Raw genomic sequence first — 57671 nt, forward strand, 5'->3', positions numbered from 1 at the left:
GGCTTTCATCAAATCCACAGACTGCAACACCACATCCATAATATCTGGCGTGATTTTTAGCTCTGCACGACGCGCTTTATTAAGAACATCTTCCATGTTATGCGTCAAACTTGTAAGAATATCAAAATTTAAAAATGAACTAGATCCTTTAATTGTGTGTGCCACGCGGAAGATTCTATTCAAAAGCTCCAAATCCTCTGGGTTATTTTCAAGCTCGACTAAGTCTTGATCGAGCTGTTCGACCATCTCAAATGCCTCTATGAGGAAATCTTCCATTATCTCTTGCATATCGTCCATTGCTAAACCTCACTTTTACAGAGTTTAAAATTAAATAATTTGGTTATTTTAGCAAATTATTTCAATAAAATTCTAGAAATTTCATCATAAAATAATCCTGCGTCAAATTTTACCAAATACGCATCTGCTCCCAACTCTTTACCTTTCTCTTCACTCAACTTATCACAAATTGAGGAGTTAAAAATAATTGGAATCCCAGAAAATCGCTCATCTTGCTTTATTTGCGCCGCAAAATGGAATCCATCCATCCTAGGCATTTCCACATCTGAAACAACCAATTTAAGATGATCTCGCAACTTGTCTCCATACTCGCCATAAAGCTTTTCTAGCTTTTCAATCCCATCTTCACCATCGATTGCTTCCACAATCTCAAAGCCCACATTGCGTAACGAAGTGCGCAAAAGCTTGCGTGCGATAAGACTATCGTCTAAAATTAGCACTTTACCTTCAAATTTTGGAATCTCTTTTTTACTTCCATCATCATTTAGCAGTGTCTTCATCGGGTCGTAGAAATTTAAATCATTAATAATGCTCTCTAAATCCAAAATAAGCAATGTTTTATTGTCTTCAATCCTTGTAGTGCCTGTGATTTTGCCCCTTTGGTTATCATCTCCGCCAAAAACCGCGCCCTCAATATCCTTCCAGCTAATACGCCGAATGCGACGCGCCTCGTGGATTATAAAGCCAACCTTAATATTATTAAACACGGTTACGATGACTTTGCGACTTTTGTTTTTGCTAGGATCAGTCTGCACGCGCATCCAAGTAGCTAAATCCACCAAAGGCACAATCTCACCGCGCAAATCAAAAGTCCCAAGCACATAATCCGGCGCAGCGGGCAAATCGAAAATATGGTTTGGAAACTCGACAATCCCCTCCACCTTAGCGACATTGATTCCATAAATGCCCTCATAGATTTCCTCTCGTATCTCAAAGATTCTGAAATCCACGAGCTGCATTTCGTTTGTGGCGATTTTTGAAAGATCTTTTCTCTCATTTAGAGACATTCTCACTCCTAAAAAAAATAAATCTAACTCACTCAAAGATACCTATTGTAATGCAAAAATACTTCCATTTATATAAAAGGAAGGCAAACAAATATACAAAATCTCCCCTTTTGTAAATCTCGCATCTAAATGAAAATGTCCTTCTATGATGATTTTTGGGGTCATTTCTAGCATTTTACAATATTTGCGAGAGAAAAATTTTTTATACGCAAGCAATCTTTTTTTGCAAAATTCCTCGCATTTTTGTGAATCCACCTCAAAATCACGTACTTTTTTTTGCAAGATTTTTCTCTCTAGATTCTCATACAGCTTGCCTTTTGTCAAAATATCAGCAATTTTGACACACCACAGCCCAAAACTAGAATTTAGCACGCCAATGTAAAATTTATATTTGAAATTCAAAAACAAATCTCCGTGTGCCAAACTCACACTTTTTCCATTAAACTCTGCAAGCAATGGCTGTTGTGAGCGCGAGATAATATGCACATTTGGTAAATCCAAATAGCGCAAGCCAAAATCGTGGTTTCCTTCAAACCAAAAAACCTCCGCTCGCTCGCTCAAAGCACGCACAGATTCTAAAAGTGCGCAGTTTGAATCCTTGCTTTTTTTGAGATTCCCCACCAAAACCTGCGCAATATCACCCATCAAAAACACTTGCGAAGCATTTGTAGAATCTAAGAGCGCTAAAAGTGCTTTGCTAGATTTTTTTGCGTGCGCGTCGCTACCTCCCCAGTGAGAATCCGCCACAAAAAGCGCATCATTTGCGATAATTACTTGCTCCATTTCCACGCCTTACAATCCCCGCTCTGCTTTCAAATTCGCCTTATAATCTTTTGCACGCTAGATTCCCACTTTTGGTATCCCACAATCCTCATCAAAGCCACACATTAAGTTCGCATTTACCACCGCTTGTGAGCTTGCCCCACGCAAAAGATTATCAATTGCGCTATTGATAAAAAGCCCACGCCCGCGTCTAAGCGCAAAAATATCGCACATATTGCTTCCGCGCACATTGCTAATGCGTGGCGGTGTGGTGCAGATTCTCACAAATTGACTATTTTTGTAATGCGCACGTAAAATTTCTAAAGGTTCAAAATCCTCCCCTACTTCACTTTTTAACGTTGCAAACACACTTGCAAGCATTCCGCGCGTAAGCGGGCTTAAATGCGGGACAAAATGCACTTGCAGATTTTCAATTCCCCCAAATTTCGCGCATTTCTCTTCAATCTCAATTTGATGACGATGAGCTAGAGGCGAATAGGCGAAGAGATTTTCATTAATATTTGGGAAATGCGTATCATCGGTTAGCTTCTTACCTGCGCCACTTACGCCACTTTTTGCATCGATGAAAATACCCTCTTTTTGGATATAGGGCAAAAATGGCAATAACGCCAAAAGACTTGCAGTCGGATAACAGCCCGGATTTGCGACAAGCTTAGCACTTTTGATAGAATCCCGCGCATATTCTGGTAGCCCATACACCGCGCTTTTTAGATTCTCTTTATCCATATGCGCACAATAAGCGCGCTCATAATGCGTTAAGCTTAAGCGATAATCCGCGGATAAATCTATGATTTTTGGGATTTTATCAGAATCTATGCACTCATAAATTTCTTTGACAAACTCCATTGCGCTTTTATGCGGAAGTGCAAGAAAGAGAATATCGCATTTTTGACAAGCTTGCCTCACATCAGCCTTTCGCACTTCATCATTTAAGATTCCAAAAAACTGCGGGTGGATTTCACAAAGCTTCATACCTCCTTGCGTGTTTGCAAGATAGGTGATTTCAAACTTTGGGTGAGAATGCAAGATTCTCACTAATTCCGCGCCCGTGTAGCCACTCACACCGATGATTCCAGCTTTTTGCATATTCTTCCTTTTTTGACGCTTTAAATAAAGCTTGGCGCATCATTGCTGAAGAGAATTAAATCATTTGGTTTCGTGCAAGCTTTAAGCATAGATTCTAAAAAATCTTTAGTTTGCAAGAAAATCTTTTGCGCGTTTTTGATATTTTCACGGAAAATGCTTGCATTCAGCGCGCCTGTGATAATGACAATATCAAAGACTTTGTCAATGCTTCGTGCTAACTCGATATTTGCCTCGCGCGTAGATTCTACGATTCCCGGAGTAACGATAATCTTACGCCCGGGATAGAGTGAGGCAAGGCGCACAGATTCAAGCATACCTTTAAGATTCCCATTAAAGCTATCATCTAAAATGACTTTTTGATTTGTGATGATTTTTTGTAATCTATGCGCAGTAGGCTCAAAGCGTGCCACAGCGTTAATAATATCTTGGATTTTTATCCCAAGCTCAAGCGCGACACTCACTGCTGCTGCAATATTATAGACATTAAATGCACCCAAAATCTGCGTTTGAAACGCATGCCATTCACCAGCGATTTTTAGCTCAAAACTCGTGCCTTCTAATGTGGCATTGATGTTTCTGCATTCATTTGGATAAAAACACAAAAGCGCTTTTTTTTCAGAATCTAGCCCTTTTGGCAGGGCATTTTCTTTGAAAACAAAGGCTTTTTTCAAGCGATTAGAATTGAGTAATTCAAACTTTGTATTTGTGATATTTTCTAGTGTTTTAAAATACTCCAAATGTTGCGCGCCAACTTCGCCGATGAGGGCATATTGCGGATTCAAAAACTGCGCAATTTCATCAATATCGCCCTTTAGTCGCGCGCCTGCTTCAGTGATATAAATATCCGTGCTATACTCAAGATTTTCATTCACATCAACCACAATCCCACGCAAAGTATTAACACTCCTAGGCGTGGCATAAACGCTAAAGTGCGCATTTAGAATCTGTGCAAGATAGTTTTTGATGCTTGTTTTACCAAAGCTTGCGGTAATACTTATGATAGTAAGCCTACTCATACAATCAAGCTTATCTTTTGCAATTTGCGTGTATTGCTTTAAAAGCACCGCTTCATACGCATAAGAAATTGCCAAGGCAAAAACGAGCGATAAAATATGCATAAAAACATTATCCACATTAAAGACAAGTGTAAAAACCTCATCTAAAAGCACAAAGGTAAGCGTAAGCGCAAAAAATCGCCACACGCGCTTTGTGAATTTCAATGGCTTATCTTGCTTAAGCCGCCAAAAAATAAGCGCGACTAACAACGTCACCGCTATAATCAGTGTGTATTCCTTAAGTTCCAGCAAATACAACGTAATAAACGCCACAAGCGGCAAGACAAAATACCAAATATGCCACATAAATTTATGGTGCATAAAAAGGATTCTATAAAAGCTGTAATTATACCACTGCAACAATGTGATGAGATAATACGCAAATTCAAAAACCAACAAAAACCGCGCGATAATGCTTAAAAAATCTTGTATATTCATTATTCCTCACTTTATGATAGTAAATTTTTCAAATCTTTTTTGTGGTTGGGATTGCGTCTCTATTTTTTTAACCTCTATTCTTTTGACTTCTTGCACGCGTTCAACCACGGCGCGTTCTGACCCTCTTTTTAGAAAAATAAGATATTTTTTTAGCAATTTTTCGCTCCCTTGCGCCCATACTTCCACACTGCCATCATTTAGATTCTGTGCGCTACCAAAAACTCCAATTTGGTCTGCCTTATACTTTGCATACTTGCGATAGCCTACTCCTTGCACTTTTCCAAAGATAAGAAAATGCTTTATTAACTCTTTATTTTGTGTGTTTTTCTGTGTCTGTTCTTGCATATACTGCTCCTCTATCTTTTGTGCTTGATTCATAAAAAAGTAATGATCCCCGGGCAATGGCAAAAAAAAGCAATTTTGCATTAATTCCGCGATTTTCATTCCAGAATCTAGCGGTGTCGCGCTATCTTCTTTGCCCCAAAAAATAAATGTCTTCGCCTTACACGCGCGAAATTCCGCGCTAAAGTCCTCATCTACTACATTTTTAAAAGTTTGATACATTGCTTCATTTAGTCCCACGCTATCTTTTGCACGCAAGGCTTTTGCACTAATGCCAAGTTTTTTTGCGATTTTTGCAAACAAAATTTTTGTGCGCACGAGTAAAGATTTTTTCCTCACAATGCCCGCCGAACTTAGCAAAATAAGCTTTTCCTCCGCCAAAAGCGTAGCGACTTTCCCACCAAAACTATGTCCTAGCATAATCCATTCCAATGAATCTAGCGCCTCATTTTGCACCTTTAGCTCGTTAAAAAAAAGTTTGAGAATCTGTGCATAATCTTTTGTAAATAACACCACCTCGCACGCACTCGCGCCAAATCCGGGCAAATCAACATAAAGATGTATAAACTCCGCAAAGGCTTTTTCAAAGCTAAGCTTCATCAATTCCTTATTGCTTCCCCAGCCGTGCAAAAACACAAGCACGCCTTTTGGGTTAGGAATTGAGAGATTTAAAAAATTATAGCTTAACCCAAAGCGCGTATTTTGATAAATAATTTCTTTGAGCGCCACTTATTTGCCCTTAGCGCGCGTGATTTGCTCAATATAAGAATAATTCACCTTGATTGGTTTTTTCTTAGGGAGATTGCACGCAAGATTTTCTAGCACTTTTTCAAAATTTTCAAACAAATAATTCGCCCCAGAGCCCGGAATCGGGTTAATCTCATTCAAATACACCTCATCATTTATCACAAAAAAATCACAGCGCACAATCGCACCTTCAAACATATTTTCATAAATTTTTACAAAATTCTCTTGCAACGCATTTTGCAAATTTTGCGAAATTTCAGCTCTTTGCAAACTTTGCGTACGTGAAAAATCTAAATATTTATTTTCAAAATCTAGTATCTCATTTTTCTTTGGCTCCTCCACAAGTGAAAAAATAAATTCATCCTTAATCTTGCAGCCTGCCAAATTATATTCTTTCACATTTTCTATAAAAGCCTCCACCACGACATTTTCATCATACTCAAATGCAGAATCTAGTGCATAATTTAGCTCTTTAGATTCTCTTACGATATTCACACCAATGGAACTTCCAAGTCGTGCTGGCTTCAAAATAAGCGGGAAATTTTGTTTGAGATTTTTTCTCGTGCTTTGGTTTAGCACTTCATATTCTAGCACCTTCACACCGCGCGAAGTGGCATAAAGCTTTGTCAAAGCCTTATCAAAACTCAACACGCACGCTTCGACGCGTGGGGCGATATAAAAGATTTTATAAAAATCAAAAAGCGCACTAAGTGTGCCATCTTCCCCGTCTGCACCGTGTATAAGGCTATAAAATGTATGGATTTTTAATAAACTTTTGCGCTTAAAAAATCCCTTAATCTCATAAAATCCTCCAATCCCCAAAGAAAGCTCGGGGCATTGCTTATACAAGCCTTTTGCAAAAAATGAGGCTTTCATATTGTTAGAATCTATCAAATAAAATTTATGCTCAGAATCCAAAAAGATAAAAACAAGCTCATTTTTTAGCACCTTTTGTAGTGCAATCGCACTTACAATGCTTATCTCGTGCTCAAAACTCGCTCCACCAAATACAATGCCAAAGTTCATTCATTCCTCCTTAAATTTACAGTTCACAAATTTATGCACGTTTTCAAAAAATGAAGTTGCTCACAAAAATCGCTACAATAACTAGTGGCACGATAAATTTCACATAATAAAACCAGATTCCCACAAATACGCTTCTTATATCCTTATCATTGCTAAGCTCGCGTTTTGCCTCACCTTTGAGAATCCACCCAACAAACAGCGCGCACAAAAGCCCTGTTAGCACAAAAAGAATATTCCCACTTACCCAATTAAAACTATCAAAAACATCTTGTTTTAGCACACAGGGGATATTTCCAAGCACAAAGATTCCTAAAAGCGTGATAGCAATGCTCTTTTGACGCGAAAAGTTAAACTTTTCTTGCAAAATAGTAATGATGACTTCATAAATAGGCAATGTCGTCGTAAGCGCAGCAATAAGCAATAACAAAAAGAATCCAACCGCCACAATTACGCCAAAGTGCATTTGTGAAAAAGCAATAGGCAATGACTTAAACACCAAATCTGCGCCAAAATCTGGCGTCCCACCAACACTATAAATCGCTGGAAAAATCATAAATCCAGCCAACAGCGCAATAAGCGTATTTATCACGCCTGTAAGGCTTGCGACTTTTAGCAAATGCTCTTTTTTATTCAAAAATGACGAAAGTGTAATCACTACGCCAAAGCCAAGGGAAAGCGCAAAAAACACCTGCCCCAACACCTCGATAAAAAGCCTTGCACTTAGCTTGCTAAAATCTGGATAAAGATAAAATCTTATACCTTCCATCGCACCTTCAAGCGTGAGGTTACGCACGATGATAAGTGCAAAAAACAAAAAAAGCAATGGCATCAAAAAGCTTGCCACGCGCTCAATTCCACCAATCACACCACGCGCTAAAATAAACCAATTCACTCCAACAAAAAGCGCGGTAAAAAATGCCACGCGCAAAGGTGCGTTTTCTACATTTTGCATATAAAAAGTTTGTGTTTGTTCCAAGTTTAGCGGACTTGACATATCAAGCCCACCGCCCAAAATCCCCACAAGAAAACTCATAACCCTGCCCGCTAGCACCATATAAAACGCCATAATCCCAAATGAGCCAAGCGCGCCCAAAATCCCCGTAATTTTCCAAAATTTAGGGATTTTTTTGCCATTCACACTACCGCTAAAGCAATCAATGCTATTACAATGTGTGCGTCTGCCGATGACATTTTCTACCAAAATCATAGGGATTCCAATTAAAAGCATCGCAATGCAAAAAAGCAACACATACGCGCCACCGCCATTTTCCCACACCAAATATGGAAAACGCCAAATCGCACCAAAACCAATAGTCGCCCCAGCAATGGTAAGAATATAGGTAAATTGACTACCAAAACTCGCTCGCATACACCACCCTAAGTTTTTGTAAAAATTAAGCGCGCGCATTGTAGCTTGAATAAACTAAAAAGCTTATTAGTCAAAATTTTTCTAAAACTCACCCTTATTTCGCCCACCACAAATATGGGCTAAAGCCATACATTGGCGTATTTTGTGGCATAGCGATTCTATCATTCCAAAACGCCACGCGATAGCCTTGCGCGTGAAAATGCGGAATAACATAAAACCCCCAAAGCAAGATTCTATCAAGCGCGCGCCCATAGGCTTCTTTTTCCTCCTCATTGCGCGCATTAATAAGTCCTTGTATAAGCGCATCGACATTTTTTTCATCAATACGCGCATAATTGCGCCCGCCACTTTTTTGCGCCGCCTCACTTCCCCAATAAAAACGTTGTTCATTCCCCGGATTGAGACTTTGCCCCACAAGCTCAATAACCATATCGTACTTAAAATCCCTTAAGCGGTTTGTGTATTGTATATCATCGACTTTTGTAAGCGTAGCGCGGATTCCAAGAATTTTAAGATTTTCAATAAAAGGCAAACAAATGCGCTCAAATGCTTCATAATTAATGAGAATCTCAAATTCTAATGGGCGATTTTGGGAATCCACCAACACGCCATCTTTAAACACAAAGCCCGCTTGCTTTAGTAGCTTTGCAGCGTATTTGAGATTTTCCCTGCGATCTTGAGCTAAAAGCGCCTTGTTTGGCTTATGCCTCACACCTTCCCAATCCACATAGCCAGATTCTATATTTTGTGGCAGTGCTAAATCTGTACGCGGAATAAGGTAAGCATAATTTAAAATCCGCTCATCATCAAGTGGCAATTTTTGCAAAATCTCGCGTTCTGCTCCTTTTGGGATTCCACTTGAGGCAAAGCGAGAATTATCAAAAATATTTATCGTGCGTTCATACTGATTGAAAAATAAATGCGCATTGCTCCATTCAAAATCAAAGGCATAAAAAATCGCCTCGCGCACACGTTTATCCTTGAAAAATTGCTGTTTTGTATTGAAAAAAAATCCCTGTAATGTGCTAGGAAGCTTGTTTGGGATAATAATTTTACTTAAAAGCTCCTGCTTATTTGTTTGATAGTCTTTCGCCCATACTTTCGCACTTGACTCCACGCGCCAATCATACGCGCCACCTATAAACGCCGCTTGCGCAACAACAGAATCTTTGTAGTATTCAATGATAATGGTGTCAAAGTTAAAAAATCCTTTGCGCGTGGGGTGATTTCGCGCCCAATAATTTGGATTTCTCTTATACACAATCTTGCGCCCAATCTCATAAGAATCCACGCTATATGCGCCACTGCCAATAGGAAGCATAAGAGAATCTGCACCAAAAGTATTTTTACCATTTTTATAAAAAATATGCTTTGGTAGGATTGGAAGTTGAGAAAGAATAAGTGCTAGCTCGGAATTTTCATTTGTTTTAAACACAAAGCGCACGCGTTTAGAATCTAGAACCTGCACTTCTTTAACATCTGCGTAATAGCGCTGGTATTCAAGCCTGCCTAATTGTATCAAGGTATCAAAGCTAAACTTCACATCTTCTGCACTCACTGCCACACCATCGCTAAAGCGCGCACGCTCATCAATCACACATTCCAAAAAATAACCCTGCGGATCTTTGATAAATTCCTTAGCCACAAGTCCATATTCTGTCGCACTCTCATCAAGCGCACCAACGCCGAGCGTGTCATACACGAGAATGTCGAGATTTGAAGCAGGATTGCCTTTTTGGATAAAAGGATTTAGCGAGTTAAAATCTCCTAGCTCATAGCTTTTGAGAATCCCGCCCTTTGGGGCATTTGGATTTACATAATCAAAATGTGTGAAAGTTTTTGGATATTTTGGCGCGCCAAAAAGACTAAGTGCATATGTCCCAACTCCCTCACCAAAACACGCACAAAAGCCTAAAAACATAGCCACACAGATTCTCAACACCGACAAACCTTTTTTAAAACATAATCTCTAATGTATTATAACTTACAACCTCTAAGGATACTCCATTCATAGCATATTCATAAGATACTTCTTTGAGATTGTTAGTTATAGAATTTATAAAATTAATCTTTGAAACGCCATTCCCTCTAAAATTTAGCAAAAAGATCTTTTCATCAAGTCCTCCTGTATAGCCAACTAACTTTTTGAGTCAAACTCTGCCATACTAAAATGGAGAATTCTGAGCCGATAAGCTTATATTGAGGCATAAAATCAGGGATTTTAGCATTGAAATAAATCAAGCCACAAAGTCTTTAAAATCTCATTCCAAGCTGCACTCCATAAACATTTGTGTGGTTACGTGGCTCATAAAAGCGAGTAGAGGCATTATTTTTTGTCGCGTATGCAAAATTAGAATCGCCTATATTCCAAAATTCATAATACAAAGAGAGTTCTAGCACCATAGAGTGCGCTAAAAAACGTTTTAATCCAAACTCGATTCTATACCCACGTCCAAATTCTTGCGTAAGATTCAAATCCCTATCATATTCAATATCGGTTAAAAAAGTCTTATGCCACCCCTTAATCAAGCCAACATAATGCAATTTCGTAAAAACTGCCAAATATTTACTCAATAATTTTTCTCCATTCAATCCTGCTACAAAATACGCATAGTGCTGACTTCTACGATAAGAATTTTGGACAAGATTATGCAAAAAACGATACCCTAATCCCAAATCTGCCTTAAGAACAAAAACATCGCTTTTAAAAACATAGGGCAAAATATGATATTCACCCAAAAAATAATAATCTTTTGATGGACTGCTATATGGGTCTCCGTTTTGGATTCTGCCATCATATTTTGTGTTAAGACTTTGAAAATAGCCAACTTTAATCATCTGCTCTACCCATTCATACTGTAAGCTTGCTCCAGCATTCACACCCCAAAACATACCAGAAATCTCCATAAGCTTCCCACCGCCTTCTTCCTGCGGAGCAAACTCCTTATATGAATATTGTTGCACGCCACCATTGAAGAAAAAAGAAAGCGGTTTTGTGTTGTCATTTTCACCCACACCGCTAAGATTTTCTAAAAACAACAACCAACAACCTAAAAACACTACTGCTATTTTTTTCATATTTACCCCTTGTGTTTCTCAGATTTTTATTTTAATTTTGGATTAAAATTTTGGAAGTGGGAATCTATCACGCCACAATGCAATATGTCAAGCTGAAAACGCACATTGTAAAAAACTAACCTCAAGTTTTTATGAATAGATTTAGGTTTGCAACTTTTTGCAATTTAGCCTATAATGGTGCGATTGGTCGCAAATTTGCAGTTTAGTTAAAAATTTTATAAGGAGTTTTTATGACAATTAGCATACTTTGTGGTGGCTCTGGCACAAGACTTTGGCCCTTATCACGCGAGCTTTTACCAAAGCAATTTGCCCCAATCCTCCCGCCACAAAAGCAGGATTCTAACCAAAATCCCTATCTCGCATCTACTGCAAGCGAGGAAACTTCAAGCCTTTTTGCTAAAACACTTTTGCGCAATGCAGATTTTTGCCAAAGCCATAATGCGCGTTTTAGCGTGATTACTAATGATAAGCACTTTTTTCTAGCACAAGATATTGCTAATCAAGTAGGGATTACCATAAATTCTTTTCTCTTAGAATCTGTGGCGAAAAATACCGCACCAGCACTTTGCTTTGCCGCACTCAATGCCTTTGAAATTGACGAAGATGAGATAATTTTAGCCCTGCCAAGTGACCATTTAATTAGCAATCAGCAAGCCTATGTCGCGTGTATTCAAAAGGCACTAGAACTAAGCGCTAAGGGTTTTTTGGTGACTTTTGGGATTAAGCCAGATTCCGCGCATACGGGCTATGGCTACATAAAAGCAAAAGACGGCATTGTCGAGCAGTTTGTCGAAAAACCAAATAAAGAAAATGCTCAAAAATATCTAGAATCTAAAAATTATTTTTGGAATAGCGGAATGTTTTGCTTCAAGGCAAATGTCTTTTTAAGAGAGCTAGAAACGCACGCACCAGAGCTTTATAACGCGTGCAAAAAAGCGTATATTTTAAGCAAAGAGCAAAATGCTTTCCGCGCACAAAAAGATTCTAAAAGTGCAGATTCTCAAAACAAGGATTCTCAAATCCTGCGCTTACTGCCAAATGTAAGCGAAGAGATTGAAGAGATTAGCATTGATTATGCGTTAATGGAAAAAAGCACAAAGGTAGCATGTGTGGATGGGGATTTCATATGGAATGATGTCGGGGGCTTTGAAGCACTCAAAAAAGAATGGCAAGAAGACTCTCAAGGAAACGCGCATAAAAGTGATTTAATCGCGCTAGATTCTCATAATAACTTTGTTATCTCACAAAAGCTCGTAGCCACTATCGGTGTGGAAAATCTAGCGATTATTGATAGTGGGGATTGCACGCTAATTGCGCCACTTAGCCAAACACAGCGCATTAAAGAAGTTGTAAATATTTTAAAAACCTCTCACCCCGAGCTTACACAGATTCACAACACCGCACACCGCCCGTGGGGGACTTATAGTGTGCTTTTAGAATCTAGCAATTACAAAATCAAACAAATTGTCGTCAAACCACGCAAGCGCCTTAGTTTGCAGAAGCATTTTCATAGAAATGAGCATTGGATTGTTGTAAGCGGGAGTGCGATTGTCACCATTGGACAAAAAGAGCTTTTTTTGAAAGCCAATCAATCAACCTATATTCCTATGGGTGAGACACACAGGCTAGAAAATCCGGGTAAAATCCCACTTGTGTTAATCGAGGTGCAAATGGGCGAATATCTAGGCGAAGATGATATTGTGCGCTTAGAAGATGACTTTGCGCGCAGGTAGCGTGTATTTACAAACTATGCGTTTAAATCAATTTATCGCTCACAATTCTCAATTTTCCCGACGTGAGGCTGATACACTGATAGAATCTGGGCGCGTGCGTATAGGACGCACAAAAGCCGCTTTGCAAAGCAAATTTAGTGAATCTGATAAGATCTTTATCGATGGCAAACTTTTAAAACCCTCGCATAATTACACCGCGATTATTTATCACAAGCCAAAGGGCGAGATTGTCAGCAAGCGCGATGAGCTAGGCAGACGCACGATTTATGAGAGTTTGGATTCTAAATTTAGGGGTTTTAGCTATGTGGGAAGACTTGATTTTGCAAGCGAGGGACTTTTAATTTTAAGCGACAACAAAATGCTTATACATACGCTAAGCAACGCAAATTTAGAGCGCGTGTATAATCTCAAACTTGATAAGCCACTAAGTCAAAAATTGCTAAATTCTCTTAATGAAATGCTTGAATCTAGCGCGCCAATAACGCTCACAAACATCAAAGGCGCACACCCAAAAACCACACAAAAAGAAATGATTTTGCGCCCATTTACAGAAGTAACAATCCTTAAAGACAGCCCAAGATTCCCAAAATTGCGTGTGAGTTTGAATGAGGGTAAAAATCGCGAGCTACGCAGATTTTTCGCGCAATTTGGCTATGAGATACTAGACTTAAAGCGCGTAAGTTATGGATTTTGCAAACTCAATGCCTTGCCTTGTGGTAAATGGCGCTATTTCAATAAAGAGGAATACAAGAAATTACATCTTTTTTTGCAAGATTCTCCATATCATAATTCTCCACGTCAAGATTTTCAAACGCGGAAAGCGAAGAATTAATGCGCTTTTTAACACATTTTAAGGTAGTTTTGTAAAACTTTTTGCTAAAATCCGCGGTTTTTAATCACAATCTTTTTGTTAAGGATACATAATGGCAAGGAAATGTTTTTTCACCGGTAAAGGTCCAATGGTAGGCAACAATGTAAGCCACGCAAACAACAAAACAAAAAGACGCTCGTTACCGAACTTGCGCACAATTAGGATTAAGCTTGATGATGGCACAAGTGTGCGCGTCAAAGTCGCTGCCTCCACACTCCGCACAATGAGAAAAAAATCCTAAAGTAGAATCTAGCCTTGATAAAGGTGAAACCTCGCAAAAAAGACAAGCCCTCAAAGCCTGATATAAGCCTCAACTCGGAGTTATATCAGCAACTAAAGCCTTTTAGAATCCCCTTAGTTTTATTGCAATTTTTTGTGATTTTGGGAACTTTGGGCTATTTGGTTTTAGAAGATTATGATTTAATGCAGGCGTTTTTTCAGACGACTTACACTTTCACGAATACAGGTTTTGGTGCGCTTGGGGAAAAAGACTTTGGCACTATCACCATTATTTTTACTACCATACTTATGGTGTGTGGTGCGGGCGTTATCACTTTTAGCGTAGCTTTTACGATTAGCGTTTTTAATAATAGCAACCTTATAAACCTCATTAAGGAGCAAAATATGATTTATAAGATTGGCAGACTACGCAATCACTATGTGATATGCTATCAAAATAAGCATACAATTGAACTTAGCAAGCAATTTAGAGAATCTCAAATCCCCTTTGTCGTCGTGGATAATAGCCCAGATTTTGAAGTGCAAGCAAAAGCACACAAATACCCCTACTACATTAGTGCAGACCCTCACACACAACTTGCAATGTTAAAAACGCATCTCTCTTCTGCTAAAGGCATTGTAACTTTTTCATCAAATATTGCTGAAAATATCGCGCTTATCGCAAGTGTAAGGCTTTTTGAAAAAGAGCTGGGGCGTCGCCCTTATTATGTTATTGCCAACGCAAACACGCAAGAAGAGATAGATAAGCTTAAAAAGTTAGGTTGTGATTTTGTCGTCTCTGCTTCTAAGCTCCTTGCGCAAAGAATTTCTGCTATGGCAATCCGCCCGGATATGGAAAACTTGCTTGAGCAATTTCTCTATAAGCGCGATACGCAACTTGACTTAGAGGAAATCATTGTGCCTCGTTATAGTTGGCTTGTGTTGCGTAAGCTTAAAGACTCGCATTTCCGAGATGTGACAAATGTCTCTGTCGTAGCAATCACGCAAAAAGATGGCAAGCAAATCAATATGCCAAATGGCGATGTGGTCGTCACAAGTGAATGTAAAATGCTAGTTATCGGCACCTCAGAAGGCATAAGAATGACAAAACGTCTTATTATGCGCAAAAGCAAGCCAAAAGAAGTGGATTATGTGTAAGCCACTTCTATGGTGATTCACGCGAGCACGCAACTTGAGTGGCAAAATTTAGAAAAAAAGGCTTAAAAATGCAAGATTCTCAAACTTTTGAAATTTATCCCATAAAGGGGGGTGTGAGCGCGAGTGAGGGCTTTGTGACAGAAGGCATAAGCGCTGGGTTAAAAAAAGACAACGCGCTAGATATTGCCTACATTTACGCCAAAGAGGGCTTTAAAGTAAGCGCGCTTTTCACAAGCAACACTTTCGCTGCTGCGCCAATTGTGCATTTTAAAAAATGCGTGCAAAAGGATGCCAAAAAGCAAGACAAAGAAGTGGAATCTAACTTCATTCTTATCACTACAAAAAACGCTAACGCAATGACAGGAAAAGACGGCGTGGAAGATATTTGCGAGATTCTAAAAAACTTAAGCGCGCGTTTTGGGCTAAAAAATCCCATTATGTCAAGCACAGGCGTTATCGGCGTGCGTTTGCCAAAAGAGAAAATTATACAGAGTTTTGAAAAAATCCGCCTTGAAAATTTAGATCCAGATTCCCACCTGCGTGCGAGCGACGCAATTAGAACCACTGATGCTTTTAGCAAGGAAGTCGCTTTTAAAGTGATTTTACAAAATGGAGAATCTTTTCATATCGGTGCAATGGCAAAAGGTGCTGGAATGATAGCCCCAAGCCTTGCAACAATGCTTTGTTTTATCACCACAGATTCTGCTATTCCTAAAGAGGATTGCGAGGAACTGCTTCAAGGCATTGCAAAGAAAAATTTTGATGCCATAAGTGTTGATGGCGATATGAGTACAAATGATTCTGTATTTTTACTAAGTAATGGCAAAAGTGGCGCGTATGACAAAGAGGCTTTTAAGTGTGCGCTGGATTTGCTTACACACAAACTCGCACTTGATATAGTGCGCGATGGAGAGGGTGCGAGCAGGGTTGTAGCCTTTGAAGTGTGTGGCGCGCAAAATGACAACGAGGCAAAAATCGCCGCAAAAGCACTTAGCAACTCACTTTTAGTCAAAACCGCGCTTTTTGGGCGCGACCCAAATTGGGGGCGCATAGCTTCTACTATCGGCGCAAGCGGTGTGTGTGCAAAAGAAGAGAATCTGCGTATTGAGATTGGCGACGTGTGCGTGTATGACAGAGGCGCAATACTTTTCACGCAAGAAATCGAGGCAAAAGCCACAAAAACTATGGAGGCTCAAGAATTTAAAATTCTTTGTGATTTAGGTATCGGAGAAGGGCGCTATGTAAGCTATGGGTGCGACTTAGGGCATAAATATGTGGAGATAAACTCGGATTATAGGTCATAATTTTTCAAGCGTTAAGAGTTTTCCTATACGCTTATGAAACTTTTACATTTTTAGGAGAGCAAAATGATAGATTTAGCAATCGTTGGCGGGGGACCTGCTGGGCTAAGTGCTGGGCTATATGCGACAAGAGGCGGGATTAAAAATGTCGTGTTGTTTGAAAAAGGTATGCCCGGGGGACAAATTACAGGAAGTAGCGAGATAGAGAACTATCCGGGCGTGAAAGAAGTAATGAGCGGGCTAGATTTTATGCAGCCTTGGCAGGAACAGTGCTTTAGATTCGGATTAAAGCACGAGATGAGCGAAGTTTGGCGCATTAGCAAAAATGGCAATGTTTTTGAAATCCACGAGCTAGGCGGGAAGATACATCAAGCAAAAGCGGTGATTTTTGCTACCGGTGGGCGTCCTAAGCGCTCTGGCGTAAAGGGTGAGAATGAATTTTGGGGCAAAGGTGTCAGCACTTGCGCTACTTGCGATGGATTTTTTTACAAAGATAAAGAAGTCGCAGTGCTTGGTGGGGGCGATACGGCGCTTGAAGAGGCGGTGTATCTTACAAAAATGTGCAAAAAAGTCTATCTTATCCACCGCAGAAATGAATTCCGCGCAGCACCCACAACAATAGAGCATATAAAATCAAATCCAAAGATTGAGATTCTCACGCCCTACATTGTTGAAGAGATTAAGGGTGATATGTCAGGCGTTACTTCTGTGCTTGTGAAAAATACGCAAAACAACGAGGTGCGCGAACTTGGAGTGCCGGGAATCTTTGTTTTTGTCGGTTATGATGTCAATACACAAATTTTGAAGCAAGAAAATGGCAGTATGCTTTGTGATTGCGATGAGTATGGTAGTATCAAAGTTGATTTATCAATGCGCACGAGCATAGAAGGGCTTTTTGCCGCGGGCGATGTGAGAATCCAAGCACCAAAACAAGTAGTCTGCGCCGCAGGTGATGGCGCAACAGCAGCATTGCAAGCCATTAGCTACCTAGAGCAGGCAAAATAATGCTAAAGCTCGGCATCTTTGGCGCAAGCGGACGCGTGGGAAAACTTCTCATTGATGAAATCGCCCAAAGCACGGATTTAGAAGTTTCAATCGTTTATGCACGCGACAATTTAGAATCTCTGCACGCGCAAGACTTGCGTGTAGCAAGGGACATAAAAGAATTTTTGCAATCTTGTGAATGTGTGATTGACTTTTCCTCCGCAATCGGAAGCTTAGAGCTTATCAAAACGGCGCTAGAAAATAGCCTTGCACGCCCGATGGTTATCGGCAGTACGGGCTTTAGCCAAGATGATTTTACGCACATTAAAAACGCAAGCCAAATCTTACCAATTTTGCAAGCAAGCAATATGAGTCGTGGTGTGAGCGTGCTCAATAAACTCTCCAGCCTCACAGCGCGGGCGTTAAAAGAAAGCGATATAGAAATCGTAGAAATCCACCACCACCACAAAAAAGACGCCCCAAGTGGCACAGCACTCACTCTCGCGCAAACCTGCGCACAAGCACGCGGACTAGATATTGACAAAGTCCGCATAAGCGGGCGCGATGGCAATATTGGCGCACGAAGCAAAGATGATATCGGTGTAATGAGCCTGCGCGGTGGCGATGTGGTGGGACGCCACACGATTGGATTCTATCTTGATGGCGAATATTTAGAACTCACACACAACGCCACCTCACGCGCGACTTTTGCCAAAGGTGCGATTGCAGCAGCGCGCTGGCTTGCGAATCAAAAAGCGGGCTTGTATGGGATTGAAGATTTTTTATGTCTAGATTCTTAAAATCCACACATTGCACCAAAAAGCCAACCTTAAATCTTAAGGCGCGCGTATGCAAATGAAACTTTTTAAAAAAATCGCCACCTTAAGAGAACAGCTCAATTCCTGTGTGTTAGGACAGGAAAGTCTCGTAGAATACGCGCTTATCGGGCTTTTTACACAAGGGCATATTTTGCTCCAAAGTGTGCCCGGACTTGCTAAAACCACACTTGCAAAATCCCTTGCAAAGTCGCTAAATCTTAGTTTTAAGAGAATTCAATTTACCCCAGATTTAATCCCCAGCGACATTTTAGGCGCACAAATCTATAACCCAAAAACGCAAAATTTTCAAACGCGCTTTGGGGCGATTTTTACAAATATTTTGCTCACTGATGAAATCAATCGTGCGCCCGCAAAAGTGCAAAGCGCGCTTTTAGAAGCGATGGGCGAGCAGCAGGTGAGTATCGGTGAGGAATGCTATTTATTGCATTCCCCCTTTCTTGTCATCGCCACAGCCAACCCAATAGAATCTGAAGGCGTGTATGCACTCCCAGAGGCACAGCTTGATCGCTTTATGCTAGGGCTTGAGTTAGAATATCCAAGTGCGCAAAGCGAGGTTAAAATCCTGCAAAATGCACATTTAGCAAAAGAGTCGCTTGCATTGATGGATTCTTATGATTTAGAAGTGATAAAAGAACGCATTGAGCAAATTTACACAGAGCCAAGCTTACAAGAATATATCATCTCCCTTGCGCGCGCCACGCGTGAAAACTTTGTATATAAAAATATCTCTTGTCTGCGCTTAGGGCTTTCCCCGCGCGCTAGCATTGATATGCAACGCGCCGCTAAGGCTTATGCTTTTTTGCAAAATAGGGATTATCTCACACCTAGCGATATTTTGGAAGTTTTACCTATCATCGCTTCACATAGAATCCTCCTTAGCTTTGAAGCCTTGAGCGAGGGCATAAGTCCAAAAGAAATCCTAAACGAACTCGCTTTAAGAGTTAAGATTCCATAATTTTCATTGCATAAAAATGTGAGAATCTAAGAGACTTACAAAGTGTGGTGCGTTATCTCATAGGGCTAGATTCTAAAAGTCAGTGTGTTTTAAGGGGGGGGTTAGATTTCTAAAATCTCCAAACAACTTGATAGAATCTTGCAATCTTATCAACCAGAAAACATTGAGTATGAACGCGCAAGCGGAGGCGAAGTGCGATTCACTCGCACGAGATGATACAAATTAAAAGAATAGATTCTAAAATACCCCCATCCCTCCCCCTAAAATTTAGGGGATTTTAAAAATAAAGATTTGACTAGGAAGCTTAAATGGATTGCCTACGGAACTTAGAGGGTGTTTTATACCTTGCTTTTGTAAGATATAAGCGCCTAAACTCATAAGATTAAAGTTTGGGATATAGCCAAAATTTTGCGTTTGGAAAAGTAAGATATTTTCCTCTTGCAATGTTTTGAGATATTCTTGTGTTATTGGTTTATCACTCATAAAACTTACAATGAGCAAATCGCCACTTTGAGGAGAAGTAACCTCATCGGTGTTAAAAAAGCTAAAGGGGGATTGTTGGTTTATGCTAAAGTTTTTGCCATTTGGCTCATTTGATTTAATATCAAAATCACTCACACCATAGATTCTAGGTAGTATCTGAAACACTGCGCCATACTGCCAAAAATAATAACATCTATCATTGCCTCGACAAAACCCATCAAAATAAAGTGTCGTGCGTGGATTATCCTTAATATACCTAGCCAAAAATTCCATAGATTGCTCTAGGTTACGCATTTGCACCTTATTAAGACTGAAATAATGCAAGCCTTGCGGGATTGTATTAAGCGTTAAAATAAGTCCTAAAACTACACTTATGACAAAAAGTAACTTCTTAGAAATAGTAAAATGCTTTAAAAACCACAAACCATACAAACAAGCCAAAAAACTTACAGGCATAAAATAATGAAAACTCCCCATACCTAAAAGCAAAAATGCACAAAAATAGCCAACACTCACAAAGAGCACGCTATCCCAAAATACATCTAAAGTGCCTTTTGTTTTAATAAAAATGAAGATTCTAGAAATAAACATACACATCAAAGCAATGCTGACAAATGGCGCACCAAGAAGTGCTACAACAAAGGTGCGCAAGGGCGAAAATACACCTTCTATTGCATCATAGCTATGACTTGCGCCAAATGTAAAGTGAAAATACAAGGCTAAAAAAACAACCCCGCTTAGCATAAAAAGCACATCTAAAACAATACAGGGCTTTGGAAGTGGAGGCTTTGTAGTAGAATGTTTGAAAAAATCTAGTTTAGAAAAAAGGAGATGAAAAAAACCAAATCCACTAACTATGATAAATGATACCTCTTTGAGATATATGGCGCAGTTGGCAAATATGAGCGAAAGCGTTGCATATATATATATATATATGATGTTCTATTTTCTTTTACAGAATCTACAAGTTTATAAAACCTATGCGCACAAAGTAAAAAAAGAAGCAAAAACATAATTTGCGTCATTTCTGGAAAGGTGATTTGAGTAATAATCTTTACATATCCTACACTCAAAGACAAAAGCACAAAGCTTAAAACAACAAGCCTCTTGCTTGCACCAAAGCTTAAAGCAAGCATATAGTAACTTATGCTTGTGATAAGAAACACCACACTATTACCAAAACTCAAGGCATAAGGGCTATTAGAAAATAAATTTATTATATTGAGATTCCAACCAGCTAAAGGAAAGAAGCGTCTATATTCAAAATCAGTTCCGTGCCAAACCTGCCTACCTTCTTGCAAACTCATAAAAAAAGCAATATCATCTCCACTCATCAATGGCATACTGCTTTTATACATAATGCAAAAAATATACAGCCCTACAAAAATCGCAAAAACATAATCCCAGCGACAAAGCCCTCTTTTCATAATCCTCTCCTTTAAGTCTAAATATTAGGAAGCGGGATTCTAATAGCTTTTTACTTACAAGCTTTTTAATCCCTTAAGAGAATCTTCATCAAACAAAGCAGAGGGATAGCAGGGCAAAAATAGAAACTAATTAGATATGTTTTAGCTACTTTGCCACAAGCACCTGGATTGGAGAAGAGTTGATAAAGCTATTTTGATGTGAGCTAAAGATTCTATACAACAAAGAAGATTCGCTCGCGCCAATCACAAGCAAATCATATTCATTTGCAATCTCTAGCACCACATCGATAGGATTGCCTGTGCGTAGGATTTTCTTACAAGTTATACCTTCATTTTTAAAGGTGTTTTCAAATTCATTGAGAATCTCACTAGAGCGCTCACTCTCGATATTTTCAATAGTTTCATAATTCACGATTCCGCTTTGAGCATACACGATAATTTCTTCACTGACATGCAAAAGTGTCAGCTCCACATCTTCACGCTTGCCAAAAAGCTTATTAATCGTGCCAATGGCTCTTCTGCATTCCTCTGTGTCACTCACCCCAAACAAAAGCTTTGTCATTTGCCACTCCTTTTTGAATTGATAAATTTACACTGCGCTTCAAATTCCTGCGCACCAAAGCGCACGCAAAAAAGTTGCTCCAAAGCCTCTATCTTACCATAATCCTTGTCAATTATTGCTAGCGCGTTGTTTTTCCACACATTTATAAGCGCGCTAGAGCCAAATTTCCCATTTTTAAAAATTTCAAATACACCATCATTTTCAATCCCAAGCAAAAGATTCTGTGCGCTTGAAGTTGGCGCACAAGCGACATTTGCCCGCACGCTATGCGCTTTTAAAAAGCAATCATTTGCTCCGCTTAAAAATTCTAAAAAACTCACAATAATCGCATAAAGATGCAAGAGTGAAGCAAGTGGATTCCCGGGCAAAAGGATAAGGATACACTCTCCCAAAATCGCCACACTCAAATGCCTACCGGGCTTTAAACACACACCATCAAAGAGAATCTGCGCGCCGAGCTTTTGCAATGTGCTTTTTAACATATCCGCATCGCCCACGCTAGCGCCTCCTGTGGTGATTACAACATCATAGTTTGTTAGTCCTCCAAGCGTTTGTTCTAGCACTTCGCGCTTATCTGGCAATATCCCGAGATACTCGATATCGTGATGAAAATCGCGCAAAATACCAAAAATACTTATCGCATTTGTGTTATAAATCTGATGTGCCTGCGCGCTTTGCCCGGGCTCGATAACCTCATCACCTGTGGAAAAAAGTGCGATTTTTGGCTTTTTGCAGACATTGATTTTCTCTAAGCCTTGCGTGGCTACAAGCCCTAAGTCAAGAGCCTTTAAGCGCCTAAATGCTGGCAAAATTACAGAATCTAGCGCGATTTCCTCACCTTGCAAGCGAATATGTTGGTTTGGCTTTATCTCATTTGGGAGCTTGATTTTGCCATTTGGTAGATTTGTCACTAATTCCAAAGGCACGATGGCTTGCGTATTTGACGGCAGTGGTGAGCCTGTCATTATTTTTTGCACAAAGCCTTTTTGCAAAAGCGCCTCTTGTGCCTTTTGCCCAGCAAGTGTGCGTCCCAAAAGCTCCACCTCAGACCCGCAATCCTCCAAAAGCACCGCGTAGCCATCCATCGCAGAATTGCTAAACGCAGGTAATGCACGCGAAGCATTGAGATTTTCCGCTAATACAAAGCCTCGCGCTTCAAAAATCCATTTTTGCAAAACCTGCCCTCTTAAAAAATCTCGCTTAAACGCGCAAGATTCCCAAAGGCATTGAAAAATTTCTGCTAGCTCAATCATTATTTTTCCTTATTGTCCTTAAAATCATCTCGCGCGCATTTTATCTTGTTTTGCTTAGAAAAGGTTAATTTTAAGTTAAGGAAAAGCACCGCCCAATGCGTGCATTTACGCAAGAGCGGTAGTTTGGGAGAATTTAGAAGTTATATTTAAGTTCAAAGCGAGATTTGCCAAACTCCACATCGCCTGTCACTAAGGCATAAAAGAGCGAAAATTCAAAATTTTCATTGAGTTTGTAGCTAAGCGAAGGGGCGATTTCTGTGAAAGTGATACCCTTACCTTCATAAGTTTTTTGTCGCTTTGCAACTCCAATGGTGTTATAGTTATTATCCCCGCCTACATAGGAGACATCAAGTCCGAGTTTGAGTGCTTTGGCGATTGTGTAATTTAGCTGCGCGTAGATTGCCATGATGCTTGTGCCAGCTCTACCGCCATTTCCGATAAAGCCAAAGCCCTCATTTGCGGAGTCGTAGTTGTTACTCCACGCTTTACCGGCGATATTTATCCCGCCTTTTGCATCAAGCAAAACTCCATAGCCATCACCAAAGCTTCCCAAATATCCAAGTTTGCTTGAGAATCCACCGGTTTTGTAGCCAATTTGCACATTATAGACTCCGCGATTTTTCGCCCACGCGTTTGCATCTGCACCGTTAAAGCCATTATAAGTTGGTCTTGTTGTGTTTTTGTGACCATTGTTGTCACCACTTGCTCCCCAACTTGCTAATGCGCCTTCATTTACTAAACCGCTTCCCCAGTCTGGTGTAGAGTTCATACCAGCTGCTACCACTTGTGCCAAAATATGGAATCCACCAGTCTTATACCCCGCCTCACCAAAAGCAAGATAATCAATTAAGCCCGCAGCATTCCCCAAAGTCACTCCAAAATCAAAGCCACCGAGCTTTTCACTCTTGATATTAAAAAGTGTGAGATTATTTCCCATGCCAATCCTTGCTTGAGCATAACTATTACCAGTAGCTCCATGTGCGCGCATACCATAAGCGAAGTTATTTGTCATCCAATTATCAAAATAACTAAGGGAGTAGTTTAGTTTTTTACCCTTAATCTTTACCTCCGCACCTGTGCCTAAATCAGTGTTTTTATCAGTGAAAACTGAAGTGATATTTAAGCGTCCAAGATTGATTGTAGTTTTATAAGATTCCCCTTCAAAATCTTTTGTCCCATAATAAGTGGCGATTGAAAGTCTATCAGCAAACTCATCGATAACTATTGCCTGACTTCCTGCTATGTCTTTGTCAGTGTTGTTATTATTACTACCAGGTGTGCTTGAACCTTGATTGAGGTAGATTCCAGCTGTGAAGCTAAAGCCCTCAACCTTGCCTGTTGTGGCATCAAGTTTCATTCTATATTGCTGTCTTTGCGCCGCGCCACCTACGCCATCAGCTGTGCTATAACGCATAAATGCAAAGCCTTTGAAACTCATTGCTTCAAGCATATTTGGCTTTTTCTCCACTTTATCTACTTTCTCTACTGCGACTTTTTCTGTTGCAACTTCCTCTGCTGCGTAAGCTATGAATTGTCCTGTTGCAAACAAAGTAGCCAATACCAAAGATACTTTCTTACTCATTCTATTTCTCCTTAATGTTTTGTATTCCTGAGACATAGAATTTTAACTATATAAAATAAAATATAAATAAAATTTTTGTAAAAACTTTGCAAAGTGTTGATTTTTTTTGAATCTTTGCACACTTTTGTGATATTTTCTAGGGCATAAATTTAAGCACAAAAAGTGTAAAATCGCGCCTCTATACTTAAAAGCAAGGTAGGTGTAAAGTGCGAAGTTTTTCGGATATTTTATTAGAATTGCAAATATTTTGGAAAAAGCAGGGCTGTCTCATCGTGCAGCCTTATGATATTCCTGCGGGAGCGGGGACTTTCCACCCTGCGACACTATTAAGAAGTCTAGATTCTAAACCTTGGAGCGTAGCATATGTCGCACCATCAAGACGTCCTACCGATGGGCGCTATGGTGAGAATCCAAACCGACTAGGAAGCTATTATCAATTTCAAGTGCTTATCAAGCCAAATCCCCAAAACATACAAGAGCTGTATTTGCAGAGCCTTGAAGCACTCGGGCTAGATTTGCAAAAACACGATGTGCGCTTTGTGGAGGATAATTGGGAATCTCCGACTTTGGGCGCGTGGGGGCTTGGCTGGGAAGTATGGCTTGATGGTATGGAGGTAACGCAATTTACCTATTTTCAGCAAGTTGGTGGCGTGGTGTGCGAGCCTGTGGCAGTGGAAATCACCTACGGCGTGGAAAGACTAGCTATGTATATTCAAGGGATTGACGATGTCTTTGATATATTTTGGGGGCAAGGAAGCTCGGGTGAAAAGCTGTATTACCGCGATGTGCATAAAGAGGGCGAGCATGAGTTTAGCAAATATAACTTTGAAAGTGCTAATGTGAATAGTTTGTTTAGCTTTTTTGAGTTAGCGCAAAGCGAGGCAAAAAGATGCTTAGAAAACGCACTACCTTTGCCTGCGTATGATTACACGATGCTTGCGAGCCACTTTTTCAATGTGCTTGATGCGCGCAAGGCGATTTCTGTAACGCAACGTCAAAACTACATTTTGCAAATCCGCGAGCTTGCCAAAGGCTGTGCATTGCTTTACAAAAAACAAGAGAGCGAGCGAGAATCTCGCGTGAAAAGGTAAGAATCTATTCCCTAAAATGTATCACTTACAGAGCAAAGCCCCTGACAAGCTCCGCTTCTATTCCTTTGAATGTATTACCTTCGCGGAAGTAAATTCCGCTTCACCTCTGCTTCGCGTTCATGCTTAACGCTTTTTGGTTTATGGGATTCTAAGATTCTGCAACATTGTTTGGTTTTTAGATTCTATGTATCATAGATTTATTTCAATAATAAAGGTAATGACTCTAGAATCTGCTTTGCTTTTGCTTCAAGATTCTCTGTTTTGCTATTATCAATGCAAAGATGTGGTGTTGGTTCATCAAATGCTATATCAATACCTACAATATCGCGTATCTCTCCATTGAGCCCACCAGAGTACAATCCCTTTTGATCGCGTTTTATCAGTTCATCAAAAGGGCATTGTATATAGACTTCAAAGTAATGTGGTAAATGCGTGCGATTATAGGCATAAATAGGCTCAAACATTGAAATTGTGCTAACTACGCACACAATTCCTTGAAGTGAAAGAATATGCGCTAATTTGGCTCGCTTAAGTGCCATATCTATGCGTCCATTTTTATCATAACTTGTCGCACCAAAAAGCTCTCTCAACTCATCACCATCGATATAGACGACATTTGGAATCTTTGCTTTGAGGTATTGGTACAGCACTCTGCCTATCGTGCTTTTACCACTTCCTGCAAGTCCTGTGAGCCATATTACCAAGCCTTTTTTAGATTCTACCATTACAAAACTCCCTATAAATTATCCCACCTTGTGCCTGCTGACTAAAAGCGATGAAATGGTTATTTTTAATGCATGGTTTATTATAGCAAAGCGGTTTTTTGGTCTCCACATCAAGCACTATTCCTCCACTTTCTTGTATGATAATATCTCCTGCTGCACTATCCCACTCTTTGCTTCCTATAAAGCGAGGATAAATATAAGCTTCTCCGCTTGCTACAAGACAAAATTTTAAGCTCGCTCCCAATGCCCTTGTCGCCAAAGAATAATGCTGTAAAAAATCTTGTGTATATGATGAGTGATGAAAATTTGAAATTAAAGCTGTGTGTCTATCAGGGCTTGCAATATCTAATGGTAGTTTTTTGGCATTTGCCAAAAGAGATGTCATATTCATAGAATCTATATTGAAAAATTTTTTTTCGAAGTTTGTGATTACATACGCACCAAATCCCTGCGCACCAAAGTAAATCTGATGCAATGCTGGGGCATATATCACGCCTAAAATCGGCAATGTTTGTTCATCTTGCTTCTCCATAAGTGCAATATTTATACAAAACTCATCATTGTGTGCGAGAAAATCTTTTGTCCCATCAAGTGGATCGATAAGAAAATACCTCTCCAAATCCTTGCGCTTTAGATACTCCAGCTCATTTTCTTCAGAACAAATAGGAATATCTACAATACGCAAAAGCTCTTGACACAAATATGTATGGCTTGCAATATCTGCTGAAGTTAGCGGGGAATTATCATTTTTGAGTATGAAATCCCCATCGCCATAAAATCGCAAAATCTCTTCTCCAGCATAAAAAGCAGCTCTCAAAATTTGCATAATAATATTTTGCATATCTCACTCCTTTTGCGCATTGTTGGTGCTCTCTAAATATCTCTTACACTTCCAAGTCAGAAACAGAATCTATCTCTAACCATTTCCATATGTTTTTTATACAATGTGCCTCAAACCCAGTATCAATCAAACCTTGTAAAAAACTTGTCATATACATATTGTCAAAATCTTTTCCGTCATAGAGTACTTGCGTATTAAGATGATGATAAAAGCCAATCACCTTTGGTAAAAATTCAGCACTAAAGCTAAAAAGCCCCATATACTGCCCTTGTATCTCATCTATGCTTTTAGGTTTTTTACCAAGCTCAATGATTGTATCTCCTTGCAATTTTAAAGTCTCTGCGTCGCTAAGCACATCAGTAAATCTCCTCTCCCATAATGCGCGCCAATTCATATCAATTGCTATGCCAAAATCACCTTTATATGACTTCATCGCTTCAACAAGCTCTTTTTGATAGATAATATCTGCATAAGATATCAATACCCCCTCTTGCTCATTTACACATTTTGTCAAAAAACCCTCTGCGCAAAAAAGTGTAGCGACCATGTTTGTTTTAGCAAAATGTGGATTTCGGAATATATAGTTGATGCCATGTGTTTTTGCATATTGCTCCAAAACTTCAAATTTGTATCCCCCAACAATGCCAATATCTGTAATGCCAGATTCTCTCAAAGCGCATAGCGCATATTCTAAAATTGCTTTTTGTTTGTATTGCACAAGGCATTTTGGGATATCTTTTGTAAGTGGCATAAGTCTTGACCCAAAACCAGCAGCCAATATTAACGCTTTCATTTATCTCCTTTATTGCTTGTTTTCTTTAAATTTTTTCACACATTCAAGATAAGAATCCAAAATCTCAGTATTTTCTAATCCCCCATCTCGCTCGATGTGCCACATAATCCCAAAAAGTGCCCTACTTTTATGCTTAAAGCCCTCTATACTATATTGATGAGAATCTAAACTCTGCTCTCCATAATCACATCTCTTTGCTGCTGCTAATTCTATAAGGTCTGCTCCCAAATGTGTTATGCAATAATGATGAAATGAATTGACATAAAACCTTGAAGTTGCACTATAAACTAAATGTGCTTGTGTATGCCCACTACAAGCCTTGAGTGTCGAATCAAAAAAATAAGCTAGAATCTGTGCGCCTCGACACACTCCAAGTAGGGGAATATTATGCTTTATGCAATACTTAATAAGAGCGTATTCATAATTGTCACGTATTTGTGAAAGTCCATCATCACAAAATATCCCCAAGTCATTTCCTCCACTTAGAATCACTCCGCTTAAAAATGGTGCATAACGACTAAAATCTATCCCATAACTCAAAGGTAATGGCAAAAAATCTTTCAACTCACACGCAAAAAATCTCCCCCAATCCTGTGCTAAACACTCTCGTATTTCATTATATGCGGTGTGTTGTATCAATCTTTGTGTTATCCCAATATAATTCATCACCTGCCTTTATTGTGATTTGTCAAGCAAAATTACAAACATAAAATCTGCTCACTTGCACATTCTAACCGTAGCTTATAAGCAAGTTTGTATTTTGCAAATGCTTCTTCTCCCACGCCAATCACTGCTGGCATTTGCAACTCTGCTGCTCGGATTGCCATATGAGAATTAGCTCCGCCATAGCAAGTAATAAATCCTGCGATTGGTTGCGTAAATAAGAAATCAAATCCCGGGTCAGCTGATTCTATAAGCACAATTTTATCTCTAAAATCTTGTGTTTTTATAGAATCTTGTTTGAGTGTTTCTAATACCAAAACATCTGCTGTGACACTTTTTTGTGTAATAAAATTTGGGGCTATATTTGGAAGATAAAAGCTCCATACATCAGAGCCTCTAAGTATAAGACTAGGAAGCTTGAGAGAAAGCGTAAGGGCAAATTCTAATTTGTGAGCTTGTATCTCGCTTAAAAATCTCTCTTTAGGGCTATCTTTATATAAACTTGAATATAAACTTAAAATACTTTTAATGTCTAAATGTGCCATATCTTGCACTTCTATATCAAGATTCTCACCAAGTTCTTTGATGAGTTTGAGTGCATAAGAGAGTAGCTTTGAAAATTCAAATTTCACACTCTCTCTCCCCTCAATCACACAAGTAAAAAACAAAAATAATTCTTTGCCACTAATTTTTAAACCATTCTCTCGCAAAAGTGTATCAAGCTCTTTAAATCTTTCTTCACTCAAGCTAAAGGTAGTATGCATATTTTTTGGATTTGGTAGAGAATCTAGCATATCAAAATAGCTCTCAAAACTCTCATCATAGCGAGGAGAGAGTATATTATAACTCCCCGCACGCAAATGTCCGTATTTCTCCAAAAATGCTTTTTTATTGCCAGTTGTTTTTAATATCATCAAATCCATACTTAAGTCTTTGGATACGCTGTGTAACGATCCTAAAAAGCTCTCTTTTTCCTCAATGCTCAAAAATCCTATCTCCACCAAAGAATGCAACATCTGCATAGCCACAAATGCTGCACGTGCAATACCTGCAAATGGCAATGTCCCAAATCGCTTACAATCCTCAATACACCAATAAATCTTATCATACACACCTGCACTTGAGCGCACAATGCTCTCATAACGCAAGCGCAATTCTTCCATTTTGTGTAAATCTCTAAGATACAAGCCATTTTGAGGATTAAGGATGGAGTTTGTAAGCTCTAAAAGACTAAATTCTATACGCTTAAGCTCATTTGCATTAAAGCCAAAATTAAGGAGTTTTTTTAGCTTAGAATCTATGGCGAAATCATAGCAAGAAAGCACAATATCAAACTCGATTTTATCGTGAAGCTGTGGATTTTCTATAAGCCTAGAAGTATAATAATCCACGAGTTTGCTTGCGATATGAGAATCTAGATTTTTAGGTATAAAAGAATTAAAAGAAAGCCTCACATCAACATAAGGAATACCTAAAAATGAATGTATAAGTGGGTGAGATCGAAGATTTCTGTAACCATAGTTATCGCGCTGATACGCCCAAATATTATCTGTAATAATCTCCTTATACAAGCTCAAAGCCAAACGTTTTGGTTTGAGTCCAATAATCTCGGCTGGATTCCAATCAGGCATAACGCCAAATACGCTTCTTTCCCCCAAAATATGTTCTTGTGGAGCACAAAGAGAATCTATCCGTTTATAAAGGCGCGATAATGCTCGCGTACTTAATAAGTTATTTTGCAATGTATGAGCAATCACCAAAACACGCACTTGCAAGCAATACAGCACATCTTCACTCAAAGCAAATTCTACATCTAAAGCTTTGCAATCAAAAAGAACTTCCAATTCCCTCACCATATCCATTACACGCTCTAAATATGGATAATCTAGGTTATGATGAGTGGCTATATCTGAATTTCTAGAATCCACTTTTGGTGAATTTGCCTTTATATCTTTGTAGCCTCTAAATTCACAAAATGAAAAAATCTCCCCTTCACTTCCACTTGTAATCGCGCTATTGCTCCCACTCTGATCATAGCTGATACAAAAATAAGGTGCGCCACTTTCTTTATCAACACTAAATGCGACGCCACACATGCTAATAGATTCTAGCATTGGCTGGATTAGCACCTCATCATCTGGATTTGGCATACTTAAAGCAACTTTATATAGAGCCTCTAGCAACGCTTTTTTGTCATTAGAATCCACATTTGCAATACTCTCATATGCTCCAGCATTTGAAGATTTTGTGCTATCTTCGGCTTGAGAACTTGATCTGATGATAAGTTTTTGACACTCAAACGTAGCGATAGAATCTAAAATGGCATTTTTAGATTCTTGATTTTGTAAGGCATTGAGAGTTGTAGTCAAAAGAGGCAAAACCCTTGTGTGTTTGAGTTTATTTTGGGTTTGTAAATCATAAAGTTGCGCGAGATTACCTGCTTTGGTAGAAAAATGTAGCATCAAGATTCTCTCACAAATTGTATAGGCTGTGTGGATTTTTCAAATTGGATTGATTGACTTAAACTAGCCATATCAAAAGGCTTATCCTGCAATATACATGCACACATCATCTCAAAGCCTTGATAATACTCCCAAGATTGCACGATTTCTGACGCATTAGTTTTGATATGAGCTAATTCCATATCAAGCAAACTTTTAAGCTCAAGTGCTACAGATGGATTAGCATACAAATATTCAATGATTTGGTATTCGCTGATAGTTTTTTTGGTTTGACACTGCACACGCAAAGCGACAAAAAATCCATTAAGGTAAAGCTTTATAGAATCAAATATCGCGCTTGAATCCTTAAGCTTACAAAAGTCATTATATGTCCTTATATCAGCATAGATTCTAATATTGCTAAACTCATCTGGCACAGCAAAATGCTTTGTCATATCAAGAGAGTGCCGTGTATTATCTTGTTTTTGCAATGTTGTTATGAGTATTTTAAACACTTGCTTTTGAGGTGCTGTTCTTATGTGTAGAGAATCTGGAGTGTCGTATTCCACACACAGATAAAATGGCAAAATCGCGTGCAATGAGCCATATAATTTACCTTCAAAAAATTCTCTATTCACTGGAGGGTTAAATCCAAAACGCGCACTTAAGTCTTGAAAACTCTCAAATGCCCTCTCTTTTGAAATCGCGCTCATATCCATATAATGCACTTTTTGAATCCGCCCGCCAAAGCTATGAAGCAGTGAATTTTGGATAAATGGATAAATTACAGACATTGTGTGAGGATTAATAAGATTCCTAATCCCCACAAGAGTAGGCTCTGTGTATAGAGCCTTCATATCCTGTGTCACATCTGTTCGCGCAAAATCCGAATAAAAAACTTTCAAAATCTCATCATAAGACGTATCAAGACGACATTCTTTTACAACAGAAGGCGTAGATGAATATTGCATATTCACAAAAGATTTTAGCACACTTATAGGATCTCGTACAAGACAAAGTGCATCTGTAGGCTTAAAGATAGAGGCAAAAAAACGTTTCTCATCTTTAAATCCAAGCTCTGATATAGCAATCACACAGAATCTATTTCGCAATATTCCACCTACAAGCATACGCCAAATATCGCAATATCGCTTCTCTCCATTTTCAGCACAATGCCAATTTAGCGTAACTTTACATTCGCTCAAAAACCGCAGCATTGCATTGTGTCCTACTCCATGACTGAGAAGACATACAAAGCGATAATTTGTAGGTAATTTTAAATGACAAATCCAGGCAAGTTTGGCTATAACATAAAGTATCGAACGCACTCCAAATTTAAGAAGTCGTATTATGTTTGATTTTATGCTTTTTTGATCTTTACTCATGACATTCCTTGTGTTCTATGATTTAATCATTTAGCACGCGCACTCCACGCTCTTGTCGTGTATTTGATACCAAATTCACTTGGCAAACTATGACGCAAGGAATAGGCGATTTTTTCAAATAACTCTTTGCCTTCTTGTGTTTCTAAATCCCAATAGGGATTTTTCACACTCCGCCATGCAAGAATATAGCTCTCAATACTTTGATGAAAGGTAAAATCCTCTTCTATATAAATGATGTGTTCAAATAAATCTTTATGTTGCTCTATTTTTTCTCTTTGAGATTCTCTGCGCACTCCACGCGTATAATGAGGAATGATAGAGAGTATAACCTCTTCTGCGATTTCTTGTATTGGATCGTTTAAATCTCTGTGATTCCACAAACAGCTGAATAATCCGCCTTTTTTGAGAATCCGATGCGTCTCTATCAAAGCCTTGTCTCTATCTAGGACATTAAAACTAGATCCAAAAGTTACCCAATCATAAGTGTGAGATTTTAATCCTGTATCTAGACCACCAGCACGTCTCCATTGTATATGATGAGAATCTTTGGTGCGCTCCTGCCCTATTTCTCTCATTGCATCATTTGGCTCCACTGCCACCACCTCGCAACCTCGAGAAAGAAGCATAATGCTCAGATTTCCTGTCCCTGCACCAATATCAGCCACATTCAATCCTTGACACTTTTCATCTTTAGATTCTGCTATTAAGGACGAATTTGCCCCCCCCCCCCGACAACACAGGGTTTGTAGTATTTTTTGCCGCTAGCAATAGCATATCAATACTATTTGGCGCATAATTTGGGCGATATTCATAAAATTTCGCATGACTTGTATAGTCCCAATGTTTTTCAACTAATTTTTTTGATGTTTCTTTCATGTTTTACTCCTTTTTATGTGTTTGTTTCTTAATGTAAGTATTTATACACTTGCATTAATGTGTGCTTTGCACGCTCCAAGCGCGAATTTTGTATGGAATTTCAATTAAATTAAGATGAGCAATTTTGCTCTCTATCATTTGCAAAATCTCTTGCCAACGACCCTCGCCTGCTTGAGCCTGTATATCATTAACAGAATGCCATGCCCCCATATAACGAGCTTTATCCATAATCTCTATATAATCACATTCCATAAAAAAGCATTCTTTAAAATCCCCCGTGCTTGTGAGAATCTCTTCCCATTTTTTGACATTTTGACTTCCACTTGAAACACGGCTTAATTCTGGCACTATGGCTTTTATCTCACATTCAATCTCCCCAAAAATAGAATCTTCTTTGATGTTGCGTGGATTCCAAAGTGCTGTAAAATAGCCTCCCGACTTTAAGATTCTGGCAAATTCCGGAATAGACTTAGAAGGATCAGTCCAATGAAATGAACTCGCCATAACTACCCAATCATAAGCATTAGATTCTAGTCCTGTGGCTTCGCCACTCCCTTCACGCCAAACAATATCGCATGATTTGGTGTAAGCCATGCCTTCAGATCGCATATTTGCATTCGGCTCGACGCAAGTAAGTTGCAAGCCAAAATTCGCAAGCATTTTGCTCAATTTACCCGTCCCTGCACCAATCTCTGCTACCTTAAAAGATTGGATAGGTAAATGATGTGGCTTTACGCACGCGATGAGTTTTTCTAATAACATTGCACTGTATGCAGGACGATTGTGATAATGCTTTGCTACCTCTGTAAAATCTCCTTGCTTCATTCACTCTCCTTTATCGAAATTAAAATATGAAAGAAACTTCTTTGTATGGATAAATTCATCAAGAATATTTGGAAAATCACATCTTAAGATGTCTAATTCTCTGTGGATTTTGTATGCAAGATCTTTGGCATAGGACTGATTATCTAAAAGTGTGGCAATAATACGCTCTTCGGTGAATTCGTAATCTTTATGCTTCTTAAACATTTCAAAAACATAATGTATATATTTTAGAATCTTTTGATCGAGCTCATCTTGTTGTATAGATATATCAATAGATTTTATGCTAGCCAAAATCAATGGATATTGCTCATAATTTTGGACAACATAATGTTTGATAGGATAATACTCTTTAACGTGGGGTCTTTTGGTGAGCGTTGCCATATCGACTTCTTGGATACATTGCCCATTGAGACGAGAAAGCGTAGAAAGGACGAAAATCTCATTGTTATATTCAAAAACATAAGGAAAACATCGAGGAAAAAGCGAACCCTTAATTGCAGATTCTCGAATAGAATCCAAATGAGTTGAGGTATGATCTAAGATGTGAAGTTGAGTAGAAATATACGAGCTTGGAAGTTTGTTATTTAAGCCTTTAAGGGTAAATTTGCCCCCCCCCCGATAATATCGCTAGATTGAGAATCTAAACTATACCCAAACTTAGAAGCAAAAGATTGCATTGTATGAAGCATACCATTATCATCAATATCGCGCATTCTTAAATAATGCACTTCACTTGCAATGTGACTTACTAACGCCCGCTCCGAAGTAAAGTGAAACATCAAATGCTCAATATAATCAATCATGGAAAAAAGATATTTGTTTGCGTCTTCTTGCGAGTTGATTTTAGAAATAGCGTGAAACATAGATACATTAATGTTGCTTTTTATGATAGAGATTGGATCGCGGATTATCTGATAAAGTGGAACTTTGTGTTTTAAACCCCTAAAAATACTCGGAGCATAGGCATTAAGTGGGGCTTTATCAAATACCAAACCATCACTACTTTTTTTGCTAAAGCCATGAAATTTCCGCCAAAAAATAAAAGGACGCACAGCCTCAAAGGTAAGCACCTGACATGGCTTAGCATGGATAGACTCTAAGTAATGCAAAAAAGCAGTCAAACCTACTCCATGCCCACCAAGAATGATATATTTATAACTTTGTGGATGTGGAATAAAATTTGTCAAAGTAAAAATTACCTTGACAAATGGCACTCTATCCCACAACAATCCCCATCTTCTGCTACGCACAATTTTAAGCATACTTTTAATTTTACGCACAAATACAAATAGCTGCAATCTCACTCCTTAAGGTCTGCTTTATGGCTACTATGAAGTATAATTGATTTGGAAGTATAACTTTTGGATAACCCCTACCCTAGATATTTACCTCTGTTTTGGGCTTCGTATTTCATCAAAGTCTAGGACAAACTAAAACTGCAAAGCAAATTCTAAGTTCAAACACCGGTTTCAAATCTAGGGCTGAATTCTAAAACTCTTAAACTTAAAACAACATTAACCATGCCTTTCCCTAAAATGACTCAAGCTTTATCTCTTGCCAAAAAATTTAGCATTGCTGCTACTAACAATTAATGCTAAATCACCGCAAAGATTTTGCAAGCTTCTAAAAAACCAAATTCCACCACACGAATTCGCCTACACTCTGCTTTAATAAAATTTCCAAATCCCCCACCAAACACACAACAAAGAATCCAACCCAAACCTGCTACAATTAGCCCTCAAAAAAATTTAGGAGAAGCAATGCTTGCAACACATTTTAAAAAAATTGGCACACTCTATCGCAAAATAAGAATTGAATTTCACACAATCTACAATTTTTTTGACCAGCAACTTATCTACGCCGCTTCGCTAAGCTTTTATAGCATTTTTGCGCTTATCCCGCTGTTGCTTATTTTTTTCTCAATCCTGCTTAATATCCCGCAGTTTCACGCCCAAGTCCAAGACCTCAAAGAAACAATTCTTTCAAATATGCTTCCTACGCATACTGATATGCTTTCTCAATACCTTGACACCTTTTTAGAAAACTCCACAAAACTCGGCGTGATGGGGATTGTCTCTGTGCTTATCACTTCAATTTTATTCTTTCGTAACTTTGAATACGTCGCGGCAAAAATGTTTAACTCTAAGCCAAAAAATTTCCTAGATTCCCTCGTGGTGTATTGGACGATGATAACGCTTTTCCCCATCTCACTAGCCCTTTCTGTGTATTTTAGTTCAGAGGTGCAAAAGACGCTTAAAGGCGTGGCAGATTTGAGCCTGCTTTTTGATTGGCTGCCTTATGTTATCACTTGGTCGATGTTTTTGCTCCTTTTTAAAATCTCGGCAAACAAGCCCTTAAATCTTTTAGCGCTTGTTTGTTCTAGCCTTGGGACGACGATTGTGTGGCTTATCACAAAATGGGGCTTTGTGTATTATATTTTTTACAATGAAACTTACAAAAGCATTTATGGGCAAATTTCGATTTTGCTTTTTTTGATGACTTGGATTTATGTCTCTTGGGTGATTATATTATGCGGAATGCGCGTATGCGAGGGATTGATGAGTAATTTTGGTAAGAAAATCGAGCAAACCTTTGGCTTTAAAAGTATGGTCTAGCTCCTTAAACAAGTGCCATACTTTCCAAAATAGCAATAAGACAAGCACAAAAAATAATAATTGATTTAAAAATATTTGCTTAATGCGTGAAATCGCCTCCTCTTAATGGCTCACCAAAGTGCAAATCGCGTGTCGCCTTGCACCCTAAAATCTCGCTATAACTTTTTGGGTGCAAGCCACCCTCTATGTTTGGGCGCAAGATTTTAATATTTTGATGCGTTAAAATCGCGCCTTTTTTAATCTCTTCACTCACCCAAATTCCACGTGCAAACTCCCTGCCTTTTTTTGGCGCATTAGAATCCACCCCATTTCCTAACGCACAAAATGTCTCATCAATAACCTTGCTTAGCTCTGTAAATCCGCGTGCATCAAGACTAAAGCTACTATCCGCACTCTGCAAGCTTTTATCCAAAATAAAATGCTTTTCAATCACACTCGCGCCCAAACTCGTCGCAATGCACGCACAAAGTGTATCTAGCGTGTGGTCAGATAAACCAAACTTCACGCCAAATTTTTCTTTAATCCTTGGCATTTGCGCTAGATTCATAGAATCTAGCGGGGCAGGATAACTACTCACACAATGCAAAAGCGTAATATCATACGCGCCATACTTGTAGCACACTTCTAATGCGAGTGCGATTTCTTCATCATTTGCAATGCCACTTGATAAAATCACAGGTTTCTTACACCGCGCCACCTCAGCGATAAGCTCCAAATCTAGCACCTCAAAACTCGCAATTTTATACATTGGGCAATCAAGGGATTCTAAAAACTCCACACCTTTTGGTGAAAATGGCGAGCTAAAAACAAGCAATCCTAGCTCTTTTCCTAGCTTAAAAAGCTCCTTATGCCACTCCCAAGGTGTTTGCGCCTCTTTGTATAAATCATACAAATATCGCCCTTCCCACGGCGAGCCTTTGATTTGAAAATATTTATTTTTTGCATTCAAAGTAAGGCAATCAGGCGTGTAAGTTTGCAATTTCACCGCCTTTGCGCCACTTTTGGCAATGGCTTGAAAAGAATCTTTTGCCACTTCCAAACTTCCACTATGATTTGCACTTAGTTCTGCTACAAGTAAGGGCTTTTGAGGGATTTTAGATTCACATAAAGAGATTTTTGGGATATTTGCTTGTAGCATACAAACGCTCGCCATAGATTCCCGCAGTATAAGGGATTTTCGCATAATATCCACATCAAAGCTTTGAGAATCTCTACATAAAAAATCCTTCAAAACACCGCTTAACTTAGATTCTTAAAAGTTTCTTTTTGCGTGGAAAAGAGGTTTGAATCAATAAGCTGATTCTGCCTTTGTGTGTAAAATATAAATATTTTGTATATCCCCCACTCAAAGTCGTGCTTTTCGCCTCCAAACGCTGAGAACATTTTTGAAAGACTTATGCTTGCGCGTAACCGAAAATTCCTTTAGATTCAACCATAATCGCGGGTTTGCGTGGGGCACAGATTCATTAGATTCCCGTAGAATCTAACGCTTTTTATTGTATTTATACCCACTCACAATCGCATCGACTGCCCCGTCTTTCCCACGCACAGCGTTATAAATCGCCACATAAATATTCACATACAACACAAGCCCAGTTAAGATAATCAAAAAAAAGCGCGACATAAAAAATCACATACGAGCCAAACTGCAAGGGATTATATACACCTTTTAAATGCGGGTGCTTAGGGCTTAGAAGCAAATAATACTTAAGTTGCGCGAAAGGCAGGCTTCATAGCTTCCCATTTGATTTTTGGAATCTAAAAACCAAACAATGTTGCAGAATCTACAAACCAAAAGTCCCAAAACGCGTTGAGTGTGTGCGCGAAGCGGAGCTTGTCAGGGGCTTTGCTCTTGTAAGTGATACATTGAAAGGAATAGAAGCGGAATTCACTTCCACGAAGGCGATAAATTAGAGGGAATAGATTCTAAAGATTTAGCAAGAATTTTTACTTGCTAATCGCTTCTTTCATTTCCTTGACATACGCACTGATAGGCTCTATGCAAGAATCTTTATACTCCAAACAGCGCCTAACTATCGCACTTCCTACAATCACTCCATCAGCATAGTGTGCGACTTCGCTTGCTTGTGCTGGCGTAGAGATACCAAAGCCCACACACACGGGGATATTTTTCACCGCTTTAATAGTGTCTATTGTTTCTTGTAGTTGGTTTGAAAGCGCGCTCCTTTCACCCGTAACACCAAGCGAAGAAACGCAGTATATAAAGCCCTGCGCAGCTTTTGCTATCATTTCAATGCGTTCCTTTGACGAAGTAGGCGCGACAAAAGAAATAAGCGCGATATTATAACGCTCACAAATCGCCCTAAACTCCTCACTCTCCTCATAAGGCACATCTGGCAGGATAAGTGCGCAGATTCCAAGTGCATTTGCTTTTTGACAAAATTTCTCAATCCCATACACAAACACAATATTTGCATAGGTCATAATCGCCAACGCCACATCACAACGCTCCCGCACGCGCGCAATCATCGCAAATACACAATCCGTGCGTGTCCCATTTTGCAACGCCAATAGGCTAGCTTGCTCTATCACCGCACCTTCGGCTGTGGGATCAGAAAATGGAATCCCAAGCTCTATCAAATCCGCGCCACTACTTGCCATAGCCTCAATCATATGCTCACTCACCTCAAGGCTAGGATAACCGCAGGTGATAAATGGAACAAACGCCTTTTTACCCGTAAAAACTTGCTCCAAACCTTTTGCCTTATTCATAAACTTCCTCCCCTCTATAACGTGCAATCGCTGCGCAGTCTTTATCTCCACGTCCTGAAAGATTGATGACTAAAATATTTTCTTGTGACATTTGTGGCGCAAGGGCTATTGCGTGCGCTATGGCGTGAGCAGATTCAATAGCGGGGATAATGCCCTCAATCTTTGAAAGGTATTCAAACGCGCTCACTGCCTCTTCATCGGTAACTGCCACATATTCCGCGCGCTTACTATTGCACAAATACGCGTGCTCTGGTCCAATACCCGGATAATCAAGCCCGGCTGAAATACTATACACCGGCGCAATCTGTCCATTAGAATCTTGACAAAAATACGACTTCATACCATGGAATATCCCCAAACTCCCAACATTTAAAGTCGCGGCAGTCTCTGGCGTGTCAATGCCCTTGCCAGCAGCCTCTACGCCAATAAGTCGCACTTGCAAATCTCCCAAAAAGTGATAAAATGCGCCCATCGCATTGCTCCCGCCTCCCACGCACGCAAGCACCGCATCTGGCAAACGCCCTTCTCTTGTGAGAATCTGCTCCCTTATCTCTTTTGAAATCACCGCTTGAAAATCGCGCACAATGCGCGGAAATGGGTGCGGTCCCATAACCGAGCCAAGCACATAATGCGTATCATCTAGACGTTTGCTCCACTCGCGCATCGTCTCATTCACCGCGTCTTTGAGCGTAGCTGTGCCACTCTCCACCGCATGCACACGCGCGCCAAGCAACTTCATACGATAAACATTGAGTGCCTGACGCAAGGTATCTTCCTTCCCCATAAAAATTTCGCATTCCATATTCATAAGTGCGGCAGCTGTCGCTGTCGCCACGCCGTGCTGTCCCGCGCCTGTTTCTGCAATAAGGCGCTTTTTGCCCATTTTTTTTGCCAAAAGCGCCTGTCCTAAGACATTATTAATCTTATGCGAGCCTGTGTGATTTAAATCTTCACGTTTAAGATAGATTTTCGCCCCGCCCAAATCCTCGCTCATATTTTGCGCAAAATATAACAAAGAAGGGCGATTTGCGTAGTTATTAAAAAGAGATTGCAATTGCGTATTAAACACGCTATCGTTTTTGTAAAAATTATACGCTTCCTCCAACTCAAAAAGCGAGCACATCAATGTTTCTGGCACAAATTGCCCGCCAAACTCCCCAAAATAGCTTTTTCTCTGCATTTTTTCTCCTTAATAAACGCGCTAATCTTACCAATGCCTACTCTTGCCACGCGCGCACGCGCGCAATGACTTCTTGCATTTTAGCAAAATTTTTAACCCCTTGAGATTCTATCCCACTTGAAATATCGATAGCATAAGGCTTTAATGCCATTGCTTCATCTAAGTTTTGAGAATCTATCCCGCCAGCTAGGAAAAATTCCTCTTTAAAGCCAGCCTTTTTTGCCTCCTCCAAAAGTGCCCAATCAAAGCGCTTTCCACTTCCTGAGTGCAAAGAATCTAAAAGCAAAAAATCCGCCACACAAGGTGTGAGCAACACCTCTAGATTCTGTGTTTTGCGTGCCTCTATGATTGTGGTATGTGGAAAATCGCGTTTTAAACAATCCCGCAAAGCGCGCATTTCCTCAAAAGGCACATTATGGATTTGCACGCAGTCAATAATGCCCTCCCTCAAAGCTTCCAAAATCCGCGCATTTTCACAGCCCACAAACACGCCAACAGCCTTGATTTGAGAATCTAGATTTTTTTTTAACGCCTTTGCTTGTTGAAGGCTCACTTCTCGCTTAGATTGTGCAAAGACAAAGCCGATAAAATCAGGCTTAAGCACATTTGCATGCTCTATATCTTGTGCACGCCAAAGTCCGCAGGTTTTAATTTTCATCAAATGCCTTTTGCATTCCTTTGAATTTGCCCTTAGTTTCGCCTCTAAGCTCGCTAAGTGCATGCATTTTATCGCTTTGCCTCATTAACCCCTCGCCAATCAAAACGCCATCAACACCGCCTTTTTCTAAAAGCACAATATCCTCTCGTGTGCCAATTCCACTTTCCGCGATAAAGGTAATATGCGTAGGACAAAGCTTTTTTAAGCGCAAGCTAATGTTTAAATCCACGCTAAAGGTCTTTAAATCGCGGTTATTAACGCCAATTAAGCGCGCGCTAGAATCTAGAGCCATTTGCAATTCACGCTCATTATGCACCTCCACAAGCGCGCTTAACCCCAAACTTTGCGCAATGCTAAGATATTCTTGCAATTCATTTGCACCCAAAATCGCACAAATGAACAGCACACAATCCGCGCCCAAAAGCCTTGCTTGATAAATCATATAAGAATCTATCGTAAAATCCTTGCGTAAAAGTGGCACGCTCACGGCTTCCCTTATCTCCTGCAAGTAAGAATCCGCGCCCAAAAAATACTTTGGCTCAGTCAAGCAAGAAATACAACTAGCCCCAGCGCGCTCATATTCACGTGCAATCTCTGTGTAGTGGAAATCCTGCGCGATGACGCCTTTTGAAGGTGAAGCCTTTTTCACCTCGCAAATAAATTTCATTGCTTCATTTTCCCTGCGCTTTAGCGCGCGCTCAAAGGCAAAAGATTCTGACTTTTGGGCTTTTTCTTGCGCGAGAGTTATCATTTGCGCGCGCGGGATTTGGCGCATTTGCTCTTGTATGCGCGCTTTTGTATCCTCACAAATTTGCTCTAAAATATTCATATCGTGTTACTTTGTAAAATAAATTGCTCAAGCTTTGCCTCTGCTTTGCCAGAATCTATAAGGCTTTCTGCCAAACGCACGCCCTGCTCCAAACTCTCCGCGCGCTTTGCGATATAAAGCGCAGTGCCTGCATTTAGGCACACAGATTCTCGCTTTGCACCTTTAAGCTTTGCACTAAGGATTTCCCTTGTGATTTTGGCGTTTTCCTGTGGATTCCCACCTGTAAGCGCGTCTTTATCGCAAAAATCATAACCCACATCGTGCGGGCTTATTTCATAGCTTGTAAATTTCCCGCAATCCACCTCGCAAACGAAAGTTTTTGCACTCAAGCTTATCTCATCAAGGCGATCTAGCCCATACACCACCATAGCACGCGCCACACCTAGATTTGACAGCACCTTTGCAAGTGGCTCTACGAGCGACTTTTCATACACGCCCATAAGTTGAAACTGCGCATTGGCAGGATTTGAAAGTGGTCCTAAAAGATTAAAAATACTCTTTATTCCAAGCTCTTTGCGCACAGGTGCGACATATTTCATCGCACTATGGTAGGTTTGAGCGAAGAGAAAGCAGATATTTATGTTTTTCAAAAGTTCCAAAGACTGCGCGGGACTTAGCAAAATATTTACACCCAAAGCTTCCAAAACATCAGCCGCACCGCTTTTTGATGAAGCTGCGCGGTTGCCGTGCTTTGCGACTTTCACGCCACTTGCAGCGATGACAAAAGAAGAGGTTGTGGAGATATTAAAAGAATTTGAGCCATCACCGCCTGTGCCGACAATCTCAAGCACATCAAAATTATGCTCTAATTTCAAGCTATGTGCGCGCATAGAAAGTGCTGAAGCTGTAATCTCCTCGATACTCTCGCCTTTCGCACTAAGAAGGCTCAAATACGCCGCCATTTGCACTTGGCTGACTTTGCCCTCCATAATTTCATTCATTACATTTTGTGCAAGAGTAAAATTGAGATTTTCTCCATGCAAGAGCTTATTTATCGCCTCTTGTGTTAGATTTTGCATCATCGCTCCTAAAACTAATTTTAAGCCTAAACCAAGACATCAAAAGCGTGTATTTTACCTTTTTTTTAAAATTAATCCACCCCTTATTTTCCCACACTGATAAAATTTAAAAAAATCACTAACGCTATAAAAAATAAATATAATATTATGTCGTTTTATATGGAGTGATAGGTTACAAGTGGGCTGAAAGTTAGATTAAACGCAGTGCTTCATCACAGATAAAATTTTGATGATAAAATACGATTAATGAAACAGAATCCAAACTAGTACTTTTGCGTCTCATATTTTTTGCCTAGATACCAGCCAAACCCACTCCATACAAGGCTCACTTTAGCACCTACAAAAAGCACGCCCATAATACTAACTTGTGCAATCGCACCTTCAACTTGCGCACTTAGAGAATCTCCAGCGCGATACACCACCGTATCAAGGAAATTTTTTACCTTATATTTAGATTCAGAATCTAGCGGGACAAAAAGCATCTCCCTGCTCGGGCGGATAAGCGCGTATTCACCAATGCGTCTTAGAGACATCACCACAGCTATTGGCAAGAGATTAGGGTAAAAATTGAAATCCATACCAAAGACTCTAAGAATATATGACTCACTTGCAGATGAAAATGGTGTAGAATGCACGAAAGCAAGCCATACAAATCCAACCGCAATCACCACTCCAAGGCTTGAAAGCAACCACTTAAGCCCGATAAACTTCACAATGCGCGAGGTAAGGAAAAATTGTATAAAAAAGCTCGCACTCTGCACAATCAAATCAATACTTGCAAATATGGAAGCGCGCGTCTCTTTGTAGCCTTCCATATTTTTTGGGAAAAGCTCTTGAATAACCCTGCTTTGCTCGAGGTATAAAAAAGTGCTCACACTTGTCAAAAGCAATATAAAGCCCATAAATGCCATCAAATAGGGACTCTTGATAATAAGACTAAAGCCAGAAAATGGATTTTTTGAGCCAATTGGCTTATTAAAACGTTCTTGTAGTATGTCCAAAGGATTGTTAGAATCATCACTTTTGCTAAGTAACTGAAAAGCCTCGCTTATGATAAAATGCTTAAATACTAGTGCTAGGGCTAAAAGTAGCATTGAGGTAAGAATAAAGCTAGGCGTTTGCAAATATTGCTTGAGCGAAATCACCATCGCCGCACCCACAATCCCTCCTAAACTCACGCCCGCGATGATAATGCCAAAAAGCCGCTGTGAGCGCTCCTTACTATAAATATCCACAAGCAAACTCCACGCGCTTGAAATGATAAAAAGACTAAAAATACTCACCCACACATAAAAAGCAGAGCTTAGATAAATAAAATATGAGCTAGTGTCAGGAATAGCACGCATAGCCACATAAAAGCAAAGCAGATTGAGTGTGAAAAATATAAATATACATTCAATATAGAATTTGCGCTTCACAAAACCACTAAGCCACATCGCAAGTAGTGAAAAGAAAATCATCGCCACAAAAGTGGCTAAAAATAGCCACTTGAGATTTTCGCTCCCATTTTCTAAACCCAGTGCATCACGCACAGGACGCAAGATTCCATAACTTGCAAAGATTAAAAACATAAAAGTAAATGAACACAAAAGCAAAACAAATTCACCTTTTTGAAGGTTTAGTATTCTGTAAAAAATATTTCTTCGCATTGGTGCCCTTTGAAATTTTTTTGGAGTTCAATATTATAAATACTAACACTTAGTGTCTGTCAAGGATTTTTGTAACATTCTCTCTTCATTATCGCTTGAAATGCTATAATTGCGCCTTTCACAAAAATAACATTTAAGGAGAAAATTATGTTTCAACTACGCAAATTACCTTACGAACCCACAGAGTTTGGCGATTTTTTAAGCCCTGAGGCATTTAGCTACCACTACGGCAAGCATCACAACACCTATATAACCAACCTTAACAATCTCATTGCAAATACTGATTTTGCAAATAAAGATTTGTTTGAGATTATCCAAAGCGCGAGCGGTGGACTTTTCAACAACGCAGCGCAAGTGTATAATCACGATTTTTATTGGGATTGCATTGCGCCAAAGTCAAGCGAAATGAGCGCGGAGCTTAAAAATGCGCTTGTAGAAAATTTTGGCTCACTAGATTCTTTTAAAGAAAAATTCCTTGCTTCAAGCACCACGCTTTTCGGCTCTGGGTGGAATTGGCTTGTACTAAATCCAAAGGACAAAAAGCTTGAAATCGTGCAAACTTCCAACGCCGCTACGCCAATAAGTGAATCTAAGATTCCATTGCTTGTGGTAGATGTGTGGGAACACGCATATTATATCGACCATAGAAATGCGCGCCCAGCGTATTTGGAGAAGTTTTACGCGCATATTAATTGGCATTTTGTGTCTCAAGCATATGAATGGGGGCTTAAAAATGGTATAGAATCTGTGAGATTCTATATAAACGAGCTTCATAAATAACACCTACATTTTACCCACTTGTTGCCTACTTTACACACCTTGCGGGGAGTGGGCAACGCAAAGCTCTTCTTTTAAACAAAAAATCCTTGAGAGAATCTTTCAATACGAAAAGCGGATTCTATCTAGCCCAAGATTATTGCGGATTGTCTTTTAGGGATTATTTCGCCAATGATTGCACTTGCCTCATAACCTGCCTTGTGTAAATCATTCACAAGATTTTGTGCCTGCGAAAAAGGCAAGGCAAAAAGTAAGCCTCCGCTTGTCTGCACATCATAAAAAAGCATTTCATTTTCCACACTACACGCAATTCCTACAAAGCGCTCAAAACTCTCTTTGTTTCTATAACTTCCACCAGGCACAAAGCCTTCATTTGCAAACCTTAGCGTCTCTGGGAAAAGTACAATGTTTTGCGTGTGTAATAAAATACTTTTTGTGAAATTTTCCTTCCCACACATTTCAAAACAATGCCCGATAAGCCCAAAGCCTGTAATATCCGTGCAAGCGTGGATTTCGTATTTATGCGCTTGCAAGCTTGCATTCCAATTTAGCATACTTAAAGAATGCAAAAAAAAGTCTGTGTTAAATTTTTCGCCAGCTTTTAGCGCAGTGCTAAGAATCCCAGAGCCAAGTGCTTTGCACAATACCAATGCATCACCGATATGCGCGCTATCATTGCGCCAAAGTTTGCTTTTTTGCACGATTCCATTTACACTTAGTCCATATTTCATTTCAGAATCTGCTGTGGTATGTCCGCCCAAAAGCACCGCGCCGCATTCAGTGATTTTTTCAAGTCCGCCACGTAGGATTTCACGCGCATACTTCGCCTCAACACGCGCGCTATCCCACATAAAAAGATTTAGCGCACTTAGTGCTTTCCCGCCACAGGCAAAAATATCGCTTAGCGAGTTTGCCGCAGCAATAGCACCATACATATAAGGTTCATCAACAATTGGCGTGATAAAATCCACGCTCGCAAGTAAAATAGGCTCATCTGTGCTTAAATCTTCATCTTGAATCTGCCCTATTTGCGCGCGTTTTTTAGCCAAAGAGTGCTCTTGTAAAAAGACATTTTCAAGCCTCAAAGCACCACAGTCCTCACTTGTTTCAAAGCCTATCAGCAGATTCTCATTTTTTGGCTGATGAAGCGCGGTTGTAATTTGTTTGAGATCCTCCGGACCCACTTTAGCCGCTCACCCAGCACAAGAGACAAATTGTGTTAGTTTTGGACTTTCCTGCATACCACTCCTTAAAAATTGCTAAAGCACAAAGCGCTCTAATTGTGCTTTAAAAAGCTTAATATCCTCTGTCCCAAAGGCTTGCAAGAGTTTGTTTGCTAAAAATTTCGCGCGCTCATCACTTAAGCAGATTCTAAGAAGTCCATATTCCTGCCTCCCACTCACCTGCTCTTTAGGACTTGTAAGCAATGAAGTAGAGGCATATTTGGAACATTTATGATAAAAAAAATCATCAAATCCATCTTCTAATAACATATCCACGAGAGAATCTTTTAAATTATGCTTGAAATAAATTTCTAAAATAAGCTCTTCCATTTCCCCTCCTTTGCTTTCAAAAAGCACTACACAACACTAAACTTGCGCGAGACAAATCTAAAAAGCGGTGGCAACATCACAAGTGTAAGGAAGCTAGAAGTCACAAGCCCACCTAAAACCACAATCGCCAAAGGCTTTTGCACCTCGCTTCCAACACCGCTTGAAAGCAGCATCGGCACAAGCCCAAGCCCCGCAATACACGCCGTCATCAATACCGGGCGCAATCTTCGTTTCGCGCCTATCACCACGCATTCATCTAAGCTCATACCTTGCTTTAAAAGTTGCAAAAAGTAGCCAATCATCACCACGCCATTTAGCACCGCAATACCAAAAAGCGCGATAAAGCCAACAGAAGCTGGCACAGAGATATATTCCCCAGAAACAAAAAGCGATATAAGTCCGCCTGTAACGGCAAATGGGATATTGAGCAAAATCAAAAGTGCTAAAGGAATAGATTTAAAAGTGAAAAATAAAATAAAGAAAATCGCCAAAATACTAAGTGGAATAACGGTTGCAAAGCGCTTATTTGCGCGCTGTTGATTCTCAAACTGCCCACCATAAACAATGCTATACCCATCAGGCAAGCTCACTTCAGAAGCAATGCGCTCTTGCGCCTCTTGCACGAAACTTCCCAAATCGCGATTACGCACATTTGTGCGCACGACATTATAGCGCTGTGCGCCCTCGCGCTGCACTTGCACTGGTCCATCAACTTCTCTAATATCTGCAATGGAGCTAATAGGTGTAGGCGCACCATTTTGCGAACTCATCTCAAGACTCTTTAGCTTTGTAATATCACTTGCGATTTCTTTATTTTGGCGGATAATGACTGGGATTCTGGCAATTCCTTGCGGGATATATTCCACCATCACACCTTCAAGCGAGCTTTTCATAAAGCGCGCAAATTCATCGCTTGAAATGCCTGTATTTGCCATAATTGCAGAATGTGGCGTGATATGGAGGTAACTTACACCTTGATTAAGCGTAGTAAAGGTTTCCTCTGCGCCTTGTATGCTTTTTAGAATCTCCACAATTTGCGCACTTAGCTCATTGAGCTCATCAATCTCCACACCAAAAATCTTAATCGCCAAATCCCCGCGCACACCTGTAAGCATTTCTGAGATTCTCATATCAATTGGTTGCATAATCGCAAGATTCGCGCCTTTGATGTCTTGCAACACTTCGCGAATCTGCCCTCGTATCTCGTCTAAATCCTTTGCCTGCCAAGTATCTTGGGGCTTAAAAGAAATAAAGGCATCAGACTGATTTGGTCCTGCTGGATCTAGCCCCACTTCATCAGCACCTATGCGTGTAACCACGCTTTTAATATCCGGTACGCGCGCTAAAAGCTCGCGTTGCAAGATAAGCATTAATTCCTTATTTTGGTCTAGCGAAATAGATGGCGGACCCTCGACATTGATGACAATATCGCCTTCATTGAGTGTAGGCATAAAGGCACTTCCGATAAATGGAAACAATGAAAAACTCAACACCAAAAAGGCTATCGCGCTTAAAAACACAACCTTAAAACGTTTTAATGAAAAATTAAGAATCGGCTCATACATCTTGTGGAGGAATCTTGTAAGCATAGTTTCTTTATGATCCTTAACCTTAAGCACAAAAGAGCTAATAACCGGGATAACAGTCATTGAAAGGATAAGCGAGCCAAGTAGCGCAAAAACAATGGTTTGAGCTAAAGGGATAAAAAACTTCCCTTCTAAACCCTGCAAGGTAAGAATTGGCACAAAGAAAATGATGATGATGAGAATCCCGCTAAACACAGAGACAGAAATCTCATTGCACGCGCGATAGACACTATGAAGCTTTGGTGCGTTTTTATTAAAACTTAGACGCTCAAACGCATTTTCTACCATCACCACCGCAGAATCCACCAAGATTCCAATGGCAATTGCCAGCCCGCCTAAGCTCATAAGGTTTGCGGAGATTCCATATTGTCGCATCATTACAAACGCCACAGAAATCGCCAGCGGTAAAATCACGCTCACAGCCACCGCCGCACGCACATCGCCTAGGAATAAAAAAAGTGTGATAACAATGAGAATCACCGCTTCACTTAACACCTTAATGACATTATTTACCGCTTTTTGTGTAAGCTCAGACCTATCATAAAACACGCGCAATTCCACGCCTTCGGGGAGGTTTGGCTTTAGCTCTTCCATTTTTTTCTTAATCTCTACAATCGCATCGCGCGCATTTGCACCTTTGAGCGAAAGCACAAGCCCTTGTGTCGTCTCACCCACACCATCAATCACCACAAGCCCTAAGCGTGTCATGTGAGATTCTATCACATCGCAGAAATTCCCAACCTTGACATAGCCCATTTTTGTGATAACAGGGATTTCTTTAATTTTGTCAATGCTAAGCGAAGCTGTTTGAATCTTAACCAAAAATGTCTGTCCATCTCTATCCACGCGCCCAGCGCCGTCATTTTTAAGATTTGCACTTAATGCTTCTTCAAGGCGAGAAATACTAATGCCAAGGCGCGCCATATTATCAAAATCCGGCACCACCGCAATGGCGCGCGCGTAACCACCTAGACGATTGACATCTGCCACGCCTTTGGTATTTCTAAGAATGGGGCGAATGGTAAAATCAAGCAATTGACGCTTTTCTACCTCGCTAATATTGCCTTCAATCGTAAACATAAACATATCGCTAAGCGGCGTTACAATCGGTGCTAGCCCACCACTCACTTCAGAGGGCAAATCCGACATTGCCATCGTGAGCTTTTCATTTACCATATTGCGCGCAAGGTAAATATCTGTGCCATCATTAAAATCAATGGTAATATCTGCGATTCCATATTTTGAAAGGCTGCGTAGGGATTTTTGATTTGGCAAGCCCAACAGCTCTAGCTCTAGCGGACGCACGACACGATTTTCTACTTCTTCTGGCGCCATACCCGGAGCTTTGAGAATTATCTTTACTTGCGTAGAAGAAATATCTGGGAAAGCATCAACAGGAATGGTAAAAAAGCTATACCCACCAAAAAACACCAACGCAAGCGCGCAGATAATCACCATCAAGCGCTGACGCAGGGAAAATTCAATAATCTTAGTGAGCATGCCCGCCGCCTTCACTTACACCTAAACCACTTAGCATACCTTGCAAGATGATAATTGAGCCTGTGGCGATTTGCATATTTGGCTTTAGCACGCCTTTTTTGATAGCAAAGCTATTGTCGCGCTCTTCAGTTACTTCTATTTTCATAGGTAAAAATCCATTCTTTGTGCGCACGAAAGTTACATAATCATTGCCTATTTTTAGCACCGCAGATGATGGAATAAGTATGCTGTTTTCTGGCAAGCCCCCGCCGATATATACTTCGACTAACTCGCCGACTTTAAAATCTGCCGTGATTTTAGCAGTGGCTAAAATCGTGTTTGTGTCCTTGTCAATCACCACAGAAATGGTATCAATAAAGCCTATTTCCTTGCCTTTTTCATCATAAAGTGCATCGCCTTTTTCAATCGTGTGAGCCAAATGCACCGGCACGCGTATGCGCCCGAGCAAACCGCTATCTTTAAGCGAGATTCTCACATAAGGCGTAAAAGCATTGATTTTCTGCCCGCTTTGACGCGGCGCGACTGAAAGCACCCCACTAGCCTTTGCCACAATTGGGAATCCATGCTGCCCTTGCTTACCAGATTCCATAAATGCCTTACTCACGCCCAGCAAATCAAGCTTTGCAAAGGTTTCATTATATTTCAGCCTAAGCTCATTCATCGTAAGGTAGCTTAATTGATACTCGCGCTTTGAGATAACGCCACTCTCATAGAGCATTTTATCTTTTGCCTCATTTTCTGAAGCGATTTTCAGCCTATCACGCGTATTTTTAAACTCAAAAAATAGTGTGCTAAGCTCATTTGAGCTAATATCGCAAATCAAATCGCCCTTTTTGACATACTCGCCCTCGCGTTTATAGACATTCACCACCACCGTCTCAAAGCTCGAGCTCTGCGCCACAGAGGTTTTATCATCAAAGTCAATAAGTGCATTGAAAGGCATTCCTTTAGAATTAATATTTTTACTGCTAAGACTAATAACCTTTAAGCCATTTGTTTTAATTTCAGATTCACTAATAATAATTTCATCAAATCCCCACAAACAGGCACATAGCAGGTAAAATATCACAAGTATTCTCATCATTTCTCCTTCTTTATTTTTGCGCTTTTTGCTCTTGTGAGTTAGGCAACACTAGCACTGATGCAAGGCTTTCTTCAAGCAGAGCTAAGGTATTGGCATAATCCTTTTTCGCCTCGATTGTTTTAATCATAGAATCTAGGTGGTTATTTTTTGTTGTAAGATATTCAAAAACGCTTGTTTTGCCTGCTTCATAGCCAATACGACTAATCTCTGCAAGGGCTCGTTTATTTTCCTCATCGCTTCTTGCAAGTGCTATGGCATTGCGCTTTAGCTCCAATTGTGCAAAGAAAGAGAGCGCATTACTCTGCAAGCTTTCTTGTAAAATCTCACTCTCGCGCAAAGAGCCACTTTGCAAGGCTAAATACATTGCTTTTTGATTACCATATTTTGTGGTGAGAGGAAATGGGATTTTGAGCTTCAATCCCGCACCTGTTGTGGATTCTGCCACATTTGCACCCACGCCAATTTCCACAGAATCAAAGCGACTTCTTGAAGCAAACTTCGCGCTATTGCTATAATCCTCTATATCCAAGCTCACTATTTCAAGGTAGAGCGAACTTTTGAGATATTCTCTTATGTCCTCTTTGCTTAGATTTAGGTAGGTAAATTCCAGATTCTCCACCACCACATCATCACTCTCCCCAACTACACCTAGCACGACTTTGAGCGCATTGAGTGTATTTGCGAGGATCTTTTTGCTATTTTGCACCAAAAACTGCACGCTTAGATAATCGCTCTTAAAAAAGAGATATTGCGATTTTGAGATTCTCCCTGCGTTATAGCGCACTTCAGCGATATCAAGCTGTTCTTTAGCATTCTTTAGCCTATCTTCAAAAACACTTAGCTGCTCCTTTTGCGCGAGATATTCTAAATACAAACGCTTTGAACCAATGATACTTAGGCGCTTTGTGAGCTCATAATTTTTATCTTGACGCTTTTGACGTGTTTGATACATTTGCGAGAGAATACTACTCACCCACGGCAGGCGCGGCGCAAGCATTAAATACACTTCGCTTTCTAGCTCTTTTCCACCACTTGGCGATTTTACCTGCTGTGTTTGCAAATCAATATATGGACTATTCCACGCCCTTTGCGCCTTACCCTCATACACGAGTGCTTTTCCATAAGCTTTTGACTTTGCAAGTGCGATTGAGTTGTGTTCAACTCTTTGGATAAATTCATCTATTGACATAATGTTTGGATTTTTTGCCTGCGTGGTGCTTTGAGTCTGATTAGTATTATTTTGTGCGATGAGAGTTTGATTTTTCTTTAGATTCTGAAGTTTTTGAGAATCCATACCAAACGCCACTACACTAAAAAATATTAGAAAATAAAAAAGCTTCATTGTTTTGTGATTTGCCTTAAATTGTTCTTTTTATAAGAATCCTTCTTGCTTAAAGTATCTTAAAACATTTTTATAAACATTTTTCTTAAAATGTGTCACATACTGAAAAATTTCCTGATACGCGACAAATTTATATGCGTCAAATTCCGGCTCTATCGTGCTTAGATTAATTTTTGCTTGAGGTTTTAGGCGGACAAGAAAATACTTCTGAATCTGCCCATCAAAGGGATACATTTTTTTACTTATCGTTTCTGGGAAGTCGTATTTTATCCACTCTGAGCATTCTGAAAGAATCTCAACTTCATTTGTGCCAATCTCTTCTTGCAATTCCCTAAAAAGCGCATCTTTTGGATTCTCACCCTCATCAATCCCGCCTTGTGGGAATTGCCACGCGCCTTTAATATCATTACGTTGGGCGATAAAATACTCACAAATATTTGGATATTTTGATGAAAGTATCACAGCTGCGACATTTGGACGATATTTTTTCTCACTCATTATGTTGCCTTCAAAAGCGGGTTTGCTATAAAATTTAGTTAAAATTCTCAAATTTCTTAAAAATTTGTGGCGATTATAACAAATTTCTCTCACAAAAAAGGATTTTTTTGCTTCTGTATATTCATATTCCATTTTGTGCAAGCAAGTGTGGCTACTGCGCATTTAATTCTTATGTCGGCGAAAAAAACCTCCATAAGCCCTACATTGACGCACTTTGCAAGGATTTAGAACATTCTTTAAGCACGCAAAATTACCCAAAAATCTCTAGTGTCTTTTTTGGTGGTGGCACGCCAAACCTCCTAGATTCTGCACTTTTTGAGCCTGTGTTTAAGGTTTTTATGCCACATATTCAAAAAAACTGCGAAATCACAATGGAGGGCAATGTCAATCTTCTCTCTCACTCGTGGTGCGCGCATATGCGCTCCCTTGGGGTAAATCGCTTAAGCATTGGGGTGCAGAGTTTTTTAGAATCTAAGCTTAAATTTTTAGAGCGCGAACATTGCCAAAATGATATTTTTAAAGCCTTTGAATTTGCGCTAAATGCGGGCTTTGAAAATTTAAGTTGCGATATTATCACAGGCACGCCACTAGATTCTGAACTTTCCTTAGAATCTGAATTTAAAAACCTAGCAAAGCTCCCATTACAGCACATTTCAGCTTATACTTTAAGCATTGATGAGGGCTCGCGATTTGCCAAAAACACCGCTAAAATGCACTCTTTGCCTCCGCAAGATTTAAGTAACCTTGTGCGTGCGCATATACAAGCACTGGGATTTATTCAATATGAAGTCTCAAATTATGCTAAAAATGAGCATTATTGCAGGCATAACTTAGGCTATTGGGAAGCTAAAGAATACATAGGGTGCGGTGCTGGGACGTTTTCACGCATTGGGAATGCGCGCACAAATGCGCTTAAAAGCATCAAAGAATATATTGCAAATCCGCATTTTAGGGAAATCGAGCCTTTGAGTAGCGAGGATTTACGCACAGAAGAAATTATGCTAGGGTTTAGGTGTAAAAGTGGTGTGCGCGTGGAATTGCTAGATTCTAAAAAATGCGTAGATTTGCTAGAATCTAGCAAGGCGCATATCCAAACGCGCAATTTTTCCACGCAAAAAAATACGCGAACAAAGCGCGATTTCCTTATTGCAAACGACTTTTTTCTTGCAGATTCCTTAGCGCTTTATTTATTATAGAATCTTTGCGAATACCATACAATAATTTAAAGCAATAGCTCACTTATGGCAAGAAGCGCGTCATTTAGCTCGCTTTTAAAATGTGTGAAAATCGATGGAATAGCAATGATAAGCACCACAAAGGCAATGGTGATTTTCACTGGGAATCCGATGGCAAGGAGGTTAAACTGCGGGTGCGTTTTCATAATCATACCAAAAATGATATCTGAAAAAAGAATAATTGCTAAAATCGGAAACGCCATACAAAAGCCAACCACAAAGAGATTCCCAAAGGCTTTGACAAAATATTCCACGCTTTTACCCTCAAACACAAAACTTCCCAACGGGACAGAATCTAGGCTGTGTGCCACAAGCATAAAAACCATATGATGAAAATCTAGCCCCAACGCAAGCAATATTGCAAGCAAACTTAAAAGCTGCGCGACAATGGGCTTTTGCGCGCCAGAGACAGGATCATACGCGCTTGCCATCGTAAGCCCCATAGAAAAACTAATCATCTCCCCACTAAAACTCACCATACTAAACACAATCTGCAAGCAAAGCCCCGCTAAAAAGCCTAACATTAGCTCAAAAAGTCCCGCTATCATAAGCTCAATAAGCGTGATTTGCCCGAGATTGTAATGTGCGATTGGAAAAAAAATAAGCGCCACAAAAAAAATCATCGCACCTCGGATACTCGGGGAAATAAGCTGATTTTCAAAAAATGGAAAAAACGCAAACACCCCAGCAAAACGCATAATAAGTAGCAAAAATGTCAGCACACTCGCTTCGTTGGTAAGATAAGGGACTATTTGCATAAACGCGCTTCAAAGCCCTTTAAGAGCTTGATTTGGTTGGGTTTTGAAGTGTTTCGTATTCAAACTTTGCAGATTCTAAAAGCTTTTGAGCTTGAAGAAGCATCACAACACCTTGTTTATAAAGCCCAAGAGAATCTTTTAAGCTAATATCTTGACTATTTAGCTGATTTAGCACTTCACGCGCGGATTCTAGAAGTTCTTCAAAGCTTTGAGAATCTACACTATTTTGCAAATCTGTTTCTTGCAAAAGTGAGGTTGTAGGGCTGTGCAAATCTCTAGCCATGGTAGTTTGGTGCCTCTTTGGTGATATCGACATCATGTACATGAGATTCTTTCAAGCCCGCAGCGGTGATTTCGACAATCTGCGCATTTTGTTGTAATGTCGGAATATCCTTGCTTCCTAGATAACCCATAGATGAGCAAAGTCCGCCGATGAGCTGATGCACGACATCACCCACTTTCCCGCGATATGGCACGCGCCCTTCGATACCTTCTGGCACGAGTTTATCCTGCGCTGTACCCTCTTGGAAATACCTATCCGCGCTTCCCTTAGTCATCGCGCCAATACTTCCCATACCACGATAGCTCTTATACTGCCTGCCTTGGTAAATCATCAAATCACCCGGCGACTCCTCTGTGCCTGCCAAAAGTGAGCCTATCATCACGCTTGTAGCTCCTATGGCTAGGGCTTTTGCAATATCGCCAGAATATTTTATCCCACCATCAGCGATGATTGGGATTCCGCTTTTTTGCGCTTCATTCGCACAACCTTCAATCGCGCTCACCTGTGGCATACCCACACCCGCAACAATGCGCGTGGTGCAAATACTGCCCGGTCCTATACCTACCTTCACCCCATCTGCGCCAGAATCTATCAAATCCCTTGTCGCACGCGCAGTGACGACATTCCCCACGATGACATCGACACTAAGCTTACTCTTAATCTCCTTGAGCGTTTTTAGGACATTGAGCGAGTGTCCGTGCGCAGAATCTAGCACAAGCACATCAACACCCGCATCGACAAGCGCGCTCGCCCTATCAAATTGAAACACGCCAACCGCTGCGCCCACGCGCAAACGCCCAAAGTCATCTTTATTAGAATCTGGATATTCTATGCGCTTTTGAATATCTTTAATTGTGATAAGTCCCTTTAGCGTGTCGTTTTTATCAACAATGGGAAGCTTTTCGATTCTGTGTTTATGCATAATTTCGCGCGCTTGCTCTAAAGTCGTGCCAATTTCAGCCGTGATAAGCGGGGCTTTTGTCATCACATCGCCGACCTTTTTATTAAGGTTTGTTTCAAAGCGCACATCGCGATTTGTTAGGATTCCAATAAGTTTGCCATAGCTATCAACTACCGGCACTCCAGAGATTTTATAATTATCCGTAATCTCCTTTGCCTCCGCAAGTGTAGCATCTGCTAAGATATAGATAGGATCGACTATCACTCCACTTTCGCTTTTTTTGACTTTTTTGACTTGTTCGACTTGAGATTGTATATCCATATTTTTGTGGATTATCCCAATGCCTCCAAGGCGTGCCATCGCAATAGCTGTGCGATATTCTGTCACCGTATCCATCGCAGCGGAGATAATGGGGATATTCAACGAAACATTTTTGCTTAAACGCGTCTTTAAACTCACCTCTTTAGGCAATACTTCAGAATACGAAGGGATAAGCAGTATATCCTCAAAAGTGAGCGCTTTTTGTAAGATTTTCATTCTCCTTCCTCCTTTTTTAAATAAAGCTTTAAGAATTTCCCAACTCTTTTTCTAGCCCATATGCCGCATTTAACACCTTTTGCTCCTCGCAAATATTCCCTATAAATTGCACGCCAAAAGGTAATCCCTGCAAGCCCTTAAGGCTTATTGAAGGGATACAAATCGCAGGTAAACCAGCAAGATTTACACCGATTGTATAAATATCGCTTAGATACATTTCAAGTGGCGATGCGCTTGCGCCAAACTTAGGCGCGAGATTTGGCGCGATGGGGGAAAGTAAAACATCACATTGCATAAATAAATTCTCATATTGCGCTTTTATCAAATCGCGCACCTTTTGGGCTTTGAGATAATACGCGTCATAATAGCCACTGCTTAGCACAAAGTTACCAAGCATAATTCTGCGCTTTACTTCATCGCCAAAGCCAAGCGTGCGCGATTTGATATAGAGCTCTTTAAGATTCGAACTTTGTGCGCGATTGCCATAGCGCACACCATCAAAGCGCGCGAGATTTGAGCTAGCTTCCGCGGTGCAGAGGATATAATAGGCTGAAATATGATAACTCACATCAAGCATTTCTACTTCCACAAGGCTATGCCCCATAGATTCTAGGATTTTGGCGCAATCTTGATAATTTTGTGCGACTTCTTTGCTTGCAGATTCTAAGAATCCTTGCGGGATTCCAATTTTGTAGCGCA

The 57671-nt window shown here is 40.0% G+C and carries 53 protein-coding genes and 3 pseudogenes (2 of these 56 cut by a window edge); 12 read left to right on the plus strand and 44 right to left on the minus strand.

All coding sequences use genetic code 11. From position 1 onward, the window contains the following. The 11 genes and pseudogenes from A3217_RS06910 to A3217_RS06955 form a co-directional block, all read right to left on the minus strand. Positions 1–297 carry the 5' portion of a hybrid sensor histidine kinase/response regulator gene (locus A3217_RS06910; RefSeq protein WP_066389125.1) on the minus strand. Its footprint begins 2112 nt before the window's first position, so 297 of the gene's 2409 nt are visible here — the first part of the coding sequence; it begins with the start codon at positions 295–297; its stop codon lies beyond the left edge, outside the window. 56 nt (positions 298–353) lie between these two features. Beyond that, positions 354–1304, minus strand: a complete 951-nt coding sequence (locus A3217_RS06915) for a chemotaxis protein CheV (RefSeq protein ID WP_066389127.1) — start codon at positions 1302–1304, stop codon at positions 354–356. Between the two features lie 42 nt (positions 1305–1346). Next, positions 1347–2087 (minus strand): metallophosphoesterase, encoded by a 741-nt coding sequence (locus A3217_RS06920; protein ID WP_066389128.1) that lies wholly within the window; start codon positions 2085–2087, stop codon positions 1347–1349. A gap of 57 nt (positions 2088–2144) precedes the next feature. Further along, positions 2145–3173 carry an N-acetyl-gamma-glutamyl-phosphate reductase gene (gene argC / locus A3217_RS06925; protein WP_066389129.1) on the minus strand — a complete coding sequence of 343 codons (1029 nt, stop codon included), beginning with the start codon at positions 3171–3173 and terminating at the stop codon, positions 2145–2147. A 20-nt stretch (positions 3174–3193) separates the two neighbouring features. Then, the gene (locus A3217_RS06930) at positions 3194–4666 is read right to left on the minus strand and encodes a Mur ligase family protein (protein ID WP_066389130.1); all 1473 of its coding nucleotides are present in this window, start codon (positions 4664–4666) and stop codon (positions 3194–3196) included. 6 nt (positions 4667–4672) lie between these two features. Next, positions 4673–5011, minus strand: a complete 339-nt coding sequence (locus A3217_RS09460; protein ID WP_231860301.1) for an acylphosphatase — start codon at positions 5009–5011, stop codon at positions 4673–4675. Continuing rightward, positions 4997–5737: pseudogene (locus tag A3217_RS06935) on the minus strand (alpha/beta fold hydrolase); the annotation flags it as partial. The gene A3217_RS09460 and the pseudogene A3217_RS06935, both read right to left, overlap by 15 nt. Continuing rightward, positions 5738–6781, minus strand: coding sequence for a D-alanine--D-alanine ligase (locus tag A3217_RS06940; RefSeq protein WP_066389131.1), 1044 nt, complete (start codon positions 6779–6781; stop codon positions 5738–5740). A 43-nt stretch (positions 6782–6824) separates the two neighbouring features. Further along, positions 6825–8150 (minus strand): sodium-dependent transporter, encoded by a 1326-nt coding sequence (locus A3217_RS06945; protein WP_066389133.1) that lies wholly within the window; start codon positions 8148–8150, stop codon positions 6825–6827. A gap of 94 nt (positions 8151–8244) precedes the next feature. Beyond that, entirely contained in the window at positions 8245–10092 is a 1848-nt protein-coding gene (locus A3217_RS06950) for an extracellular solute-binding protein (protein WP_231860222.1), read from the minus strand. A gap of 311 nt (positions 10093–10403) precedes the next feature. Next, positions 10404–11228 carry a hypothetical protein gene (locus tag A3217_RS06955; protein WP_066389134.1) on the minus strand — a complete coding sequence of 275 codons (825 nt, stop codon included), beginning with the start codon at positions 11226–11228 and terminating at the stop codon, positions 10404–10406. A 230-nt stretch (positions 11229–11458) separates the two neighbouring features. On the opposite strand from A3217_RS06955, the gene A3217_RS06960 reads away from it, so the two are divergent. From A3217_RS06960 to A3217_RS06995, 8 genes are all read left to right on the plus strand, one after another. Next, on the plus strand, positions 11459–12961 hold the full coding sequence (locus tag A3217_RS06960; RefSeq protein WP_066389136.1) for a mannose-1-phosphate guanylyltransferase/mannose-6-phosphate isomerase: 1503 nt from the start codon (positions 11459–11461) through the stop codon (positions 12959–12961). 16 nt (positions 12962–12977) lie between these two features. Beyond that, entirely contained in the window at positions 12978–13793 is an 816-nt protein-coding gene (locus A3217_RS06965; RefSeq protein WP_066389787.1) for a pseudouridine synthase, read from the plus strand. A gap of 91 nt (positions 13794–13884) precedes the next feature. Beyond that, a complete protein-coding gene (gene rpmB, locus A3217_RS06970; RefSeq protein WP_066389138.1) occupies positions 13885–14073 on the plus strand; it encodes a 50S ribosomal protein L28 in 189 nt (62 codons plus the stop codon). Positions 14074–14090: 17 nt separating this feature from the next. Beyond that, positions 14091–15209 (plus strand): potassium channel family protein, encoded by a 1119-nt coding sequence (locus tag A3217_RS06975; RefSeq protein ID WP_231860302.1) that lies wholly within the window; start codon positions 14091–14093, stop codon positions 15207–15209. Between the two features lie 68 nt (positions 15210–15277). Continuing rightward, a complete protein-coding gene (gene argJ / locus A3217_RS06980; RefSeq protein WP_066389142.1) occupies positions 15278–16513 on the plus strand; it encodes a bifunctional glutamate N-acetyltransferase/amino-acid acetyltransferase ArgJ in 1236 nt (411 codons plus the stop codon). Between the two features lie 63 nt (positions 16514–16576). After that, a complete protein-coding gene (gene trxB / locus A3217_RS06985) occupies positions 16577–17515 on the plus strand; it encodes a thioredoxin-disulfide reductase (protein WP_066389143.1) in 939 nt (312 codons plus the stop codon). Then, a complete protein-coding gene (gene dapB / locus A3217_RS06990) occupies positions 17515–18294 on the plus strand; it encodes a 4-hydroxy-tetrahydrodipicolinate reductase (RefSeq protein WP_066389144.1) in 780 nt (259 codons plus the stop codon). Before trxB ends, dapB begins: the two co-directional genes overlap by 1 nt. A gap of 49 nt (positions 18295–18343) precedes the next feature. Further along, a complete protein-coding gene (locus A3217_RS06995; RefSeq protein WP_231860223.1) occupies positions 18344–19288 on the plus strand; it encodes an AAA family ATPase in 945 nt (314 codons plus the stop codon). Between the two features lie 267 nt (positions 19289–19555). On the opposite strand, the gene A3217_RS07000 is transcribed toward A3217_RS06995, so the two are convergent. The 5 genes from A3217_RS07000 to A3217_RS07020 form a co-directional block, all read right to left on the minus strand. Then, positions 19556–20515, minus strand: coding sequence for a hypothetical protein (locus A3217_RS07000; RefSeq protein ID WP_156471884.1), 960 nt, complete (start codon positions 20513–20515; stop codon positions 19556–19558). Between the two features lie 110 nt (positions 20516–20625). Beyond that, positions 20626–21198, minus strand: a complete 573-nt coding sequence (locus A3217_RS07005) for a hypothetical protein (RefSeq protein ID WP_066389146.1) — start codon at positions 21196–21198, stop codon at positions 20626–20628. Positions 21199–21343: 145 nt separating this feature from the next. Beyond that, positions 21344–21760 (minus strand): universal stress protein, encoded by a 417-nt coding sequence (locus A3217_RS07010; protein ID WP_066389147.1) that lies wholly within the window; start codon positions 21758–21760, stop codon positions 21344–21346. After that, positions 21757–23013 carry a molybdopterin molybdotransferase MoeA gene (locus tag A3217_RS07015; protein WP_066389148.1) on the minus strand — a complete coding sequence of 419 codons (1257 nt, stop codon included), beginning with the start codon at positions 23011–23013 and terminating at the stop codon, positions 21757–21759. The genes A3217_RS07010 and A3217_RS07015 overlap by 4 nt, the downstream gene beginning before the upstream one ends. Before the next feature lie 133 nt (positions 23014–23146). Continuing rightward, positions 23147–24595, minus strand: a complete 1449-nt coding sequence (locus tag A3217_RS07020) for a hypothetical protein (protein ID WP_066389149.1) — start codon at positions 24593–24595, stop codon at positions 23147–23149. A 206-nt stretch (positions 24596–24801) separates the two neighbouring features. On the opposite strand from A3217_RS07020, the gene glyQ reads away from it, so the two are divergent. Beyond that, positions 24802–25686, plus strand: coding sequence for a glycine--tRNA ligase subunit alpha (glyQ, locus tag A3217_RS07025; protein WP_066389150.1), 885 nt, complete (start codon positions 24802–24804; stop codon positions 25684–25686). A 197-nt stretch (positions 25687–25883) separates the two neighbouring features. Here the strand turns inward: glyQ and A3217_RS07030 are convergent, their stop codons facing one another. From A3217_RS07030 to A3217_RS07075, 10 genes and pseudogenes are all read right to left on the minus strand, one after another. Next, positions 25884–26411, minus strand: a complete 528-nt coding sequence (locus A3217_RS07030; RefSeq protein WP_066389152.1) for an adenylyl-sulfate kinase — start codon at positions 26409–26411, stop codon at positions 25884–25886. Continuing rightward, on the minus strand, positions 26398–27252 hold the full coding sequence (locus tag A3217_RS07035) for a 3'(2'),5'-bisphosphate nucleotidase CysQ family protein (protein ID WP_066389154.1): 855 nt from the start codon (positions 27250–27252) through the stop codon (positions 26398–26400). The genes A3217_RS07030 and A3217_RS07035 overlap by 14 nt, the downstream gene beginning before the upstream one ends. A 43-nt stretch (positions 27253–27295) precedes the next feature. Then, on the minus strand, positions 27296–28045 hold the full coding sequence (locus A3217_RS07040; protein WP_066389156.1) for a phosphocholine cytidylyltransferase family protein: 750 nt from the start codon (positions 28043–28045) through the stop codon (positions 27296–27298). 9 nt (positions 28046–28054) lie between these two features. Further along, complete coding sequence (locus tag A3217_RS07045; protein ID WP_066389157.1) at positions 28055–28711, minus strand: gamma-glutamyl-CDP-amidate hydrolase; 657 nt, start codon at positions 28709–28711, stop codon at positions 28055–28057. Between the two features lie 32 nt (positions 28712–28743). Beyond that, positions 28744–31170, minus strand: a complete 2427-nt coding sequence (locus A3217_RS07050) for a PEP-utilizing enzyme (RefSeq protein ID WP_066389158.1) — start codon at positions 31168–31170, stop codon at positions 28744–28746. Next, positions 31170–32366 carry a DUF2972 domain-containing protein gene (locus A3217_RS07055; protein ID WP_197456884.1) on the minus strand — a complete coding sequence of 399 codons (1197 nt, stop codon included), beginning with the start codon at positions 32364–32366 and terminating at the stop codon, positions 31170–31172. Before A3217_RS07055 ends, A3217_RS07050 begins: the two co-directional genes overlap by 1 nt. Positions 32367–32560: 194 nt before the next feature. Further along, positions 32561–33410 (minus strand): annotated as a pseudogene (locus tag A3217_RS07060) (class I SAM-dependent methyltransferase). Positions 33411–33464: 54 nt separating this feature from the next. After that, positions 33465–34235, minus strand: a complete 771-nt coding sequence (locus A3217_RS07065; protein ID WP_066389161.1) for a class I SAM-dependent methyltransferase — start codon at positions 34233–34235, stop codon at positions 33465–33467. Next, a complete protein-coding gene (locus tag A3217_RS07070) occupies positions 34236–34616 on the minus strand; it encodes a hypothetical protein (RefSeq protein ID WP_066389163.1) in 381 nt (126 codons plus the stop codon). A 203-nt stretch (positions 34617–34819) separates the two neighbouring features. After that, positions 34820–35533: a hypothetical protein gene (locus A3217_RS07075; protein ID WP_066389164.1), complete on the minus strand. Its 714-nt coding sequence runs from the start codon at positions 35531–35533 to the stop codon at positions 34820–34822. Between the two features lie 462 nt (positions 35534–35995). Between A3217_RS07075 and A3217_RS07080 the strand changes: the two genes are divergently transcribed. Continuing rightward, positions 35996–36850: a YihY family inner membrane protein gene (locus A3217_RS07080; RefSeq protein ID WP_066388997.1), complete on the plus strand. Its 855-nt coding sequence runs from the start codon at positions 35996–35998 to the stop codon at positions 36848–36850. 79 nt (positions 36851–36929) lie between these two features. Here A3217_RS07080 and pseI read toward each other — a convergent pair whose 3' ends face one another. From pseI to A3217_RS07115, 8 genes and pseudogenes are all read right to left on the minus strand, one after another. Then, positions 36930–37943, minus strand: a complete 1014-nt coding sequence (pseI, locus tag A3217_RS07085) for a pseudaminic acid synthase (protein ID WP_197456923.1) — start codon at positions 37941–37943, stop codon at positions 36930–36932. 390 nt (positions 37944–38333) lie between these two features. Further along, positions 38334–38565 (minus strand): annotated as a pseudogene (locus A3217_RS09465) (cytochrome b family protein); the annotation flags it as partial. Positions 38566–38797: 232 nt separating this feature from the next. Beyond that, positions 38798–39583 (minus strand): tryptophan synthase subunit alpha, encoded by a 786-nt coding sequence (gene trpA / locus A3217_RS07090; RefSeq protein WP_066389165.1) that lies wholly within the window; start codon positions 39581–39583, stop codon positions 38798–38800. Then, on the minus strand, positions 39576–40763 hold the full coding sequence (gene trpB, locus A3217_RS07095) for a tryptophan synthase subunit beta (RefSeq protein WP_066389166.1): 1188 nt from the start codon (positions 40761–40763) through the stop codon (positions 39576–39578). The genes trpA and trpB overlap by 8 nt, the downstream gene beginning before the upstream one ends. A 37-nt stretch (positions 40764–40800) precedes the next feature. Beyond that, a complete protein-coding gene (locus tag A3217_RS07100) occupies positions 40801–41421 on the minus strand; it encodes a phosphoribosylanthranilate isomerase (RefSeq protein ID WP_066389170.1) in 621 nt (206 codons plus the stop codon). Next, positions 41411–42250 (minus strand): indole-3-glycerol phosphate synthase TrpC, encoded by an 840-nt coding sequence (gene trpC, locus A3217_RS07105; RefSeq protein WP_066389172.1) that lies wholly within the window; start codon positions 42248–42250, stop codon positions 41411–41413. The genes A3217_RS07100 and trpC overlap by 11 nt, the downstream gene beginning before the upstream one ends. Beyond that, a complete protein-coding gene (gene trpD / locus A3217_RS07110; RefSeq protein WP_066389173.1) occupies positions 42247–43269 on the minus strand; it encodes an anthranilate phosphoribosyltransferase in 1023 nt (340 codons plus the stop codon). The genes trpC and trpD overlap by 4 nt, the downstream gene beginning before the upstream one ends. A gap of 263 nt (positions 43270–43532) precedes the next feature. After that, a complete protein-coding gene (locus A3217_RS07115; RefSeq protein ID WP_066389174.1) occupies positions 43533–44918 on the minus strand; it encodes an NTP/NDP exchange transporter in 1386 nt (461 codons plus the stop codon). A 147-nt stretch (positions 44919–45065) separates the two neighbouring features. Here A3217_RS07115 and A3217_RS07120 point away from each other — a divergent pair, with 147 nt between their 5' ends. Continuing rightward, complete coding sequence (locus tag A3217_RS07120; protein WP_066389175.1) at positions 45066–45698, plus strand: superoxide dismutase; 633 nt, start codon at positions 45066–45068, stop codon at positions 45696–45698. 122 nt (positions 45699–45820) lie between these two features. Here the strand turns inward: A3217_RS07120 and selD are convergent, their stop codons facing one another. The 6 genes from selD to A3217_RS07150 form a co-directional block, all read right to left on the minus strand. Continuing rightward, positions 45821–46879: a selenide, water dikinase SelD gene (selD, locus tag A3217_RS07125; protein WP_082807912.1), complete on the minus strand. Its 1059-nt coding sequence runs from the start codon at positions 46877–46879 to the stop codon at positions 45821–45823. Between the two features lie 75 nt (positions 46880–46954). Further along, on the minus strand, positions 46955–47248 hold the full coding sequence (locus A3217_RS07130; RefSeq protein ID WP_066389177.1) for a DUF3240 family protein: 294 nt from the start codon (positions 47246–47248) through the stop codon (positions 46955–46957). A gap of 26 nt (positions 47249–47274) precedes the next feature. After that, complete coding sequence (locus A3217_RS07135) at positions 47275–50334, minus strand: efflux RND transporter permease subunit (RefSeq protein ID WP_066389179.1); 3060 nt, start codon at positions 50332–50334, stop codon at positions 47275–47277. Beyond that, entirely contained in the window at positions 50324–51415 is a 1092-nt protein-coding gene (locus tag A3217_RS07140; protein ID WP_066389181.1) for an efflux RND transporter periplasmic adaptor subunit, read from the minus strand. The genes A3217_RS07135 and A3217_RS07140 overlap by 11 nt, the downstream gene beginning before the upstream one ends. 13 nt (positions 51416–51428) lie before the next feature. Then, positions 51429–52760 carry a TolC family protein gene (locus A3217_RS07145; RefSeq protein ID WP_066389182.1) on the minus strand — a complete coding sequence of 444 codons (1332 nt, stop codon included), beginning with the start codon at positions 52758–52760 and terminating at the stop codon, positions 51429–51431. A 30-nt stretch (positions 52761–52790) separates the two neighbouring features. Further along, positions 52791–53261, minus strand: a complete 471-nt coding sequence (locus A3217_RS07150) for an RNA pyrophosphohydrolase (RefSeq protein ID WP_197456924.1) — start codon at positions 53259–53261, stop codon at positions 52791–52793. A 104-nt stretch (positions 53262–53365) separates the two neighbouring features. Here A3217_RS07150 and hemW point away from each other — a divergent pair, with 104 nt between their 5' ends. Beyond that, positions 53366–54454: a radical SAM family heme chaperone HemW gene (hemW, locus tag A3217_RS07155; protein WP_066389183.1), complete on the plus strand. Its 1089-nt coding sequence runs from the start codon at positions 53366–53368 to the stop codon at positions 54452–54454. A gap of 26 nt (positions 54455–54480) precedes the next feature. Here the strand turns inward: hemW and fliR are convergent, their stop codons facing one another. The 4 genes in view from fliR to gatA are tightly spaced (at most 28 nt apart) and all read right to left on the minus strand, a layout consistent with a single transcriptional unit that may run on beyond the window. After that, positions 54481–55251, minus strand: coding sequence for a flagellar biosynthetic protein FliR (gene fliR, locus A3217_RS07160; RefSeq protein WP_066389184.1), 771 nt, complete (start codon positions 55249–55251; stop codon positions 54481–54483). Between the two features lie 19 nt (positions 55252–55270). Then, a complete protein-coding gene (xseB, locus tag A3217_RS07165) occupies positions 55271–55534 on the minus strand; it encodes an exodeoxyribonuclease VII small subunit (protein ID WP_066389186.1) in 264 nt (87 codons plus the stop codon). Beyond that, a complete protein-coding gene (guaB, locus tag A3217_RS07170) occupies positions 55527–56972 on the minus strand; it encodes an IMP dehydrogenase (protein ID WP_066389187.1) in 1446 nt (481 codons plus the stop codon). The genes xseB and guaB overlap by 8 nt, the downstream gene beginning before the upstream one ends. Before the next feature lie 28 nt (positions 56973–57000). Further along, positions 57001–57671, minus strand: the 3' portion of a protein-coding gene (gene gatA, locus A3217_RS07175) for an Asp-tRNA(Asn)/Glu-tRNA(Gln) amidotransferase subunit GatA (RefSeq protein WP_066389189.1). Its footprint extends 685 nt past the window's final position; the window shows 671 of its 1356 coding nt (coding positions 686–1356); its start codon lies beyond the right edge, outside the window — the gene reads right to left on this strand; the stop codon is at positions 57001–57003.

Origin of the sequence: Helicobacter himalayensis (assembly GCF_001602095.1) — a bacterium.
GTDB lineage: Bacteria > Campylobacterota > Campylobacteria > Campylobacterales > Helicobacteraceae > Helicobacter_F > Helicobacter_F himalayensis.

Bases quoted from the DNA above. Each gene is read 5' to 3' on its own strand.
- A3217_RS06915 (WP_066389127.1), bottom strand. From the start codon at position 1,304: ATGTCTCTAAATGAGAGAAAAGATCTTTCAAAAATCGCCACAAACGAA.
- A3217_RS06920 (WP_066389128.1), bottom strand. From the start codon at position 2,087: ATGGAGCAAGTAATTATCGCAAATGATGCGCTTTTTGTGGCGGATTCT.
- argC (WP_066389129.1), bottom strand. From the start codon at position 3,173: ATGCAAAAAGCTGGAATCATCGGTGTGAGTGGCTACACGGGCGCGGAA.
- A3217_RS06930 (WP_066389130.1), bottom strand. From the start codon at position 4,666: ATGAATATACAAGATTTTTTAAGCATTATCGCGCGGTTTTTGTTGGTT.
- A3217_RS09460 (WP_231860301.1), bottom strand. From the start codon at position 5,011: ATGCAAGAACAGACACAGAAAAACACACAAAATAAAGAGTTAATAAAG.
- A3217_RS06940 (WP_066389131.1), bottom strand. From the start codon at position 6,781: ATGAACTTTGGCATTGTATTTGGTGGAGCGAGTTTTGAGCACGAGATA.
- A3217_RS06945 (WP_066389133.1), bottom strand. From the start codon at position 8,150: ATGCGAGCGAGTTTTGGTAGTCAATTTACCTATATTCTTACCATTGCT.
- A3217_RS06955 (WP_066389134.1), bottom strand. From the start codon at position 11,228: ATGAAAAAAATAGCAGTAGTGTTTTTAGGTTGTTGGTTGTTGTTTTTA.
- A3217_RS06960 (WP_066389136.1), top strand. From the start codon at position 11,459: ATGACAATTAGCATACTTTGTGGTGGCTCTGGCACAAGACTTTGGCCC.
- A3217_RS06965 (WP_066389787.1), top strand. From the start codon at position 12,978: ATGCGTTTAAATCAATTTATCGCTCACAATTCTCAATTTTCCCGACGT.
- rpmB (WP_066389138.1), top strand. From the start codon at position 13,885: ATGGCAAGGAAATGTTTTTTCACCGGTAAAGGTCCAATGGTAGGCAAC.
- argJ (WP_066389142.1), top strand. From the start codon at position 15,278: ATGCAAGATTCTCAAACTTTTGAAATTTATCCCATAAAGGGGGGTGTG.
- trxB (WP_066389143.1), top strand. From the start codon at position 16,577: ATGATAGATTTAGCAATCGTTGGCGGGGGACCTGCTGGGCTAAGTGCT.
- dapB (WP_066389144.1), top strand. From the start codon at position 17,515: ATGCTAAAGCTCGGCATCTTTGGCGCAAGCGGACGCGTGGGAAAACTT.
- A3217_RS06995 (WP_231860223.1), top strand. From the start codon at position 18,344: ATGCAAATGAAACTTTTTAAAAAAATCGCCACCTTAAGAGAACAGCTC.
- A3217_RS07000 (WP_156471884.1), bottom strand. From the start codon at position 20,515: ATGCTAAGCGGGGTTGTTTTTTTAGCCTTGTATTTTCACTTTACATTT.
- A3217_RS07005 (WP_066389146.1), bottom strand. From the start codon at position 21,198: ATGAAAAGAGGGCTTTGTCGCTGGGATTATGTTTTTGCGATTTTTGTA.
- A3217_RS07010 (WP_066389147.1), bottom strand. From the start codon at position 21,760: ATGACAAAGCTTTTGTTTGGGGTGAGTGACACAGAGGAATGCAGAAGA.
- A3217_RS07015 (WP_066389148.1), bottom strand. From the start codon at position 23,013: ATGATTGAGCTAGCAGAAATTTTTCAATGCCTTTGGGAATCTTGCGCG.
- A3217_RS07020 (WP_066389149.1), bottom strand. From the start codon at position 24,595: ATGAGTAAGAAAGTATCTTTGGTATTGGCTACTTTGTTTGCAACAGGA.
- A3217_RS07030 (WP_066389152.1), bottom strand. From the start codon at position 26,411: ATGGTAGAATCTAAAAAAGGCTTGGTAATATGGCTCACAGGACTTGCA.
- A3217_RS07035 (WP_066389154.1), bottom strand. From the start codon at position 27,252: ATGCAAAATATTATTATGCAAATTTTGAGAGCTGCTTTTTATGCTGGA.
- A3217_RS07040 (WP_066389156.1), bottom strand. From the start codon at position 28,045: ATGAAAGCGTTAATATTGGCTGCTGGTTTTGGGTCAAGACTTATGCCA.
- A3217_RS07045 (WP_066389157.1), bottom strand. From the start codon at position 28,711: ATGAATTATATTGGGATAACACAAAGATTGATACAACACACCGCATAT.
- A3217_RS07050 (WP_066389158.1), bottom strand. From the start codon at position 31,170: ATGCTACATTTTTCTACCAAAGCAGGTAATCTCGCGCAACTTTATGAT.
- A3217_RS07055 (WP_197456884.1), bottom strand. From the start codon at position 32,366: ATGCTGCGGTTTTTGAGCGAATGTAAAGTTACGCTAAATTGGCATTGT.
- A3217_RS07065 (WP_066389161.1), bottom strand. From the start codon at position 34,235: ATGAAGCAAGGAGATTTTACAGAGGTAGCAAAGCATTATCACAATCGT.
- A3217_RS07070 (WP_066389163.1), bottom strand. From the start codon at position 34,616: ATGGCAACGCTCACCAAAAGACCCCACGTTAAAGAGTATTATCCTATC.
- A3217_RS07080 (WP_066388997.1), top strand. From the start codon at position 35,996: ATGCTTGCAACACATTTTAAAAAAATTGGCACACTCTATCGCAAAATA.
- trpA (WP_066389165.1), bottom strand. From the start codon at position 39,583: ATGAATAAGGCAAAAGGTTTGGAGCAAGTTTTTACGGGTAAAAAGGCG.
- trpB (WP_066389166.1), bottom strand. From the start codon at position 40,763: ATGCAGAGAAAAAGCTATTTTGGGGAGTTTGGCGGGCAATTTGTGCCA.
- A3217_RS07100 (WP_066389170.1), bottom strand. From the start codon at position 41,421: ATGAAAATTAAAACCTGCGGACTTTGGCGTGCACAAGATATAGAGCAT.
- trpC (WP_066389172.1), bottom strand. From the start codon at position 42,250: ATGAATATTTTAGAGCAAATTTGTGAGGATACAAAAGCGCGCATACAA.
- trpD (WP_066389173.1), bottom strand. From the start codon at position 43,269: ATGCAAAATCTAACACAAGAGGCGATAAATAAGCTCTTGCATGGAGAA.
- A3217_RS07115 (WP_066389174.1), bottom strand. From the start codon at position 44,918: ATGCGAAGAAATATTTTTTACAGAATACTAAACCTTCAAAAAGGTGAA.
- A3217_RS07120 (WP_066389175.1), top strand. From the start codon at position 45,066: ATGTTTCAACTACGCAAATTACCTTACGAACCCACAGAGTTTGGCGAT.
- A3217_RS07130 (WP_066389177.1), bottom strand. From the start codon at position 47,248: ATGGAAGAGCTTATTTTAGAAATTTATTTCAAGCATAATTTAAAAGAT.
- A3217_RS07135 (WP_066389179.1), bottom strand. From the start codon at position 50,334: ATGCTCACTAAGATTATTGAATTTTCCCTGCGTCAGCGCTTGATGGTG.
- A3217_RS07140 (WP_066389181.1), bottom strand. From the start codon at position 51,415: ATGAGAATACTTGTGATATTTTACCTGCTATGTGCCTGTTTGTGGGGA.
- A3217_RS07145 (WP_066389182.1), bottom strand. From the start codon at position 52,760: ATGAAGCTTTTTTATTTTCTAATATTTTTTAGTGTAGTGGCGTTTGGT.
- fliR (WP_066389184.1), bottom strand. From the start codon at position 55,251: ATGCAAATAGTCCCTTATCTTACCAACGAAGCGAGTGTGCTGACATTT.
- xseB (WP_066389186.1), bottom strand. From the start codon at position 55,534: ATGGCTAGAGATTTGCACAGCCCTACAACCTCACTTTTGCAAGAAACA.
- guaB (WP_066389187.1), bottom strand. From the start codon at position 56,972: ATGAAAATCTTACAAAAAGCGCTCACTTTTGAGGATATACTGCTTATC.